42 protein-coding genes are annotated in these 57,671 nt (G+C 22.7%); 18 read left to right on the forward strand and 24 right to left on the reverse strand.

The genetic code is table 11. From position 1 onward, the window contains the following. Positions 1 to 216 precede the first annotated feature (216 nt). The 12 genes from T523_RS02295 to rfbD all read right to left on the reverse strand — a co-directional run bounded on the left by T523_RS02295 (position 217) and on the right by rfbD (position 15,790). A complete protein-coding gene (locus tag T523_RS02295; protein ID WP_042707307.1) occupies positions 217 to 1,221 on the reverse strand; it encodes a glycosyltransferase family 2 protein in 1,005 nt (334 codons plus the stop codon). 195 nt (positions 1,222 to 1,416) lie between these two features. After that, positions 1,417 to 2,535: a CDP-glycerol--glycerophosphate glycerophosphotransferase gene (locus T523_RS02300; protein ID WP_042707308.1), complete on the reverse strand. Its 1,119-nt coding sequence runs from the start codon at positions 2,533 to 2,535 to the stop codon at positions 1,417 to 1,419. A 283-nt stretch (positions 2,536 to 2,818) separates the two neighbouring features. After that, positions 2,819 to 4,006: an ATP-binding cassette domain-containing protein gene (locus T523_RS09125; RefSeq protein WP_084486378.1), complete on the reverse strand. Its 1,188-nt coding sequence runs from the start codon at positions 4,004 to 4,006 to the stop codon at positions 2,819 to 2,821. 160 nt (positions 4,007 to 4,166) lie between these two features. After that, a complete protein-coding gene (locus T523_RS02310) occupies positions 4,167 to 4,955 on the reverse strand; it encodes an ABC transporter permease (protein WP_042707309.1) in 789 nt (262 codons plus the stop codon). A gap of 141 nt (positions 4,956 to 5,096) precedes the next feature. Then, positions 5,097 to 6,143 (reverse strand): glycosyltransferase family 2 protein, encoded by a 1,047-nt coding sequence (locus T523_RS02315; protein ID WP_042707310.1) that lies wholly within the window; start codon positions 6,141 to 6,143, stop codon positions 5,097 to 5,099. Positions 6,144 to 6,208: 65 nt separating this feature from the next. Next, positions 6,209 to 7,810, reverse strand: a complete 1,602-nt coding sequence (locus tag T523_RS02320; RefSeq protein ID WP_042707311.1) for a glycosyltransferase family 2 protein — start codon at positions 7,808 to 7,810, stop codon at positions 6,209 to 6,211. Positions 7,811 to 8,004: 194 nt separating this feature from the next. Further along, positions 8,005 to 9,012, reverse strand: coding sequence for a dTDP-glucose 4,6-dehydratase (gene rfbB, locus T523_RS02325; protein ID WP_042707312.1), 1,008 nt, complete (start codon positions 9,010 to 9,012; stop codon positions 8,005 to 8,007). A gap of 10 nt (positions 9,013 to 9,022) precedes the next feature. Further along, positions 9,023 to 9,580 (reverse strand): dTDP-4-dehydrorhamnose 3,5-epimerase, encoded by a 558-nt coding sequence (gene rfbC / locus T523_RS02330; RefSeq protein ID WP_042707313.1) that lies wholly within the window; start codon positions 9,578 to 9,580, stop codon positions 9,023 to 9,025. 397 nt (positions 9,581 to 9,977) lie between these two features. Then, positions 9,978 to 11,849, reverse strand: coding sequence for a rhamnan synthesis F family protein (locus T523_RS02335; RefSeq protein ID WP_042707314.1), 1,872 nt, complete (start codon positions 11,847 to 11,849; stop codon positions 9,978 to 9,980). Between the two features lie 100 nt (positions 11,850 to 11,949). Next, positions 11,950 to 13,767 carry a class I SAM-dependent methyltransferase gene (locus T523_RS02340; RefSeq protein WP_042707315.1) on the reverse strand — a complete coding sequence of 606 codons (1,818 nt, stop codon included), beginning with the start codon at positions 13,765 to 13,767 and terminating at the stop codon, positions 11,950 to 11,952. Between the two features lie 123 nt (positions 13,768 to 13,890). Continuing rightward, complete coding sequence (gene rfbA, locus T523_RS02345; RefSeq protein ID WP_042707316.1) at positions 13,891 to 14,766, reverse strand: glucose-1-phosphate thymidylyltransferase RfbA; 876 nt, start codon at positions 14,764 to 14,766, stop codon at positions 13,891 to 13,893. 193 nt (positions 14,767 to 14,959) lie between these two features. Continuing rightward, a complete protein-coding gene (rfbD, locus tag T523_RS02350; RefSeq protein WP_042707317.1) occupies positions 14,960 to 15,790 on the reverse strand; it encodes a dTDP-4-dehydrorhamnose reductase in 831 nt (276 codons plus the stop codon). A 422-nt stretch (positions 15,791 to 16,212) separates the two neighbouring features. On the opposite strand from rfbD, the gene T523_RS02355 reads away from it, so the two are divergent. From T523_RS02355 to T523_RS02370, 4 genes are all read left to right on the forward strand, one after another. Further along, the gene (locus T523_RS02355) at positions 16,213 to 17,469 is read left to right on the forward strand and encodes a nucleotide sugar dehydrogenase (protein ID WP_042707318.1); all 1,257 of its coding nucleotides are present in this window, start codon (positions 16,213 to 16,215) and stop codon (positions 17,467 to 17,469) included. Between the two features lie 13 nt (positions 17,470 to 17,482). Beyond that, positions 17,483 to 18,592 (forward strand): glycosyltransferase family 2 protein, encoded by a 1,110-nt coding sequence (locus tag T523_RS02360; RefSeq protein WP_052334608.1) that lies wholly within the window; start codon positions 17,483 to 17,485, stop codon positions 18,590 to 18,592. Positions 18,593 to 19,078: 486 nt separating this feature from the next. Then, positions 19,079 to 20,329 carry a homoaconitase large subunit gene (hacA, locus tag T523_RS02365; protein WP_042707319.1) on the forward strand — a complete coding sequence of 417 codons (1,251 nt, stop codon included), beginning with the start codon at positions 19,079 to 19,081 and terminating at the stop codon, positions 20,327 to 20,329. Positions 20,330 to 20,348: 19 nt separating this feature from the next. Continuing rightward, on the forward strand, positions 20,349 to 20,834 hold the full coding sequence (locus tag T523_RS02370; RefSeq protein ID WP_042707320.1) for a 3-isopropylmalate dehydratase small subunit: 486 nt from the start codon (positions 20,349 to 20,351) through the stop codon (positions 20,832 to 20,834). A gap of 322 nt (positions 20,835 to 21,156) precedes the next feature. Here the strand turns inward: T523_RS02370 and T523_RS02375 are convergent, their stop codons facing one another. Together T523_RS02375 and T523_RS02380 are read right to left on the reverse strand one after the other, a co-directional pair. Further along, complete coding sequence (locus T523_RS02375) at positions 21,157 to 22,683, reverse strand: DUF2142 domain-containing protein (RefSeq protein ID WP_042707321.1); 1,527 nt, start codon at positions 22,681 to 22,683, stop codon at positions 21,157 to 21,159. Between the two features lie 170 nt (positions 22,684 to 22,853). Further along, on the reverse strand, positions 22,854 to 25,070 hold the full coding sequence (locus T523_RS02380) for a DUF7657 domain-containing protein (protein WP_042707322.1): 2,217 nt from the start codon (positions 25,068 to 25,070) through the stop codon (positions 22,854 to 22,856). A gap of 308 nt (positions 25,071 to 25,378) precedes the next feature. Between T523_RS02380 and T523_RS02385 the strand changes: the two genes are divergently transcribed. The 3 genes from T523_RS02385 to T523_RS02395 all read left to right on the forward strand — a co-directional run bounded on the left by T523_RS02385 (position 25,379) and on the right by T523_RS02395 (position 29,307). Beyond that, complete coding sequence (locus tag T523_RS02385; protein WP_042707323.1) at positions 25,379 to 26,368, forward strand: isocitrate/isopropylmalate family dehydrogenase; 990 nt, start codon at positions 25,379 to 25,381, stop codon at positions 26,366 to 26,368. A 519-nt stretch (positions 26,369 to 26,887) separates the two neighbouring features. Beyond that, the gene (locus tag T523_RS02390) at positions 26,888 to 28,099 is read left to right on the forward strand and encodes a cysteine desulfurase (RefSeq protein ID WP_042707324.1); all 1,212 of its coding nucleotides are present in this window, start codon (positions 26,888 to 26,890) and stop codon (positions 28,097 to 28,099) included. Positions 28,100 to 28,122: 23 nt separating this feature from the next. Next, positions 28,123 to 29,307 (forward strand): glycosyltransferase family protein, encoded by a 1,185-nt coding sequence (locus T523_RS02395; RefSeq protein WP_042707325.1) that lies wholly within the window; start codon positions 28,123 to 28,125, stop codon positions 29,305 to 29,307. Here T523_RS02395 and T523_RS02400 read toward each other — a convergent pair. Then, positions 29,300 to 29,626, reverse strand: coding sequence for a hypothetical protein (locus T523_RS02400; protein ID WP_042707326.1), 327 nt, complete (start codon positions 29,624 to 29,626; stop codon positions 29,300 to 29,302). The two genes, T523_RS02395 and T523_RS02400, sit on opposite strands and share 8 nt — an antisense overlap. A gap of 562 nt (positions 29,627 to 30,188) precedes the next feature. Here T523_RS02400 and ribH point away from each other — a divergent pair. The 3 genes from ribH (at position 30,189) to T523_RS02415 (ending at position 33,112) form a co-directional block, all read left to right on the forward strand. Then, positions 30,189 to 30,614 carry a 6,7-dimethyl-8-ribityllumazine synthase gene (gene ribH / locus T523_RS02405; protein WP_042707327.1) on the forward strand — a complete coding sequence of 142 codons (426 nt, stop codon included), beginning with the start codon at positions 30,189 to 30,191 and terminating at the stop codon, positions 30,612 to 30,614. 120 nt (positions 30,615 to 30,734) lie between these two features. Continuing rightward, positions 30,735 to 31,673: a methanogenesis marker protein 11 gene (gene mmp11, locus T523_RS02410; protein WP_042707328.1), complete on the forward strand. Its 939-nt coding sequence runs from the start codon at positions 30,735 to 30,737 to the stop codon at positions 31,671 to 31,673. Positions 31,674 to 32,068: 395 nt separating this feature from the next. After that, on the forward strand, positions 32,069 to 33,112 hold the full coding sequence (locus tag T523_RS02415) for a glycosyltransferase family 2 protein (protein WP_042707358.1): 1,044 nt from the start codon (positions 32,069 to 32,071) through the stop codon (positions 33,110 to 33,112). A gap of 291 nt (positions 33,113 to 33,403) precedes the next feature. Here the strand turns inward: T523_RS02415 and T523_RS02420 are convergent, their stop codons facing one another. Beyond that, complete coding sequence (locus tag T523_RS02420; protein WP_042707329.1) at positions 33,404 to 35,155, reverse strand: glycosyltransferase; 1,752 nt, start codon at positions 35,153 to 35,155, stop codon at positions 33,404 to 33,406. A 261-nt stretch (positions 35,156 to 35,416) separates the two neighbouring features. Then, positions 35,417 to 36,352 carry a glycosyltransferase family 2 protein gene (locus T523_RS02425; RefSeq protein ID WP_042707330.1) on the reverse strand — a complete coding sequence of 312 codons (936 nt, stop codon included), beginning with the start codon at positions 36,350 to 36,352 and terminating at the stop codon, positions 35,417 to 35,419. Between the two features lie 572 nt (positions 36,353 to 36,924). On the opposite strand from T523_RS02425, the gene T523_RS02430 reads away from it, so the two are divergent. The 4 genes from T523_RS02430 (at position 36,925) to T523_RS02445 (ending at position 43,140) form a co-directional block, all read left to right on the forward strand. Then, a complete protein-coding gene (locus T523_RS02430) occupies positions 36,925 to 38,433 on the forward strand; it encodes a DUF2142 domain-containing protein (RefSeq protein WP_232229023.1) in 1,509 nt (502 codons plus the stop codon). Between the two features lie 93 nt (positions 38,434 to 38,526). Further along, a complete protein-coding gene (locus T523_RS02435) occupies positions 38,527 to 40,077 on the forward strand; it encodes a DUF2142 domain-containing protein (protein WP_042707332.1) in 1,551 nt (516 codons plus the stop codon). 514 nt (positions 40,078 to 40,591) lie between these two features. Next, positions 40,592 to 41,623 (forward strand): 5-(carboxyamino)imidazole ribonucleotide mutase, encoded by a 1,032-nt coding sequence (gene purE / locus T523_RS02440; RefSeq protein ID WP_042707333.1) that lies wholly within the window; start codon positions 40,592 to 40,594, stop codon positions 41,621 to 41,623. 251 nt (positions 41,624 to 41,874) lie between these two features. Continuing rightward, complete coding sequence (locus T523_RS02445) at positions 41,875 to 43,140, forward strand: UbiD family decarboxylase (RefSeq protein WP_042707334.1); 1,266 nt, start codon at positions 41,875 to 41,877, stop codon at positions 43,138 to 43,140. Between the two features lie 180 nt (positions 43,141 to 43,320). Here the strand turns inward: T523_RS02445 and T523_RS02450 are convergent, their stop codons facing one another. From T523_RS02450 to T523_RS02470, 5 genes are all read right to left on the reverse strand, one after another. Continuing rightward, positions 43,321 to 43,746 (reverse strand): universal stress protein, encoded by a 426-nt coding sequence (locus T523_RS02450; protein ID WP_232229020.1) that lies wholly within the window; start codon positions 43,744 to 43,746, stop codon positions 43,321 to 43,323. Between the two features lie 523 nt (positions 43,747 to 44,269). Further along, the gene (gene amrS / locus T523_RS02455) at positions 44,270 to 45,280 is read right to left on the reverse strand and encodes an AmmeMemoRadiSam system radical SAM enzyme (RefSeq protein ID WP_042707360.1); all 1,011 of its coding nucleotides are present in this window, start codon (positions 45,278 to 45,280) and stop codon (positions 44,270 to 44,272) included. 77 nt (positions 45,281 to 45,357) lie between these two features. Beyond that, complete coding sequence (gene thiL / locus T523_RS02460) at positions 45,358 to 46,434, reverse strand: thiamine-phosphate kinase (RefSeq protein ID WP_042707335.1); 1,077 nt, start codon at positions 46,432 to 46,434, stop codon at positions 45,358 to 45,360. Between the two features lie 426 nt (positions 46,435 to 46,860). After that, positions 46,861 to 47,259: a Zn-ribbon domain-containing OB-fold protein gene (locus T523_RS02465; protein WP_042707336.1), complete on the reverse strand. Its 399-nt coding sequence runs from the start codon at positions 47,257 to 47,259 to the stop codon at positions 46,861 to 46,863. A gap of 162 nt (positions 47,260 to 47,421) precedes the next feature. Then, positions 47,422 to 48,567, reverse strand: coding sequence for a glycosyltransferase family 2 protein (locus T523_RS02470; protein WP_042707337.1), 1,146 nt, complete (start codon positions 48,565 to 48,567; stop codon positions 47,422 to 47,424). Positions 48,568 to 48,924: 357 nt separating this feature from the next. On the opposite strand from T523_RS02470, the gene T523_RS02475 reads away from it, so the two are divergent. Next, entirely contained in the window at positions 48,925 to 50,247 is a 1,323-nt protein-coding gene (locus T523_RS02475; protein ID WP_042707338.1) for a UDP-glucose dehydrogenase family protein, read from the forward strand. Positions 50,248 to 50,263: 16 nt separating this feature from the next. After that, positions 50,264 to 52,132, forward strand: coding sequence for a glycosyltransferase (locus tag T523_RS02480; RefSeq protein ID WP_052334609.1), 1,869 nt, complete (start codon positions 50,264 to 50,266; stop codon positions 52,130 to 52,132). 202 nt (positions 52,133 to 52,334) lie between these two features. Here T523_RS02480 and T523_RS02485 read toward each other — a convergent pair whose 3' ends face one another. Both T523_RS02485 and T523_RS02490 read right to left on the reverse strand, forming a co-directional pair. Beyond that, entirely contained in the window at positions 52,335 to 53,486 is a 1,152-nt protein-coding gene (locus T523_RS02485) for a Cdc6/Cdc18 family protein (RefSeq protein ID WP_042707339.1), read from the reverse strand. A 770-nt stretch (positions 53,487 to 54,256) separates the two neighbouring features. Continuing rightward, on the reverse strand, positions 54,257 to 54,721 hold the full coding sequence (locus T523_RS02490; protein WP_042707340.1) for a DUF2299 domain-containing protein: 465 nt from the start codon (positions 54,719 to 54,721) through the stop codon (positions 54,257 to 54,259). A 185-nt stretch (positions 54,722 to 54,906) separates the two neighbouring features. Here T523_RS02490 and T523_RS02495 point away from each other — a divergent pair, with 185 nt between their 5' ends. Both T523_RS02495 and T523_RS02500 read left to right on the forward strand, forming a co-directional pair. Continuing rightward, positions 54,907 to 56,004, forward strand: coding sequence for a cobalamin biosynthesis protein (locus T523_RS02495; RefSeq protein ID WP_232229021.1), 1,098 nt, complete (start codon positions 54,907 to 54,909; stop codon positions 56,002 to 56,004). Between the two features lie 475 nt (positions 56,005 to 56,479). After that, the gene (locus T523_RS02500) at positions 56,480 to 57,493 is read left to right on the forward strand and encodes a cobalt-precorrin 5A hydrolase (protein WP_042707341.1); all 1,014 of its coding nucleotides are present in this window, start codon (positions 56,480 to 56,482) and stop codon (positions 57,491 to 57,493) included. Positions 57,494 to 57,671 lie beyond the last annotated feature (178 nt).

A 57,671-nucleotide genomic window follows, 5' to 3' on the forward strand; every position in this document is an offset into this window, starting at 1 on the left:
AATAACAACATAATTATATCCTAACATACCAACCATAACTAATCAAATAACAACATAATTATATCCTAACATACCAACCATAACTAATCAAATAAAATCATAATTATATCTATAATCTATCTAATAATTTAATAATATATGAATATCTATAAAATAGAATATCTAAAAAATTTATTAAATATTTATTTTCTATTGAATTAAATAATATACTAAAAATTAAATACTATTTTTAAACATCTTCCAAAATGTATAATATATTTTTGGAGAAATCAAAAATAATCTAATTTTAATATTAAATTTTCTATCAAGACTACTTGTAGATTTAAAATCTCTAAGTTTATCTAATAAACCCATAGATTGAACTTTATCCATAATCATATCATATGGAAAATCACAATAAAATAAAAACATTAAATTTCCAAATATTGCTTTAGGAATACGTTTTGTATAGATTAAATCTATTACTTCCTTATTTCTAGTTTTTGAATTATCCATATAATATTTAGCAAAATTATCTAAAACATTAACAAAATCAAATCTTTCAAGGTATACATTTGATGTAATTGAACCTTCCCTCTGAAGATATAAATATGTGAATTCATGAGATATTGCTACATTCTGAGAAAACACAAGTGCTTTAAGTGCAAATTCAGTGTCTTCACCATAATTAATATTTTCATTAAATCGTATAGAATTTTTATCTAATATATCTTTTTTATACATTAATTCAACAAAACTAAATGGTATTTTCATATCTAATTCTAGTTTAATAAATTCATCAGAATCTATTAAATCTAAATCTTTTATTGAATCATAATCAGAAATATTAGTTAAATATTTACCTTCATTGTTAATTTTACTAAGATAAGTAAATGATAAATCAGAGTTATTATTTTTAAGACTATTGTATAAATTTTCTATATGATTATTAGTTAAAATATCATCATCATCAAGAAATATTATATAATTCCCATTAGCTAATTCAAGTCCTCTATTTCTTGCAGAACTTACACCTTTATCTTCTTGAGAATCTACAATAAATGTAAAATCATGATTTAATAAGAATTTATTTATAATCTCTATAGAATCATCTTCAGATCCATCATCTACAATTATTATTTCAAAATCTTTAAAACTTTGAGATACAAGTGATTTTAATGTTTTTTCAATATACTTAGAAGCATTATATACAGGAATTATTACACTAACTTCATTAACCATTATAATAACCTTTAATTTATAAAAATTTATTTAAATAATATAAAACTTAAAATCTAGATTTAAGAATCAAATATAAAAATTAAATCCTAACCTACTAACCTAACTAAAAACTAAAAACCTAAACATAAAATTAATCCCAACCTACTAATTCCAAGCAAAAATCTAAATAAAGACATAAAAACATAGATTTAAGAATTAAGAGTCTAAAACAAAATCAATAATTCTTTTAGAAGATTTATCATCTATATAATCAAATTGGAATTTCAAAAACTTCTCTAATTTATCCATATTAAATTTAGAATTTTTAATAACATCAATAAGTTCAGAAGTATTTTTAACTATTGTTCCAGGTACATCTTTATAATCAAAGTAAAATCCTCTTTCATTAGATAAATAATTATCTAAATCATATGCAAAAAATATAATTGGCCTATTTAAAATAGAATATTCAATCATTATTGATGAATAATCAGTTATTAATATATCAGACATTAATAAAAGATTTTGCTCATTTTCATATTTTGTACAATCAATAATATTATCAAGATTAAAAATATCTTTATTAATATTATTTTCTCTATCAAATTCATACATTTTAGGATGTAAACGAACAAGAAGAACATACCTATCAGATAATTCATTAAGGAATTTAACTACATCAAAATATTTAAAAACATTATTATATTCTGAATTTTCTCTAAATGTTGGAGCATATAATATTATCTTTTTATTCTTAATTTCAGGATGATTTCTCATAAAATCTTTTTTTATTCTACTAATATTGTTTTTTGATATATTTTTTTTAGAATAAAAATCAAGTCTTGGAATTCCAGATGGAATAATTTTATCTTCATCAATTTGAAAAGCTTCACTATAATATTTTTTAATATTTTCTGATGTTACAGTAAGATAAGTTATACGTTTAGATGAATTTCTAATTAATTTAATTAAATCTTCATCTTTTAAATCAACAGATGAATAACCAAATTTTTTAAATGCACCAGGACCATGCCAAACTTGTATAACTTTAGTTTTATTAGATATATTCATATATGCAAGAGCTAAAAAATTATCATTTAAAAATATATACTTTGATCTTGCAAGATGATATATATCTGAAAATGAAAATCTATTTTTAACTACACAATTATATTCAAGATTAATATTACGTAAATTAAGTTCTTTATAAATATAATTAAAGTTTCCAATAAACGATTTATTCTTATCAACTACAAATGAAACTGAATTATCTTTAATTGGAAAAATATTAAAGATATTAAAGATAGCCCCATATATCCGATGTTTTAAAGCCATATTATTACCTTAGATAATTTAAATTTAAATTAAATTTTAAGAATCTTATTAATAGTAAATTAATCTAAAATAATATAAAAATTTAATTAAAATAATTAATAAAAATCAAAAAAATAAAAAATTCTATAAACCTTAAAAAAAATAAAACCCTAAATTACAAAAAATAAAAAAAATTCTATAAACCTTAAAAAGAGTAAAATTTTAAATTAAAAGTAAAAAAAGCCTATAAATTTTAACTGTAAATTAAAAAAATAATTTGAATATAAAAAATTATAGAAAAAAATTAATTTAATTTAATATTTGCTAGTTGAGCTTTAGATGCACTTTTAGCAGCTTCAATATATTTATCACAAACCTCATCCACATCTCCATAATCCATTACTTTACCATGATCAAGCCAAAGTGCTGTGTTACATATTTTCCTAATAGCACCAATTGAGTGAGATACTAAAATAACAGTTACACCTTTTTTCATAAGAGATTCTAATTTTTTAGTACTTTTTTCCCTAAATTTAACATCTCCAACAGATAAAACTTCATCTAAAATTAAAATATCTGGAGATACAACAGTTGCAATAGAAAAACCAAGTTTTGCTTTCATACCAGAGGAATAATTTTTAATAGGTACTTGTAAAAACTCACCAAGTTCTGAAAACTCTGCAATCTCATCATACTTTTCTTCAAGAAAATCTCTTGTATAACCTAATATTGCTCCATTTAAAAAAATATTTTCTGAACCAGTATAATTATGATCAAAACCTGCACCTAATTCTAAAAGAGGTGCAACATTTCCTTTAACCTTAACCTCTCCTTCAGTAGGTTTCATTACACCAGATAAGATTTTAAGAAGAGTACTTTTTCCAGCACCATTAAAACCAATGACTCCTAATCTTTCACCTTTTCTAACTTTAAATGATACATGATTTAATGCTTTAAATTTAGTTTTAGGTGGAATTTGTCTTTTAAGTGCACGAATGATATACTCTTTAAGATTATCTACTCTTTCTTTAGATAAATCAAATTCCATTGTTAAATCTTTAACTGTTATAATTACTTCATCTGAAACTGGATAAGCTCTTAAAGGATATTTTTTAAGTATTTCTTCTTTTGTTAATTTTTTTGGTTTAGGTTGTGATTTAGGTTTAGATTTTTCTTGTGGTTTAGGTTGTGGTTTAGGTTTAAGAGTAACTATTACTTTATTTTTAGTTTCTGAAGGTAAATATTCAGAATCACCTTTAAAAGAAGTTACTATAGTATAAGTTCTTGGATTAAGATTAATATCAAGAGATACAGATCCATCTGATGAGGTAACAGAAGAATAATTTTTATTTAAAATATTAAAATTAACTTCTTTACCACTTAATGTATTACCATCTTCATCTACTAAAATAGCATAATAAGGAGTAGCTGTTTTAAAGATTTTTTCTAAATTAATACCATAAATACGTGTTTTCTTTCTATTTTTTGACATAAACTACCTCCTAATATATTTAACTGAAATAACTTATTATTTAAATATTTAAATCTTAATCATATTTTCAGATATTTAGTCAAATTACTAACCACATAAACCTATAAACCCACTAATAACAATCCTACCATTAAATAAGTCTAATTACTAACCACATAATTTATAAACGTAGAATGAATTTATCTTGATACTTATAAAATATTACAATACCAATTACCAATGCTACAATAGCTGATAATATTAAATAAGATAATAAATACAAGTTAGGGAAACAATTATATAATATACAATCCCTACATGATGATACTGCAGCATATATTGGACTTAAGTAAAAGAATATTAAAAATTTCTTAGGTATAATACTAATAGGATAGAATAATGGTGTTAAATAAGATAACAACATAATCATTACTCCCCATAGATATTTAACATCTGTAAAGAATGTTGTTAATGTTGCAAGTATTAAACCTACACCAATTGCAAATATAAACATGAATATTACAGGTATAACCATATAAACAATAGTTAAATAAAATGGTGCTCTTGTTACAATCATTACAAGTACAAGTACAATAAGTGATATTAAATAATTAACAAATTCTGATGAAACAACACCTAATGTAAACATATATTTAGGAACATATACTTTTTTAATAATCTGCCTATTAGCACGTATAGAATTCATTGCTCCTGATGTAGAATTAGCAAATAAATCAAATAATAATTTACCAGATAATAAATATACAGGATAGTTAGGAATTGAACGACCAAATAATGTTGAAAATACAATAGTTAATGCTAAACATTGTAGTAATGGATTAAAAAAACTCCAAAGTAAACCTAAAACAGATTCTTTATATTTACTTTGAATATCTCTTTTAATAAGTTCATATAATAAAAACTTATATCTATTAAAATTAGCTAAGAATCTAGAGATATTTCCAAACATTATTTTCACCATATATAAAAAGATAATAAAATATAACTAAAAATCCTTTATAGTTTAAAATATTTAAAATTAATGATTTATACATAATTATTTCTACCATAATAATAAATTTAAAATAAATTATAATTATTAAAAAAAGTTTTAATGTAATTTACCTAAGAAAGATTTAATTGATTCTTTAATTTTTCTTGATTTTTTAATTTTCTTAGAAACATTTAAAGCTTTTGCATAATCATCATTTAATATTGGATTAGCTAAATCTTTATAAATTCTTTCTGAAAAATCAGGAGTATACTCTAATTGTTTTTTCAAAATTGGAGATATTTTCTCTAGAAGTTCTATTTTTTCATTATCTGATATATCACTTGCAATAAAACTTTTAATCCAATATACAACATGTTGAGTAAAAACATCAGGGAAATAATATTCCTTATTAAATTCTTTTAAATCATCCCATGTTTTAAAGTATCCATCAATCATTGCACTAAGATATTTTTTATTACGTATATGTATTGTTGATTTATCATTTGCACTATTCCTAATTCTATAATTATATGCAAAGAAATTATTTAAATAAATTGCTTTTTTAACACATAATAAGGAATGTATGAAAAGTTCTAAATCTTCTGCAAGCATTCCTTCAATGAATTTAATATTATTCTCAAAAAGAAAGTTTTTTCTATAAAGTTTAGTCCAAATACTAGGACCTATCTTAAAAAATTTAGGATTCTCATCAATTGAAGATATTTCTACTTCATCAATATCTTTATTAAATACATACTCTGGTTTAAGAGATTTATCATTATAAACATTCATATATGTAGCAATAATTAAATCTGCATTTTCACTTGAAATTTTATTATACATTACCTCAAATGCATTTTCAACATAGGTATCATCATGATCCATTACTATAACATAATCACTTTCAGCATTTCTAATACCAATATTCCTACCTTCTCCAGGAAAACCAGAGTTTTTATCTTTAAAAATAACTTTAATATTAGAATACTTCTTATAATTATTTAAAAGATTTATGGTATAGTCATCTGTAGATTTATCATCAACAATAATTACCTCAATATTATTAAATCCAATACTCTGATTTTTAATTGAATCTATTGCTTCTACTAGAAAATCTCCAGAATTATAAGTAGGTATAATAACTGAGAGTTTATAATCTGACATTTAATCACTGTAAATAATTTTAATAAATATATTGTAAACCTAATTAATATAATTAAGTTTAATTATTAATCCTTAGATAAAGGATATTTTTTTAATATGAAATCTTTTAAACTGTTTATAATATTAATATAATCTGAATTTAAATAATATACCTTAGAAGAATCATATCTCTTAGAAGTATTTAAATCATTAAGAAATACTAAGTCATATAAGTCTAAATCAATAATTGAAGAAATATTATCTAAACATAAAATCTTTATAGTATTTTCTCTTAAATCAATGTTTTGGATATTTATATCACTATCAAATGAAATTATAACATCAGTTAAATTATCTACGTAAATATTTTCAGGATCTGTAGATAATTCCACTAAAAAACCTTGACTTTTAAATTTATTAAATAAATCTAAAATAAAATCATCTAATTCTTTTACTATAAATAAAAATTTTAAAGGTTCAGAAGAAAAAAACTTCTTATTATTTAATTTATCTAAAAGAATATTTCTATTTAGATAATTATACCATTTACTAATAAGCATGTTTGAATTGTGTTTAAAGTTTTTATTTGTAGTTCTAGTACTTGATTCATGATGAAATAGTAATGCACTTGAACAATAAACTATATCATAACCTGCTCTATTTAATTTAAGTGAAAAATCTACATCTTCATAACCATAGATATAATCTTCATCAAGACCACCAAGTTCCTCATATACAGATTTTCTAATTAAGACTGCTGCAGCAGTAACAGATACTACTTTTTTAGTAGTATTTACATTTAAATCAAATGGGTTGAATTGTGAATTATTGTTATAAGCATATACTTTTAGATATTTATTAAATGAAAAAATATCTCCAGAATGTTGAATTTTAAATGATTTTTTACTTGAATCAATATCATCATAATAAGGAAATAGAAGTTTAGCACCTACTGCAGCTATATTATCATCTTTTAATATAGTTCCTACCATCTCACTTAACCAAGCAAAACTTGGTTCAATATCATTATTTAAAAGTAGAATAAATTCACCATTTGCATTTTCTACCCCAATATTATTTGCTTTTGAAAAAGATAAATTTTTGGAGTTTTCAATAATTTTAACTGGAAAATCTAAATCTAATGATTTAAGATAATTAATAGAATCATCACTTGAATTATTATCAATAAAAATAAGTTCAATATTAGAGTAATTTGCTTTTTTAGAAAAATCATTGAAAAGGATTTTTAACTTACTAAGACCATTTCTATTTAAGATTATAATAGAAACAAGAGGTTCTTTAATAAAATTATAATTATTTAAATAGAGTTTATTTGTATCAAGAATTCTTTCTTTTATAAGGTATTGTGATGGAAAAGCTTCACGACCTTCATTAATACCATATAAAACATAATGAACAAGCGGATTTAGACCTGCATCTTTAATATCTGGATATTCATTTAAGTATTTAAAAGTATTAAAATTTAATGATGGATCAAAACCTTTTTTATATCCATAAAATAAGTAATGTTCTAAAGGATTACCAGAAAAATAAGATGAATAATGATTAATATAAAATTCTTCATCAAAAAGATTCAATTCAATAATCTTATTATATGCTTTACTATATTTTAAAGCCTTTTTAGCATTAAATCCAGATTTTAACATGAAACTAAAAATATTACTCATATTATAACCTTTTTTAAATAATAATATAAAGAATTAAAAAAATATTAGAATATAAATCGTTTTTATAGATAATATTAAAATTAAAGCCTATAAAATCGATTAAATCAAAAAATAGATAATATAAAAATTAAAACTTAAAAATTTATTATATCAGAAATAGTGAAATATTAAAGATATAATTAAGTATTTAATAATTATCTATTTGAATACATTCTTTCATAATATTTTTGATATTCTCCACTTTTTACTTTTTTAATCCAATCTTGATTGTCTAAATACCAATTAATTGTTTCAACAATACCTGTTTCAAAATTATATTTAGGTTTCCATCCTAAATCTTTTCTTATTTTAGAAGAATCAATAGCATAACGTCTATCATGACCTAATCTATCACTTACAAATTTAATAAGAGATTCTGGTTTATTTAATTCTTTAAGAATTAATTTTACAATTTCAATATTTGATTTTTCATTATGACCACCAATATTATAGACCTCACCAGATTTACCTTTATGTAATACTAAGTCAATAGCAGTACAATGGTCATATACATGTAACCAATCTCTAATATTTTTACCATCCCCATAGATTGGAAGTTCTTTATCTTCAAGTGCATTAGAAATCATAAGTGGTATTAATTTTTCTGGAAATTGATATGGACCATAGTTATTTGAACAACGTGTTATATTAATAGGAAGATTAAATGTATTATGATATGCTCTAACCATTAAATCAGCGCCTGCTTTAGATGCTGAATAAGGACTGTTAGCTTGAAGTGGTGTTTCTTCTGTAAAGTATCCTTCTGGTCCAAGAGAACCATAAACTTCATCAGTTGAAACTTGAAGATATTTCTTAATATCATACTTTTTAGCTGCATCAAGTAAAGTTTGAGTTCCTAAGATATTTGATTTAATAAATATTCCAGGATCTTCTATACTTCTATCTACATGACTTTCAGCTGCAAAGTGTACTATATAATCTACATCAGATACTAATTTATCAACTAAACTAGCATCTCTAATATCACCTTTTACAAAAGTGTAATTATCATAATCTTCAATATCACTTAAATTTTCAAGATTTCCACAGTAAGTTAATGCATCTAAATTAATAAAATCATAATTTGGATATTTATTAACCATATATTTTAAAAAATTACTACCAATAAATCCTGCTCCACCAGTAACAAGTATTTTAGTCATATAAATCCCTCTAAAAATTAACAGGTGTATCTTTTAAAGCTTTCCAATGTTGATCTTTTTCTGAGAATATTAATTTATCAATTCCCTCTGTAGGCCAATCAATACCAATATCTGGATCATCCCATTTAATTCCACCTTCATCATTAGGATTATAAAAATCAGTACATTTATATACGAATTCTGCAATATCAGATAAAACTAAAAATCCATGTGCAAATCCTTTTGGAATAAATAATTGTTTTTTATTTTCTTCAGATAATCTTACTCCTACCCATTTACCATAGGTTTCTGAATCTTTTCTTAAGTCTACAGCAACATCAAATACTTCACCTTTAATTACACGTACAAGTTTACCTTGTGGTTGAGTATATTGGAAATGAAGACCTCTTAAAACACCTTTTGTAGATCTTGATTGATTATCTTGTACAAAGGTTAAATCATAACCTTCATCTTTAAAATCATTTTCATTATATGTTTCCATAAAGTATCCACGTTCATCACCAAATACTGTAGGTTCTACAGTAAATACACCATCAATATCTAATTTTGTAAATTTGAATTTTCCCATAATATCACATTATACTTATTTTGTAATTTAATAATAATAAATTTTTAATTATATCTAATTTATTGAAAAACTATTAATTAAAATTTAAACTTTCTAAAATACATTTATTTTTAAAAAGAGTATTGCTGAAATCTTTCAAATTTTTTTTAAATAAAATTTCTTAAATTTAATTTTTAAGTATTAATACTGTTTAAATTATTATAAAAAATAGTTTTCAACAGACTCAAAAATTAAAATAAAACAATTATAACTCCCAACAAATCTTATAATCTAATAAATAAAATTCTAATATAAAATCAATTAATAAAGAATAAACTATTGTTTTTAAATTATAAATAAAATTAAAAAAATAAATTCTTAAGTTTAAATATAGAATTAAAAAAATAAAAAATTAAACTTATTTTTTGATTTTTCTTAAGACTTTTTTAATTAATTGTTTAAACTTCCATTTACTAAAATTCTTAAGACTAGCAGTCATCCTAAAATAATTAGGTAAAGAATGGATAAATCCAAAGAAAGAACGATTATATCTAATAAATCCAGGATCATGAGATTTAATAGATCTTAATGTATTACCAAACATATAATTAAAGTTAAATATTTCAGTTCTTCCATAATCTTCAGTCATGACAATTTCAGTATAGTATTTTTGGCTTGCTGCAACATAACCATAAATCCTTTCTAATGCATGACTAATAGTTCCATCAGCAGGCATTGGTTCTTCTGGAAAATCTATATAATCTAATTCTAAATCAAATATAGGTTTTAAAGCATCATATTTAGCCCAAAAACAATTACCAATAGATAACGGTGCTTTAGTCCTAGTAATTTTAGGCCTATTTATATTCATTCTCTTAAGAAGTTTTAAAACAATATTATAACACATTGTCCAATAATTATTCATATATGTAAAGAAATATGTACCATGATATACTCTTGGAGGAACGATTAAACCTAAACTTTTATGATTATCAAACTCTTTAATAATAGAATTAATATAATCAGGACTTCCTAAATTATTCTCCCATAATATATCTCTAAATGTAGCTCCAACAGTAATATATTCTTTTCCTGCAGATTTTTTATCATGCATAAAACAAAAGTAATCATAATCTTTTAATATATCACGACTAGCTACAAATAAAGAAGCCATATCTCTTCCACGAGGATTAATTTCCATTACACGAGTATTGTTATTTAATTTACTTGCAATATTCTCTTTAAAGAATTCTTGTTTATCTTTAGTATCAGTTGTTATAAGAATATCAATATAATCTGGAATATTTTTTAAATAATTAAATGCATACTCCCATAAATCATCATAATATAAATGAACAAGAACAATAACTTTTTTATTTGTTTTATAATTAGCATTTAAATTATTTTTAGGAAATATCCTAATTAAATTAAGAATATCAACTAATTGACTAGGTTCCATAGTTCTAAGGAAATAATTATATATTAAAGAAGTATCATAATTTGTATTTTTTTCTAAATATTCCATTGTACGAGATATTTCCATCCCCATATTATAACGAAGATGAATATCTCTTGGTAATTTAAATGCTTTTCTTTTAAGAACTGGTAAACCTCTATTTGCTACCATATTATACATATCATAAGTATGGAAACTCATAGCTTTTTCTCTTGATTCTTCCATATCTTGAGTATTAATATAAGGCATCCATTTATAACCTAAATCTTCAAATTTCTTAGTTAAAACTGCTCCATGTTTAAAAGCTAAATCATTAAAATCTGTGTAATCTGGAAGATTTGACCAATAGTCTTGGAATTCTTTAGATTTAATAATATTCTTTCTAAAAGCTAAAAAATAAGTCTGTAAATATCTTGGTCTATAACCATAAGGACATAAATTACGAGCATTAGGTGCTTCACCATGATTAGTTATACCCCAAAAATCTACATCTTCTTTATCCATTTTATCAAATACTTCTTTAAATGGATATATTGGACCAAAGAATGAATCATTAAATAATATTACTTCATCAAAATCAAGAAGCTTATTAAAACCATATTCTTTAACCATTACGTCTCTCCAAGCACCAGCATCAAAACCAATATTAGATCTAAATAAAATATCAGAATCTATATATTTCTTTAATTTATCAATGCTTTTTGAGTTTAATTCACCATTTGAAACAATGAATAATTCATCTAAATTTTTAGAAATGTCATCTAATAAATAAGTAATATAATCATCAATAATGCCCTCTTTGTCAAAACAAAGAAAGATTCCAAGACGTTTCAATAAAATCACTCCAATTAATAAAAATAAAAAAAAGTAAAATAATAATTATATTAATTTACATATTAAAAAGCTAAATTAATAATTATATTATTAATCTAATCTATTTTAATTTATGTGTTAGTTTTCTAAGAGGTTTTGTAATTTTCCAAGAGTTTGAACCTAATATTTCATGAATAAACTCGTTTTTACTTTTAATTTCTCCTTCTAATTCATTAATCAATTTTTGTTGACTAAAAACAATATCTTCCCTTAATAAATCAATTCTTTCATTATCACAATTATCTGAATCTATACATAAATCAATATAATCATTGAGTTTATCAATATTATCAATAAAGTTTTTAGATATAATTTTATGTTTAGGTTTTGGATGGAAACCAAATACATAATTAAAGAAGTTTATATTCCATTTATTAAACAATTTAAAATCAGAAGTATCTAAATTGAAATGTTCAAATATTTCATCAATAGTAATAAATTCCCTAAATATAGGATTACTTTCTCTATGGTGGAATAATACTCTATAAAATATATATTCTAATGGAACTGGAAAATCAAATAACCATTCATAGTCAATAGCAAATAATTCCTTATTAATAATAAAGATATTACTAAATATTAAATCAAGATTTGTTATATTATGACAATGAAATGTTTTATTAGATTTTTTTTTAAATACAGATAAGAATTTTTTATTTGCATATTTATTAGATGTAAATGAATCATAAAATAAATCATTATAGTATCTTTCTAAAAGCTTGAAAAACTTATTTTTATCATTATTTACAATTGCATCTAGTATATAATATTCAAATGATTCTTCATGTATAAATGGATAAGTAAGTTTCTTACAATCAAAATCACATTTAAGGCATTTAATTTTACCAAATGATTTATTACTTCCATTATACATTTTTTTAATATGGTTTAAAGATTTTTTTGATTCAGGAAGTTTAGAAACCAAAATTTTCCCATTATTATCTTTAATAGTTGTAAGTGTTCTGAATTCTTCTTTTCTATCAGAATTTAATTTAATAAATTGAATACTATCAGTTAAATGATTATTAGAAGAATTTCTAATCTCTACTAAAAATGAATTTGAAAAGTTTCCTGCTAGATTCTCACTTGCAAGTAATTGGTTTAATTTATCTTCTCTAAAGAAATTAACTCTTTCATCATAATACTCTATTTTACGATCATAAGGAATTCTATTTACAAACTCATCAGTATTAATAATTTGAGGAAATACATAATCTGGATATGGATAGAAAAATTTATAATTTTCAAATCCTGCAGATTCAATAATATTTTGAAGTTGTGATTTTGAGAAGGTTTCTACATAATCAATATTTGGATAACCATCAATACCAGTAAATAATTGGTTAATATGTTCTTCTTTAAAACCAGCAAAGTATTTTAATCCTAAACGATTATTAATTGCAAGTAAAATTACACCATCTTCTTTTAAAAAAGTTTTTAAATATTTTAAATAATCTTCATAAGGATTTTCTGAATCTATAAATGATTTTGCATATTCAAAATTATCACATAGTATAATATAGTCAAATTTCTCATTTACTTCAATATTATTAAAATCAGAATCTATAATAATTGATTCATTTGATCTATTAGCTACAATTTCAGCCATTAAATCATTAGGTTCAATTGAAACTACATGTTTTACTTTCCTTGTAAAAAGGGAAGTTAACTGACCATATCCTGCACCTACTTCTAATAAACTAGCATCTTCTTTAAATGGATACCATGAAAACAAATTCTCCCTTAAATAAGATAAAACATAATGATAAGGATAGTAATTATTATCATTTATAAAATTAGAAAAATCAGTATTATTTTCAGTGATTTTTAATATTTTTTCTCCAAATAATTCATTTTCATATACTCTTTTAAAATTCATTATAAAACCCATTAACTAATGATTTAAAAAAATAAATTTTCTCAAAATCTTTAAATTTAATATATAATTTATTTCCAATTTAATAAATTAAATTTCTAAATACTCAACAAAATAAATATTTAATTATTTAACTAAATCATTAGCTAAATCAATTAAATATTTACCATAATCTGTTTTTTTAAGAGATTGTGCCTCTCTTAATAAATCTTTTCTTGTAATATATCCTTTTCTATATGCAATCTCTTCAAGACATGCAACATATAAACCTTGTCTTTTTTGAATTGTTTCAATAAAGTTTCCTGCTTCTAAAAGACCATCATGAGTACCTGTATCTAACCAAGCCATTCCTCTACCTAATAATTGGACTTTAAGTTTTCCTCTTTTAAGATACTCTTCATTAATAGAAGTGATTTCTATTTCTCCTCTATCTGATGGTTTAACATTTTTTGCAATATCTACTACTTGATTATCATAGAAATAAAGACCAGGAACAATATAATTTGATTTAGGATGTTCTGGTTTTTCTTCAATTGATAATACATTCCAATCATCATCAAATTCAACAACACCAAATGATTCAGGATTTTTAGAGTAATATCCAAATACTATTGCTCCTTCTTTTAATTCAGTACATTTTTCAAGGATTTCTGTAAATCTATGACCATGGAAAACATTATCTCCAAGTATAAGAGCAACAGTATCATCACCAATAAAATCTTCACCAATGATGAATGCATCAGCTAATCCTCTAGGTTCATCTTGAACTGCATAAGAAAATGATATACCTAAATTACTACCATCACCTAAAAGCTCTTTAAAGTGAGGTAAGTCTCTTGGAGTTGATATAATAAGAATTTCTTTTATTCCAGCTAACATTAAAATGGAAATAGGATAGTAAATCATTGGTTTATCATATAATGGTAATAATTGTTTAGAAACAGCTTTTGTAATAGGATAAAGTCGAGTTCCTGAACCACCTGCAAGTACAATTCCTTTCATAAATAATCCCTCATAAAATTCTATTTATAATAAATAATAAAATAAAATTAAATTAAATTTTAATAAATTTAAAATAAATTAATTAAATTTAAGTAATTAATATATTATAAATTTAATTAAAAAAATTTCTAAAATTTAATAAAACTAATATAAAATATAAAAAAATAGTAAATTATTTAAATTAAAATAGAAACTATAAATTTAAATATTCATCAAGAGCTTCTTTATAATCTCTTAACTCAGTAAATCCATTTTTAATCCATTTATCATGAGATAAAACAGAATAATGTGGTCTTGGTGCAGGAGCAGCAAATTCTTCACTACTTACAGGTTTAACATTAACATCAATACCTTTTTTCTTAAATATTAATTTAGAAAATTCATACCAAGTAGTATTTCCACTATTTGTAACATGATAAACTCCATATTTATCAGAGTGAATAATTTCTTTAATAGCAAGAGAAAGATCTTTTGTAAATGTAGGTGAACCTTCTTGATCATTTACTACAGTTAAAGTATCATGATTTTGAGATAATTCTAACATTTTTTTAATAAAATTAGGACCATGAACACCATATAACCATGCAGTTCTAAGAATGAAATATTTATCTAAAATATTTTCAATATTTTCCTCACCTTGAAGTTTAGATTTCCCATAAATAGAATCTGGTCCAATTTCATCATCTTCTACAAGTGGTCTATGTTTATCTCCTTTAAATACATAATCTGTACTAATATGAATTAATGTTCCACCTATTTCTTTTGTTGCTATTGCAAGATTTTTAGGTCCTTCTGCATTTAAATTATATGCTAAATCTTTTTCTGTTTCACAAGCATCTACATTTGTCATAGCAGCACAATTAATAATGACATCTGGCATATATTCCTTAAATTTAGACCTAATTATATCTAAATCAGTGATATCTAAATCTTCATGGCTAGTTGCAATTAAATCTTCATCTTTAAGAACTTCACATAAATCAGTCCCTAACATACCATTTGCACCAGTTACTAAAATTTTCATGAAAAACACCTTTAAATATTATGAATATTATTAAAGTAATTTATAAATTTAAAATCTATTAAAAAATATCTAAGTTCTTCAAAATAAATCTATAAATCTATAACTATAATAAAAATCTATTTAAATTCCTTTAAAATAAAATTATAGATTAAAACATACTAAAATTTATTTAATTTAAAAATTTAACTTAAACATAAAGTTTAAATCTAAAAAATCAATTATAAATTTTAATTAATCTAAACCAATAATTAAAAAATTTAATAATTAAAAATTTATAAATTTAAAAACCCTTAAAATAATAATTTTCATAATAAAAATTAAAAAAATCTATATTATAATAAGGATATATTAATAATATTATATATAATATTAATTTAACTTTAACTTTATATTTTTATTAAAGAAATTAAGAGGAATTAAAAATGAAAGTATGTATAATAGGTCAAGGATATATAGGTCTTCCTACAGCAGCATTATTTGCACAAAATGGATGTGATGTTGTTGGTGTAGATATTAAAGAGGATATTATCAAAGATTTAAACAAAGGAATTGTACATATGGAAGAACCAGGAATAGTTGATAGTATCAAAGAGGCTATTAATGAAAAAAGATATACTGCTAAATTAGAACCTGAAGAAGCAGATGTGTTTATTATAACTGTACCTACTCCATATAAAATAGAAGACTTAAGTTGTGATTTAAGTTTTGTTATAGATGCTTGTAATTCTATTCTTAAATATATTAAAAAAGAAAACACAATTATAGTTGAATCAACTATTGCACCTGGTTCAATGGATGAAGTTGTAAAACCAATATTTGAAAAAGAAGGTTTTACTATTGGAGAAGATTTATTCCTTGCACACTGTCCAGAAAGAGTTCTTCCAGGAAGAATAATGTATGAACTTGTAAACAATGATAGAATTATAGGTGGAGTAACACCGAAATGTACTAATAAAGCTGCAGAAGCATATGGAACTTTTGTTAAAGGAAAATTAATGAAAACAGAAGCAAAAACAGCTGAATTATCTAAATGTATGGAAAATACATATAGAGATGTTAATATTGCACTTGCAAATGAACTTACAAAAATATGTGCTGAAATAGATGTAAATGCATTAGATGTAATTAAACTTGCAAATAAACATCCACGTGTAAATATACTTAATCCTGGACCTGGCGTAGGTGGCCATTGTCTTGCAATAGACCCATATTTTATATATTCCAAAGCACCAGATACTGCTAAAATAATTAAACTTGCAAGAGATACAAATAAAAGTATGCCTGATTTTACAGTTAAATACACTGAAAAAATTATTAAGAAACATACAAATAAAAATAATACAAAAATCGCAATACTAGGATTATCTTATAAAGGAAACACAGGAGATACAAGAGAAAGTCCTGCATTTGAGATTATTGAAAAACTTAAAAAAGAAAATTACACCATTGGAATCTATGATCCACATGTAGAAAATGATACATATAAAAGTCTTGAAGATGCAGTTGAAGGTGCATCACTATGTTTAATACTAGCAGATCATGATGAATTTAAAAACCTTGATTATAAAGTACTTATTAGAAAAATGGATAATCCAATAATCTTAGATACTAAAAATATAATTAAAGAAACACCAAACGAAATTAAATTATTTAATTTTGGTAATTTATCAAAAATATAATTTTGTGATTAATATGAGTAAAAAAGGTATTAATATTATAGTTCCAACGTATAAAGCAGAAAAATATATTATAAACCTTTTAAATTCACTTAAAAATCAAACAATAGATTATAATCTATTTGAGGCAATTTTTATTATAAATGGTAAAAAAGATAATACAGAAAATATCATAAAAGAATTTAAAAATAAAAATCCAGAAATTAATATAAAAATCATAGAGTCTAATCAAGGTATTTGTATTGCAAGAAATAAAGGACTTGAAGAAGTAGATAGAGAATATGTAATCTTTATTGATAATGATGATTATATAAGTCCAAAATACCTTGAAGTTTTATATAAACATAGAGCAGATAAAAGAATAGTTCTTGGAAACTTTTATAATTTAAATGAAAAGACTAAAAAATTAGAAAAAACAAATTTTACAGATTCTCTACTTAATAATGAAGGAATTACAAATCCAAATAAAATAGCAATAGATGCTATGTTTATTACAACAAATAAATTAATACCATTTAAATATATTAAGAATATACGATTCAATGAAAAAATAGTAACTGGAGAAGATATTGAATATTTTTCTAGAGTTTATGGAAAAAACGACTTTGAATTTTATATTGTAAAAAATAGTGAAGAAGCAAATTATTATAGAGTTTTTAGAAGTGATTCTGAATCTAATCAAAATATTTCATATAATTTCAATGTCAAAGAAAGATTAAATACTATGGAATGTATTGATAAAACATTAGATAATATTGAAAATAAAAAAATGAAAAATATAATATATGATGCTAACTATAAAGGCCAAAGAAATTTTATTATAAGATATCTAGTAAAATATCCTCAAAACTATAGAAAAGTACTTAATGAAATAGATAAACATGATTTTAAACATTTTGATTATGACAAATTTAATGAAGACACAATTACAAATCTTTATAATATTATAAATGAAAAAAATAAAAAAATTTCACAATTAAAACAATTAAATCAATCTAATATAAAAGAAAAAAATGAAAATATTAAAAATTTAAAAAAAATGAATCAATCACTTTTAAATTCAAAAAGTTGGAAAATAACAAAACCTCTTAGAAAACTTAAAAATTTAATAAAACAGAATTTCTAAGAAATATTTAAAAATTTAATATTATATTAAATCTATTGAAATTATATTTTTTAATAATAATATAAAATAGTATTATACCTAAAATTTAAATTTAAAAGAATTTTTTAAAAATGATTCCAAGACCACTATATTAAATTTTAGGCTTTGTTGAAATCCTCAAAATCTTTTGAATAAATTTTCTTAAAATTGATTTTCAAGCATTAATTATTGTTTAAATTTTTATAAAAAATAGGAATTCAACAAACCCAAATTTTAAATAAATAGTTTTAAATATCTATTTTAATACTTTTTATTTTAATTAAACTTTTTTTAAATAAAAATTTATATTAAAATCAAATCCAAAACTTAACCTACTTTTAATAAAAATATTTAGATTAATTTAAATAGTCAAAATTTATTAAATGAAAAAACATATAAATAATTATTATATTATTTTTATAATATTTTATTAAAAAATTAAGTATTTAATTTTTAGGAGAAAAAATTATGTCAATGACAATGTCTGAAAAAATATTAGCTAGAGCATCTGGTAAAGATAAAGTAGAAGCTGGAGAAATTGTAATGGCTAATATTGATGTAGCAATGACTCATGATTTAACTGGTCCTCTTGCAGTGAAAGGATTTAATGAAATTGGTACTAAAAAAGTATGGGATAAAGATAAAATTGTTATTCCATTTGACCATCAAGTACCAGCTGACTCAATTGATGCAGCTAATAACCATATTTTAATGAGGAAATTTGCAAAAGAACAAGATATTACAAACTTTTATGATGTAAATGAAGGTGTTTGCCATCAAGTTCTTCCAGAATTAGGTCATGTAAGACCTGGAGAAGTTCTTGTTGGATCTGATTCACATACATGTACACATGGTGCATTTGGTACATTTGCAACAGGAATTGGTTCAACAGATATGGCAATGGTTCTTGCAACTGGTAAATTATGGTTTAAAGTTCCAGAAACTATTAGATTTGAAATTTCTGGTGAATTAAAAAAAGATACCTCTGCTAAAGATGTTATTTTAAGTATTATTGGTAAAGTTGGTGCTGATGGAGCAACCTATAAAGCATGTGAATTTGTAGGGCCAACAGCTAAAAACTTTGAAATGACTGATAGAATGACTCTTTCAAACATGACTGTTGAAATGGGTGGAAAAGTAGGTCTTTTTGAAGCTGATGAAAAAACTAAAGAATATCTTAAAGGTAGAACTAATAAAAAATATACTGGATTTATTACTGATAAAGATGCAAACTATGATACAATTGAAATTGATGTTAGTGACCTTGAACCACAAATCGCATGTCCTCACCATGTAGATAATGTTAAACCTGCTAGTGAAGTAGATAAACATGTAGATCAAGTATTTTTAGGTTCATGTACTAATGGAAGAATTGAAGATATGAGAGATGCAGCTGAAATATTAAAAGGTAAACATGTTGCTAAAGGAACAAGAATGCTTGTAATACCTGCAAGTAAAGAAGTTTACACTAAATGTTTAGAAGAAGGATTAACTAAAATATTTGTTGATGCTGGTGCACTTGTCACTAATCCATGTTGTGGACCATGTTTAGGTGGACATGTTGGTCTTATTGGACCTGGAGAAGTAAGTCTTTCAACTTCAAATAGAAACTTTAAAGGAAGACAGGGAAGCCCTGATGGAGAAGTATACTTATCTAGTGCTAAAGTAGCAGCAGCTTCTGCAATTACAGGTGAAATAACTTTACCAAGTGAATTATAAATCATAGAGGAAAGATAATATGGAAGGAAAAACATGGAAATTTGGTAATGATGTAGATACTGATACAATCTTACCTGGAAGATATTTAATTTATAATGATGAAGAAACATTATCTAAACATTGTATGGAAGGTTTAGATCCAGATTTCAGTGAAAAAGCGAATAAAGGAGATTTTATTGTTGGTGGAACTAACTTTGGATGTGGATCTTCAAGAGAACATGCACCTATGGCTATTAAAGGTTTAGGTATTAGTGCAGTTATTGCAGAATCTTTTGCAAGGATTTTCTACCGTAATGCGACAAATATCGGTGTCCCCTTAATTGAAGCTCCAGGCGTTCATGACAAAGTTAAAGAAGGAGAAACCATTGAATTAGATATGGAAAATGGTGTTATTAAAACTGAATCTGGTGAAGAGATTAAATTTAAAAAATTACCACCATTTATGTTAAATATTCTAGAAAGTGGTGGATTAATTCCTTGGATTAAAAATAATCCAGATTTATAAATTGGAAAAAACCATTTTCCAATTCTTTTTTTATATATTTTTCAAACAAAATTTTATAATCCAAAATAGGATTTTAAAAAAGCCAATAATTAGAATATATTATTATTCTATAAAACAACTAATTTTAAAAAAATCCTATTTAATAATCTATTTTATAAAAATTCAATTTTTAAGTTTAAAACGACTTATTTTAAAAATTAAAGATTTAAAAAGTTTAATATATAAAAAAATAAAAAATTAAATAGTAAAATTAATTTTAAAGATAATTATTTTAAATATATTGTAAATATAGATAAAAATAGGAAAATAATAGATAAAAAATTTAATAAAAGTTTATATATGTTAAAAGTAACATTGAACTTAAAAAACATATTATAAAACATATAACAAGTAAATTAATGTTTTTACTAGCTTTTTGATTATTTAAATTAAATACCATAGGTCCTAATGCTATAAGTGGAAGGAAATATCTTCCAAAAACACCTACTACTTTTGGATATCCTACATTACACCATGTAAGATATTGTACAAAATATGTACCAAAGAATATTAAAAATCCAATTAAAAATATTCCAATTCTAAATTTTCTATTTATTTTAACATCACTTGGATATAAAAAACAAATAGCTAAATAAAATATTAAAAAGCTTATTATAAGAAACATAGAAGTATATGGTGGTAAATTACCAAAGGAAAATAATCCACATATTACATTCCAAATATTTTCTAAATTAAATATTATATTAATAGATTGTATTGGATGATGCCCCATAAATATTAGTTGACCTATTAAATTAACATTATTTTTTAAGAAATATGTTCCTCTCCATGAATTAAGTAATTGCTTAGTAGCAAATAATTTAGTCCATAATATATCTAATAGGATAATTGATATAAATCCAATAATCCTTGAATATCTAACTTTTTCTGTTTTAAAATTATTTTTAGGAACAAAAAATACTAATAATGCTAATCCCATATATGTTACCTTAGTAAATCCACATAAAAGTGAAATCATTAAAAATATTAAGATATTCTTATAATTTAATGAATTTTCTTTTGATTTATACATATATAAAAAGTATCCAATTGAAAGTATTGCAAGTGCATTTACACTTGAGTCAATACTTAAAGATGCTGCTTGATATATTGTTAAAGCCATACAAGAACATATAATAAGTGGAACTTTAAATATTGGTGCTTTTTTAATTGCATATGAAGTAATGATTGTATACATTAAAAGATTACATATTCTTCCAAGCCAAAGCATCCATATATTATTAAGATTTAAACCTTTAGCAATATCAATACCTATTGCCTGTGGAATATAACCATAAAATGGATTTTGACAAAAGGCCGATGAAACATAAGCACTTGAATAATTAATTTTCTCATTTGCCCATGAAGAATTATAGAATGTATCACCAGTTATTTTATAAAGTGGAGACATTGAAGCTATTGTAAGATAACCTTTTGATTCATAAGATGTTTTATTTGAATTAGGAATACTTACATAATTTGGAAATAGCTCACCATTTGATGTTAATTCAGATCTCCAAAAATGTTCTGTTTCATCACATACAGTAACAATAGGAGTTAAAAATACAGACATTAATCCAAATATTAATATTATAACAAATGCTACCTTATATAATGGAATATCACTATTTGATATATAAAGTACAAAACAACCAATTATAAATAAAGTTAAAAAAGGTATTAAAGTAAATTTTATATTAAAATGAGATATTTTTGTTTGATATACTGTAAAAGCTAATAAAAATATAAAATAAATTAAAAAGAACCATTTTAAATTTAATATACCTTTTAATTTATTAAGATTATACATAATATCACAATAATTAAAAATTTACAAGTTAAACTTATCAATCTACAAGAATATTATATTTATAATTATTAATTATAAAGTTAATTAAAAAAATATAAGTAAATTATTATAATTTATAAGTACACAAATTAATCTTAATTTTTATTCTATTAATTCTTATGATTATATTTTTAAGAATTATAATTAACTTTATAAATTTCTAATTTATTATTGTTTACTGAATAAATTTTAGTAAAACTTACATTAGTATTGTTGAATTTTCCAAGATCTTTTGAAGATTCAATATAACTTACATTAAGTTTTTCTAAGTCATTAACATTTAAATAAACATCAAATATATCATTTCTATAATTATTATTAGAATTATTAACTGTTTTATAATTTTTTCCATGTTTAGGTTTTAATTTAAATTTTGTGTCATTATTTGTTAAAATCACATTAATATAAGCATACCTATTATATACCTTTATATATTTATGACTTGAATCTAGTTTTCCCCATGTTTCTAGGTGAGGATAAGTATTAATCGAATTAATAGTATGTGCTCCTGCAGGTATAAAAATATTTCCTATTGGAGGACTTTCTGGAGAATTATCTCCAAGAATTATCCAATTAGCATTAGGATTACTTGCAACAATGCTCTGTACTTCTTTTATAGGTGCTTGATTATAATAATCAACTCCAGATTCAATAGGATTTACTAATCCACCAGCTAAAAATCCTATTAATATACACATAATAAGGAATAAATTTTTATATTTATCTTCTGATGATTTAAATATAGAAAATATAGCAAGTGAAAGAATTAAACAAGAAAATATTAAGTAAACACTTAAATGATTAACTTGACTTACAGTGCCTTTCTGTATTAATACACATACAATTAATGAAATTAAAAGAGATATAAAATATAAAATTCCATTATGATTTTTAATTCTATTAATAAAATTATTTACAGAGTTTTTATCTATTAAACTTAAACTTCTAAATAGTATAAGTAAATTTAAAAAACTTATAATTAGAAATACCCTTTCATTTGTTGTTTTAGATAATAAAGTAATTTTAGATAAAAATACTGGAAAACCTAGAAAATTAAAGAATATTAAAACTAAATATAATATAAATAATAAATTTAATAATCTATCTTTCTTATTATCTATGAAATTAACTATAAAGTATAAGATTATAGGTAATGGGAAGAAATCATAGAAGAATGTAAATATACCTGGATTTTTACCTGTTCTTAATGGGAATATAATAGTTATAATATAATTAAAGAAATTATGTAAATTACCATGTCCTCCACAATATAATCTTCTACCTGGATAAACTGAATTCATAATAAGAGGTATAGTATTTGCTGATAAACTAATAAAATATACTAAAGAGAATATTGGTATTAAAAAACTAATTATAATTATTGGAATATCTAATTTTGAATAATTAAAATCCTTATAATTATCCCATATTATCCAAATTAATACAAATAAAAAGACATATCCAAATGGAATTTGCCATGCTGGATATAATGAAAATATATATCCTCCAGCACTAATTATAAATCCCAAAGCACAAATTAATCTTTTTTTATAAACATCTGTTTTAATATAATGATATACACATAAACATATTAATTGACCAAATATTAAGATTTCAACAAGATAATTTACTGAAAACCACCATTGAACAATAGGTGAAAAACTTATTAATATAGAATAAGCAGTAGCTAATCTTTTATCATCTTTAGTAATAAATCTTCCAAATTCAAAAGAAACTAAAAGTAATGCAATTAATCTTCCAATCCAATAGAAAGATAATGCTCTTCCAGGAGATAAGAATAAATAACCTATTTGAAAAGGTCTAAATATTAATAGTATACTTAATACAGGACTTCCATAAACAGCAAACATATCTGTAAGGGATGCTGTTGGAATATTTGAAAAGTATCCAAAATTATTATAATATTGTGAAAAACTTAAACTAGTTAAAACATTCCATTCATCACTTCTAATATGACGACCAACACCAAGTACTGAATTATGAGAAGAACCTAGAAAATTATCCCACAAACCAAAAGATGATCCATTAACTTCAAATAAAACACAAATAAGAAAAACTACAAAAGCAATAGGATACCTATATCTATATAAAAAGCTTAATGTCTTAGATTTTAAATTTTTATTAAAATATATTAAAAAAACTATTAAAAATAAGATTAAAAATATTATAAAGTGTTTAATTGAGAATAAATTTAAAAAATTATGTTTAGATGGATTTTCTAAAAGAATTATATAAAATTCAAGGAGAAAAGAAAAAACTAAACTTAAAATAATTGTTAAACTTAATTCTTTAGAATTATAATTAAAATTAATAAAAAATTCCCCCAAACTAAAAGAGATAAAACATGAAATTATATAAAAATTAAATATATTTTATCTTATATAAAATATAAATATTAAGTTTTTTTATTAAAATCATTAAATTAAAGATAAACCTTATTTTAAAATTAAAAATAAAACGATTCTAGAAAATTAATTTTTAAATTAAAAGATTTTCAAAATATTAAAAAAAATAGATAGATTATTTATTAACTAATAAAATATATAATATATACATATTATTTATATACTCAACTAATAGATTGAGTAATTAAAATTTTAAAATTATAATTATTATAAATTAAGTGAGTGATTAAATGTATAAAATAGCTGTAGTTCCTGGAGATGGAATTGGTAAAGAAGTAATGGAAGCTGCAATTAATGTTCTTGATGGATTAGATATCAATTTTGAATATGAATATGGTCTTGCAGGAGATGAATGTCTTGAAAAAACAGGTAAAGCATTACCTGATGAAACACTTGAACTTGTAAAAAATTCAGATGCATGTCTTTTTGGTGCTGCAGGAGAATCTGCTGCTGATGTTATTGTAAAACTTAGACAATCTTTAAAATTATTTGCAAATCTTAGACCTGTAAAATCATATCCAGGTACTAAAGCATTATTTGATGATTTAGATATTATGATTGTACGTGAAAACACTGAAGGTATGTATATTACTGGAGAAGAAGAATATACTGACGAAGGTGCTATTGCAAGACGTATTATCACAAGAAAAGCAGAAGAAAGAATAATTAGATATGCATTTGAATATGCTAAAAACAATAATAAAACCCAAGTTACTGGTGTTCACAAAGCAAATGTACTTAAAAAAACTGATGGATTATTTAAAAAAATATTATATGAAGTAGCTGAAGAATACAAAGATCAAGGAATCGAAACAAATGATTTCTATATAGATGCTACATCAATGTATCTTATTACCCAAGGTAATAAATTCCAAGTTATTGTTACAACTAACCTTTACGGAGATATTCTATCAGATGAAGGTGCTGGTCTTGTTGGAGGTTTAGGTTTAATTCCATCAGCAAATATTGGTGAAAATAATGCATTATTTGAACCAGTACATGGATCTGCTCCAGATATAGCAGGTCAAGGAATAGCTAACCCTATTGCTATGATTTTATCTGCAAAAATGATGCTTGACTACCTTGGTGAACAAGAAGCTGCTACAAGATTAGAAAATGCAGTACTTAAAGTTCTTGAAGAAGGAAAAGATGTTACTGGTGACCTTGGTGGAAATGCATCTACTATGGAAATGAGTGAAGCAATTAAAAATGCATTATAAATAAAAAAAATTATCATGACAATTTGTCAATGATAATTTCACTTTTTTATTAAATTTACAATTACTAATTAAAATACTATTTTTTATAAATTAATTCTTAAATTCAGCTAAATAAATATTAAAAGTCTATTTAAAAGATTTTCAAATTAAAATTATATTTAAAATCTTAATTAAAAACTACTAAAAAATCAATTAACTAGTTTAAACTTTCCTATTTAAAAACTAATTAAAAATCTAAAATCAAGATATTTAAAACTTTTTTTAATTAAAAATAACTTAAAAATATAAAACAAATAATAAACATTATATTTAAATCTTAAAAAAGCCTATTAAAACTAGAAAATCATATATAAAATTTACTTATTAAAATAAATTATTTATAAATGATTAATAATATATTAAAATAATTTATAAAAAATTTTTATAAAGTTAATTTTGACTTTGTTAAAAAATAATTATATCATTAAAGAATAATTATCAAAGTTAATCTTTATAAAAAAAATTACTAAAAATGATTTTATGATAGATTTAAATTATATTAGAGAAGATTTTCCAATATTAGATAATATTACTTATCTTGATTCTGCAAGTACATCACTTACTCCAAAACCAGTAGTAGATGCTATGGAAGAATATTTCCTAGAATACAATTCAAATGCAGGACGTGGATCATATAAAAATGCAATAAAAACCACGAGTAAAATGGAAGAAACAAGAGAGAAACTTTCTAATTTTATAAATTGTAAAAAAAATGAAATAATCTTTACTAAAAATACTACAGAAGGTATAAATTTAATAAGTAATGGTTTTAATTTTAAAAAGGAAGATAATATAATAATTTCAGATATAGAACATCACTCTAATTTTATACCATGGCTTAATCTTCAAAAAAAAGGAATAAACATTAAAATAGCTAAAGCAAATGAAGAAGGAATTATAGAAAAAGACACTATTAATGATCTTCTTGATGAAAATACACGACTTATTGCAATAAGCCATGTAAGTAATGCAATAGGTTCAATACAAGATATTGAAGGTATAGAAAAACTTGTTCATAAAAATCAATATAAAGATGGAACTAATACTTATCTTCTTGTTGATGGTGCACAATCTGTTGGACATATTAATGTTGATATGAATAAATTAAATCCAGATTTCATGGCATTTCCTGGACATAAAGGACTTTTAGGTCCAGTTGGAACAGGATTTATCTATATTAAAGAGTCTAATCAGAATCTTATATATCCTCAAAATCTTGGTGGAGGAACTATTGTAAATACTGATTTTAAAGATTTTAAATTAGAGGATTCACCTCAAAGATTTGAAGGAGGTACTCAGAACTTAGCAGGTATTATTGGCCTTGGAAGGGCTATAGATTATATTGAAAGTATTGGTATAGATAATATTGAAAAATATGATAAAGATTTAACAAGAATATTATATGAATCATTAAATGAAATTGATAATATTATAACTTATGGAAGTAAAAATAATAATTCAATAGTTTCATTTAATCTAAATAATGCCAATCCACATGATATATGTAAGATTTTAGATGAATCTAAAAATATTTGTCTTAGAAGTGGTCATCATTGTGCAATACCTGCAATAAAACATATTAATGCAAAAGAAGGTACAATAAGATCTTCAATACATTTATACAATAATATTGAAGATATTGAAAAATTAGTATCTGCATTAAAAGAGATTAGTTTCTTATATAGTAATTAATAATTAAAATTAAAGGAGATAATATGGAAAATAAAAAATCTAATACATTAGTATGTATATATAATTTTCTACCATATGTTGATACTAGTGGAAATATTGTTGCAAGGAAAGTATATAATCATGGAGAAAAAGTAGATATTGTTCATAATAAACTAAAACAAAGAAAAGATAATGAATTTTATGATTTAATTAAGAAATATATTAACAATGATATTTTCCTAGATACCCCTATTAATAAAGATGAATACAAATGGGAAAACACGAAAAAATTTGTAATAGATGCTTTAAATGAGATTAATAAAATAACTAAAAAAAATGGAGAATATAAAGTAATATATAGTAGGACTATGAAACCTATGTCACATTATTTAGCATTTGCATATAAAATTAAAAATCCTAATGTTAAATGGATTGCAGAGTTTTCAGATCCAAATCTTCCAGATATTGAAGGTAAAATTAGATATAGGCCGATTAATCATGAAGATTTAAATAAAATAAATAGTATTATTTATAAAAATGGATATAAAACATTTAATACTGATAATTATTTTTTTTATAGTGAATATTTACCTTATATTTTAGCAGATGAAATCATATATACTAATGAGAATCAAAGAGAGTTAATGTTAGAAAATCCTGATTTTAAAGATATTAAAAAAGAGGTATTTAATAAATCAAGAATCATTAACCATCCATTACCTGATAAAAAATGGTATAATATTAAAGAATCAGATTATAAAATAGATAAAAGTAAAATTAATTTAGGATATTTTGGAGTATTCTATAAAACAAGAAATATTTATAATATTTTCTCTTCATTATATGCACTTGATGATAATTTAAAAGATAAAGTTTTAATTCATATTTTTGTACCTAATCCTGAAAAAACTAGAGAATTTATAAATGAAATGCCAATAAAAGACAATATTATAATTAATTCTTATGTTTCATACTTAGAATATCTTAATCTAACAAAGAAATTTGATTGTTTAATTGTATGTGATGCTAAAACTAAAGGAATATTTGATAAAAATCCATATTTACCATCTAAAATAAGTGATTATCTAGAGAGTGGTACAGATATATGGAGAATATGTGAAAAAAATAGTATTTTAAGTAAAATTGATACAAGATACCTATCATATATTGAAAATATATTCACAGTTGAAGATACATTAAAAGAAATCATAAAAGACCATATTAAATAGATTTAATTTTATCAATTAAAACTCTTAAAAAGCTAGCACATCTATAAACCTTAGTATTCATAAGATTTTTATAATTTTTATTTTCTTTTATTAAATTATTATTAATGCTTTTTAATTGAAAGTTTTCTTTTTTTAGATTGTTTTTTTCTATTTTTAAATTATTAAAGGATTTTTGGAGATTAAAATATCTACTATTTAATAATTCTAAGTTGTATAAAGTTTCATTATAAAAATCTAGTTGTTTATTTAAATCATTAATATTTACTTTAACTAATTTTGAATCTTCAGAAGACTTTTTAATAGGTAATTTATTAGACATAATAATCATACAATAATATTTATTATATTAATTAAAGTATCTAATAAATGTTTTCAAGTATACTTAAAAATTATAATATTAAATTCATTAAAATATTTTTAAATATAAAACTATTCAATTTATTTTAAAAATAAATGACTTTTAGAAATTTTATTAAAATAAATTTTCAATAGAATCAAAAATGAATATAAAATATATTTTAAAAATTAAGGAATATTATAATTATTAAAAAAAATAATAAAGATTATTTATTATATTATTAAAAATATAATATTAATAATTAATTTTAAATAAAATATCTTGTTGAAATCCCTAAATTTAAGATAATATTTATCTTTAATTTTAAATAAAATAATTTAATAAATCAATTATAAATATATAATGTTTTCAACAAAAAAATTAATGAGGTATATAAAATATGACTCGTATACAGTGGGCAGCATTATTTATTATATTAATTATGGCTGTAAGTGGAATAGCTGCATTTGTAGTTATGATGGCATGATTATATTTAAAAATATACTAAATCTAAAAATTAATAATAAAAATTGGAGAATAAAATATGGCAAAATATAATATTGGAGCAGTTGTTGCTGAGTTTAATTATGATATTACACAAATGATGTTAGGATTAGCTAAAGAAGAAGCTAAATCAAGAGACTGTGAAATTACAAAAGTCTTTGTAGTTCCAGGTGTTTTTGATATGGCACTTCCTATTAAAAAATTACTTGAAAGAGATGATATTGATGCAGTTATAACATTAGGTGCTGTTATTGAAGGTGCAACAGATCATGATCAAATTGTAGCTCAACATGCTGCACGTAAAATTGTTGATTTATCATTAGATTACAATAAACCAGTAACATTAGGTATTAGTGGTCCAGGTATGACTAGACTTGATGCTAATAGACGTGTTACCTATGGTAAAAGTGCTGTTGAAGCAGCAGTTAAACTTTGTGACAGATTAAAAGAATTAGATGAAAGCTAATTATAAACTTTAAAACTTATCTTTAAATATTATATTAATTGAAATAATTAAGATATAATTTTTATAAAGATAAAAATTTTAATAATATTTTTTTAATACTCTTATTTTTTAGATGATTATATGGAAATTTTAAAACCTGAAGATTTAAAAGAAAAATATGATGACCCTTGGATTGCACCATATGAAAAAGAAATTACTATGGTAGATGGAGATACAGTTGAAATTGTTGAGTACCATCCATGTATTTCTGGATCTAACTGGTTAGTAAAACAATATGAACATAGTAGTCCATTAATTATTAAAGCTTCCCGTGATGGAAATAAACATGATTTTATATGTAAAATTGGTAAATCACCACTTAAACTAAAAGCAAGTTATAATGCTGCAGGAATTGAAGAAGTTTCTGTAGATGGTGATGAAGTTAAAGTTACTCATGCTGGTCTTGCTGGTGCTGGTGTAGGTGCAGCGATGTGTAGAGGTATGGGTGATGGTGTTAAATATATAGAGCTTTTAGAGGAAGGTGGTGGTTCTAAACTTGGTAAAGCTAATGTTGTTACACCTAAAATGGAAAAAGTAGTAATTGGTGTAGATGATACTGATGTTAAAGATAAAGGTGCAACATGGACTATGGCACATAACATGGGTATAGAACTTAAAAATGAAGGTTTTGAATATTTAGATCATGTTATTTGTCAACTTTATCCTAAGAATCCACATAAAACACAAAATTGTGTTTCAATAGCTTTAACTTTTGCTGTAAAAGAAGAAGATAAAGATAAGTTAATTAACAGAGTTATTGAAATATTAAAAAGAGATACTTTATCTGATAAAACATCCATTGCAGTTAAAACAGGAATTGGAATACCAGATAAACTAAGAGAATATGCACATAAAACTAAAACTGGTATGATGGATGTTGAAACTGCAGAAAAAATTGCAAATGAACTTGGAATAGATTTAATTGCAGTTACAGGAGATCATGGAAAAATAGGTGCTCTTGCAGCATGTGGATTATATGATAATCCTGATGAAGCTGTAAAAATATATAGTAGAGAATAATCTTCTCCATACTTTTTTTAAAGATTTTAAAGCTTATTTTATTTAAAAAATTAATATTTTTTATTTAAACTTTTATAAAATCTAGGTTTACTAATGAAAAAGAAAATAAAAACTTAAGCAGTAAAACTAATAAAAAAATAATATTAAAGTTTAAAATTAAAAAATAATAAAATACTATAATAGATTAAAGAAATATTTTGTTAAATCCTCCTAATTTTTAGAATAAACTTATCAAATTTAATTTTTAAGTATTAAATATTTTTAAATTATTATATAAAACACAAGATTTCAATAAATCTAAAAAATAATTAAATAAAATTACTAATATAATACTGCTTAATATCAACCATATATAATTAAATATCAATTTTAATATAATAGAAAAAGGTGGATAAATGGTCAAAGTTTCAGTTATAATACCTGTTTATAATAGTGAAAAATATCTAAAAGAAGCCATAGCCAGCATACTTAAGCAAACATTAGAAGATATTGAACTTATTTGCATAAATGATAGATCAACAGATAATTCCATTGATATACTAGAAACTTATAAGAAAAAAGATAAAAGAATAAAAATAATAAACCAAAAAAATCAAGGATTAAGTGTAGCAAGAAACAAAGGACTAAAAAACAGCAAAGGAGACTACATATACTTCATAGACTCAGATGACTACATAGCAAAAAACACATTAAAAGAACTATACCAAAATGCAATCTTAAATGACTCAGATATAGTAGTTTATAAAATGGCCCATTTTAATGAAAATAACATAAGATATAATGCTCCAGGATTTAATCTTGAAAAAACAAACCCTAATATTAACTTTAATAATTACACATTTAACTACAAAAAAATAAAACCATACATCCTCAATAAATCATTTGCTGTTTGGAATAAACTTTATAAAAAAGAATTTCTAGATAAATATAATGATTTCTATTTTGATACAGGACTTATATTTGAAGATGTTCCATTTCATGTAAAAACTCTTTTAAGAGCAGAAAAAATATCATACATACCAAAATACTTCTATTACTACAGACAAAACCCAAACTCTATAATGAATACAAATAAAAACAGGGAAGATATCTACAAAATAATAGAAATTGTAGAAAAATTCCTAAAAGAAAACAATTACTATAAAGAATTAGAAAATGAATTTGAATGTTTTAAATTAGTACAAATATCACAATATATATTAGAAGCAGATACAGAAGAATACTTTAAAAAAGCAAAAGAAGAATTAAAACAAATAAATACAAATAATAAGTTAATACCTAATGAAAAATTAGAAACCTACGAAATAATAATGAACTCTAATACACTTGAAGAGTATAAACTAGAAAAAATAGAAAAACAAAACACAACACTAAAAAACAAAATAGAAAAAATAGAAAAACAAAACACAGAATTATTAAATTCAATAGTTGGAAAATAACAAAACCACTGAGAAAAATAAAAAAATATATTAAATAAATAACACTTTAAAAACTTATTTATTTAAAGTTTAAAATTTTAAATTAGAGATAAATATCTTAATTAAAGAAGGTTTTAAGAAAACAATAATCTAATTAAATATATTTAATTGTTAAAATCATCTAATTCTTAAAAACTTTCTTAAATTTAAACTTAATAAAAATTTTATTTTATTATAAAAAATAGTTTTAAACAACTATTTTTTAAATAATTAATAAAATTACTGATTTTAAAAATAATAATTTAAAATAAATTATTGTTGAGCATCATCAGAGTATGTTTCATTTACATCATTACTTGAATCATTTAAATTAGATAAATCAAAATTTAAAAATACACCTTTTTCTGAATCATAGGCTTCTCTTATTGAAGATGTATATCCTTTATTTACTAATTTTATATTATGATTACTATAATTCCATTCAATTGATTTATTATCTGATAAATTATTCTTTAAGAAACTACCAAGATATTCCCCATTTACATCAACATAATATGTTCTATTTTCATAAAGTATTGCTGATGAAGAGGTAATATATTGATTATCTATATAAATATCAAATTCTGTTGCATTTCCAGAACTATATGCAATATTATAATTTTCAGTAATATTATAATTTAGATTAGATATATTTGAAGCACGGACTGTATGTTTTACATAAGATTTATAGAAAACATTAGATATGCGGCTATTAGATATAACATTACCAGATCTAACACCAAGGTATCCGCGAGCAGAAGATGGTAATCTTAAAATATTATCTTCACCAGGTCTTGTTTGGTTAATAGTATAAGATGTATCACCAAATGTAATCGTATCACCATAAATCATTTGCAGTGTTTGCATTGCTGAGAAAGGCATTCTTATTATATTAGATTCATTTTCTATTGCACTATCTACAGTATAAGGTCCTCTTACTGCAATATGGTCACTAGATCCTTGTCCAAATATAACTAGATTTCTAGAAGTTGCTTCAATAGATATTTGACCATTATCCCCAATTGTAGTAGCTGACATAAATGTTGAAATCATTAATATTAAAAGGAAAAATACAATGATAATTGGAAAATGCATCTTAATAAATGATTTCAGAACATTTTTATTTGCTGGAGATTTTCTAAACATCACAACCGATTTAACAACTAACTTTATTAAGTAAAATACTGCTATAACTATTCCAATAATACCAATTAATATACCTAGTTGAAAAGGTACTGGTTGTACAAAGAATACTAAAAAAAGACCTAAAATAATAAGAGATAAACCAAGTATACTCATTCGAATATAGTTACCTAAGGAGTCAATCATTGTAAGACGTCCATAGTTAACTGCCCTTGATATGATTGTTCTTACAACCTCATTAGCCATTTGATGAAGGTCACTAAGAGGTGACATATCATGTTGAATATCCCCAATATCTACTTCAAGAATTTTAATTCCACGAACATCAGCATCTAAAACAATACCAACATCTACACCATAATCACTTTCAAATTTAAGTTTCTTTAGAATTGAGCGTTTACCTGCGAATTGGCCACTTAATGGTTGTTCATAATTAACTTCTGGAAAAAAGAATTTAAGAAGAGGTTTTGCCGTAAGTTCAGTTACACGGCCACTTTCTCTTGCAAATTTAGTCTTAGTGATATCTGCTTTTCCTTCTAAAATAGGTTTAATGATTATATCAACTTTTTTAGGAGTTAAATTTTTAATATCTGCATCAATAAATGCTATAATATCTGCAGTACTAGCATTTACACCTGTTTGAATTGCAGCTCCTTTTCCTTTATTGTTTATGTGATCTATAACTATTGCACCTGCATTTTTAGCTTCATTATGGGTGTTATCAGTAGATCCATCATTAACAACAATAATATTATTAATATAATCTAATTGTTTAATAACATTAACTACACTAGCAACTGATTCTTCTTCATTAAATGCAGGAATTACAATATCAACTTTCTGATATTTTGAAGAATTAGATGAATTTGATTTATTAAACAATTTTTTACCTCACATAATTTAATTGAAAATTTCAATTAATAAATAAAATAATTAGATTAATTTAGTTTAAAATTAACTAAACCTTAAATTTAATATTAACTTTATAATACTAAATTTAATTAAAACCTGAATTTAATATTACTTTATAAAAATAATAAATTAGTTTAAAATTAATTAAAACCTAAATTAATATTAAATTTATAAGAATAATTAAAATATATAAATTAATTATAATAATTACTTATTAAATCTTATAAAACTTTAATCTTTTTTACTATCTTTAGCTAAACGAATTAAAGTTAAATGTTGTTCAAAGTTTTGATCATGTTGTTTTTTAAGAACATGTAAAATAACACCTGCTAAAAATATCATTACAGCTATTAAAAATACTACACCAACTGAAATTAAAGTTGGTACTTTTGCTACTGTACCAGTACTTAAGAAATTTAAGAATACTGGCATGAAATATACGAATGATATAATAAGCAATATTAAAGTTACTATTGAGAAAAATGATAATGGTTTTGTATCCCTAAACAATGAACAAATTACACGAATAACCTTAAATCCATCAGTAAAAGTATTAAGTTTAGATACACTACCTTCCACCCTATCCCTATATTCAATAGGAACTTCATAAATCTTAAAATTATGGTTTAATGCAAAAATTGTCATTTCTGTCTCTATTTCAAATTCTTTTGAAGAAACAGGATAAGATTTAACAAAATCATAATCAAACGCTCTCATACCCGTCATAATATCATGTAAATCACTATCAAAAAATTTATTAATAGATTTACGTACAAATACATTTCCACTATTATGGAAAGGACGTTTATTTTCTGTAAAATAGGTAGAAGATAACCTGTCACCAACAGCCATATCTGCCTTACGTTCTAAAATAGCTTTTTCAAGTTCAATTGCTGCTTCAGCAGGATATGTATCATCACCATCAACCATAATATAACAATCTGCATCTATATCTCTAAACATAGACCTTACAACATTACCTTTACCTTGTCTATATTCATATCTTACAATAGCCCCTTCTTTCATAGCGATTTCATCAGTATTATCACTAGAATTGTTATCATAAACATATATATCTGCATGTGGCATTACTCTTTGAAAGTCATTGATAACTTTTTTAATTGTTAATGCCTCATTATAACAAGGAATTAAAATAACTGTCCTCATATAAAATCACTAACACCTTTTTTTATATTATACTAATTTTTATTCTTTATTTAATAAAAAGTTTTATATTAGTATAAAAATTGGATATAATAGTTAAAAATTAATTAATTTAAATTCTAAAAAATATTAAAATAAATGTTCTTTGAAATTTTAATTTAAAAGTAAATAGATTTAAAAAATTAAAGTCTGTAAAAATATTATTTTTTATAAAAATTTAAACTTAATTAATACTTGAAAATCAATTTGAAGAAAATTTATTCTAAAAATTTTGAAAAATACAATAAATCCAAAAATTAAATTTTTAAATAAAATATAATTTCAAGATAATAAAAAAATTTTAAAATCCTTGATTAAAATAAATTATAAATAATAATAAGAACATATAAACTTTTAATATATTATATAAGAAGATATTATATGATTTTTAGGTGTTCCTAAATATAATTTTAAATTATAGACTATAAATTGATGATGTGAATTAAATGGAAATAAACAAGCCAAACTGGTTAAACCCAGAGACACTGAAGTATATTTTAGTAGAATGTAAATGGTATTTTCTTCTTTACATTGTAATGATTCTATCATTCTCTATTTTTCAATTGTTTATTTACAAAAACCATGCTTCAATTCCACGTGAAACCATTAGTTTAATAATTTTAACCATTGTAGGAATTCTATGTATCCTATATCATAATGGAAATAAGAAAAAAATACATAGAATAGCTTTTATAACTATTATAATATTTGGAATTATAACTCTTCTTTTATCACCTATCCTCATTGGTTGTGATGAAGATGAACACCTTGCAAGATCAGATTTAACTTCAGAAGGTATTCTTGTTCCTCATTATCAGCATATAGGAAAACACAAAGGGTATTATGTAGAACAGGTTTGTGTAGATCTTGATGGAAAAAACAGGTTTAAAACTATATATTCAACTGCAATTGATGATCAAAAAATCAATGAAAAACATGTTTTAGTAGAAGCTGCCTTTGCCCAAAATCCGTTTTATGCCTACTTACCTCAAGGATTAGGAATATGGCTTGCAAAAGAATTAAACCTTAATTCGATTTGGGTACTATGGTTAGGAGGACTATTTAACCTATTAATGTATGCTACAGTATCATCATATGCAATTAAAAAAACACCGATACTTAAGATGCCAATGCTTGCAGTTGCTTGCTTACCATTTGCAGTTTATGAAGCAACAACAGTAAGTTCCGATTCCTTCGTATTGTGTTTTTCGCTACTATTAATGGCCTATTTCTTCACAATGTATAAGGCCGAAGAAAGAAGCGTGAATAAAACTAATTTATTAATATTTTTCATATTATGTTTATCTGTAGGTTTAATTAAACCACCGTTATTATTCTTAGCAAGCCTTGTTGCTATAATACCTAAAAAGAACTTTAATTCATTGAGTGATTATAAAATAGGTTTGATTGGAGTATTACTAGTATTTGCAATTGGTGCAATATGGAATGTAAGCTACTCTACGCCAGGTATGAAAAACTCACATAGAGGACCAAGAGCAATAAGTATGGATATTAATACCGGATATCAATTAAAATTTATGTTTTCAAGTATTGAAAGCTTTACACTTATAATGTGGGATATAATATCTAAAACATGGTTTGTAATAGCAGATATGTTTAGGTTTGCAGATTGGCAAGGAAAATATGCTGCATATTCATCAACAATAATGGCGGTAGTGTTTGCAATATACTATGGACTTACTAGTTTCTTATATCCAATAAAATATAAGATAAGTAAAAAACAAAGAACAATAGCCGCTATAATCTTTTTAGTTCCTTATATTGCATTGTTCTTAGTACAATACTTAATATGGACTCCAGTTGGATCCCTTAGAATACAGGGAGTTCAAGGAAGGTATTTTATACCATTATTAATATTATTGCCATTTATATTAAATATCAATAGTGAAAACACAAAATATGGAGAAAGAATAAGGAAAAAACTTACTCTTACAAGATTAAATAAGATTAATTTATTATCTTATGTTATAATAATTGGTTTACTATCTTGTTTACAAATATTAACAGTAGTGCTATATTATTAATAATTAAATTCAAAAATTAGTATACCACAAATTAAATTAAGTTAAATCTTAATTTAATCTAATTTTTAAAATTAAGTAAAAATATGGATTAATATGAATAAGCCTAGAAATATTTTTAATAAAAATAGAAATTACATTCTAATCTATATAATATGCTTAATCTTTTTTACATTTTATCAATGCTATTTCTATGGAAACTTTGGAACGGTTAATAGAGAAATTGGAATATTTATTATACTTACAATTGTAGGTGTGTTTTGTTTAACCTACAATAGCTTAAATAAAAATAAAATCTACAAAGTGGCATTTGTAATAATAATATTATTTGGTATAATTACTTTATTACTATCACCACTTCTTATTGGTTGTGATGAAAGTGAACATTTAAATAGAGCAGAATTAACTTCACTTGGAGTCATCAATCCACAGTATACCAGTATAAATAATCATACAGGATATAAGGTTGAACATTTTTGTAGTCATCTTACAGGAACAAGTAGATTTAATACAGTGTTTTCAACTAACTGGGATGATGAAAAAATAGATAAATCCATTATACTACAAAAATCTGCATTTGCCCATAATCCATTCTATGCATACCTAGCTCAAGGATTTGGAATATGGCTTGCAAAAGAATTAAATCTTAACTCTATTTGGATATTATGGTTAGGAGGAATATTCAACCTATTAATGTATGCTACAGTATCATCATATGCAATTAAAAAAACACCGATACTAAAAACTCCAATGTTACTGATTGCATGTTTACCTTTTGCTGTTTATCAAGGAACCACTGTAAGTTCAGATTCATTTGTTAATTGTTTTTCACTACTATTAATGGCCTATTTCTTCTTTATGTATAAAGCAGATGAAAACTCATTAAGTATTAAAAACTCTTTAATATTTATGGTGTTATGTATAAGTGTAGGATTTTTAAAACCACCATTATTATTACTCATATTCCTAATATTACTTGTTCCAAAAGATAATTTCAAAAATAAAAATACATATAATCTTGGATTAATACTTATACTAGTAGTATTTATAATAGGGGGATTATGGAATATATTTTATGCTATGCCTCAATCCATGCATTCATTTAGAGGACCAAGAGCAAAATCACTCCCAGTAGATGCTAAATTACAATTAAAATTTTTACTTGGAAACATAAACCATATTCTTATTATATTTAAAAATATTTTAAGTCAAACATGGTATGTGATAAGAGATATTTTTAGATTTGCTGATTGGCAAGGAACACAATTGTATTCATCAACATTAATGGCTATGATATTTAGTGTATATTACTTAATAATCTCTTTAATATCACCAGAAGATTATAAATTAAGTAATAAAAGAAGAATTAGTGGAATAATAATATTTCTTATAATATACTTTGCATTCTTTATAGTACAATATTTAACTTGGTCAAGAGTAGGTCAATTAAAGGTTACTGGTGTTCAAGGAAGATACTTTATACCCCTTCTTACTCTAATACCATTTATACTTAATATAAATAATAAAACTACTAAAACCAGACTTAAACCATTAATAAATAAAGATAAACTTAAAGATTTGACTGTACTCGTAGCTATAATCCTACTTGGATTTTTAGAAATTTTAACAGTAGGAGTATTTTATTAAAATAAAAAAATTTATATCTAAATCTAAATTTTTTTAAATTTTATTAAACTAGTATTTTTTATAATAATGAATCTCTTAAAATCTTAGTTTAATACTTAAAAATTAAATTTAAGAAAGTTTATTCTAAAAAATAGAAAGAATTCAATAAAATTAATAAATAATATTTAAGTTGAAATTTAGATTTAAAAAATTTTTTTTAAAAAAAATTGGGTCTATTAAAATCAATTTTTTATAAGAATTTAAACTTAGTTAATACTTGAAAATCAATTTAAGAAAGTTTATTCTAAAAATCACGAGGATTTCAACAAAGTCTAAAAATTATAAAAATTTCAATAAGTCTATTTTTTATAAAAATCTAATTTTCTAAAATTAATTTATTCTAGTTTAATGATTTCAAAGCTTTTTTTTAAAATAATTTTTATTAATAAAAGAAAATAGTTAAAAGTCTTAAAAATAAATGTTTATAATATAATAATAATAATTATTTAATCATTATTAATTTTAAGGTGAAAAAATGAACAGTCCAAAAGTAATGATAATATTAGGTAGTGGATCTGATATTAAAATAGCTGAAAAATGTATGAATAAATTAGATGAATTGAAAATTTCATACAGTTTAAAAATATCCTCTGCCCACAGAACTTATGATAAAGTAAAACATGATGTCTTAGAAGGTACTAAAAATGGGATTGAAGTATTTATAGGAATTGCTGGAATGTCTGCACATCTTCCAGGAGTAATTGCAGCATTTACATATAGACCAGTTATTGGAGTACCTGTTGAGGCAAAATTAGATGGATTAGATGCATTATACTCTACAATACAAATGCCATTTCCAGCACCTGTTGCAACTGTAGGAATAGATAGAGGAGATAATGCTGCAATACTTGCAGCACAAATTATAGGAACATATGATGAAAAAGTAAGAGAAAATGTACACTATGTTAGATTATCCTATAAAAATAAAGTATATACTAGTCAAGAAGATACTATAAAAGATTTAGATCATGAATATCTTGTAAAAGATTTCATTCCAGATGATTTAGAAGAAATTGAATACCATCATAGAACTCCTGATGTAGAAGTCCTATCAGAAGAAGAATGTCCAGATATTGCAGTGATTCCAGGAAGTCATTCTGATATTACAATAGCTAAAAAACTATCCACATTACTTGATAGAATGAAAATAAGTTATGATTTAAAAGTTGTAAGTCCAATTAGACATCCAAAAAGATTTCAAGAATATATCTATAAAATGCAGAATGTAAAATTATTTATTGCAATTAATGGATTATCTTCACAAATAAGTGGTTCAATTGTTGGATTAAGTGAAAAACCAGTTATTGGTGTTCCATGTGATAAAGAATTAAGTGGAAAAGATTCACTTCTTTCAATGGTTAGTATGCCACCGGGAGTACCTGTAGGAAGTGTTGGTATTAATAATGGCCGTAATTGTGCAATATTAGCCGGTGAAATATTAGCAATTAGTAATAAAGATATTGAAGAAAGTTTAAAAAGAATTAAATATAAAACTGCAAATTTATAATTAATAAATCATTTTATAAATTAAAAATATACTAAATTATAGGATAATTTAATTTATAAAAAAATTTAATGAAAACCTTTAATTTTTAAAAACTTTCTTAAATTTAATTTCCAAGTTTAAAAGACTTTAAATTTTAATAAATAAATTTTAACATCAGAATAAAAGATTAAAAAACTTAAATTATAATCATAAAAGAATTTATAATTTAACTTAAATTCATATCTATAAAAAAACCACTAAAAGTGATTTATATGAAATTAAATAGTTATAGAGAATTAATAGAGATTGATGATGAAGTAAGTACTGAGTATGAAATTTGTAATATACTACAAAAATATCCAAAAGATACTGTTTTATTTACAAATGTTAAAGGTTCCCATATACCAGTTATTTCTGGATTATGTAATACAAGAGAAAAGATTGCTCGTTCAATAAACTGTAAAAAAGATGAAATATTATATAAAATCATAGAAGCAACTAGTAACCCTATAAAAGTTGAAAATTATGGAAATTTAGATAATTATATAACTTACAAAGCTAATTTAAATAAAATTCCTATTTTAAAACACTATAAAAAAGATGGTGGTAAATATATTACAGCAGGTGTTATTTTTGCAAGAGACCCAGAAACAGGAGTTCAAAATGCATCAATTCATAGAATGCTTGTAAAGAATAGTGATACTTTAGGTGTAAGATTAGTACCAAGAAATCTCTATACATACTTCCAAAAAGCTGAAGAATTAGGAAGAGATTTAGATATTACTATATGTATTGGAATGGATCCTGCAATATTACTTGCTAGTACTTGTTCAATTCCTATTGATGCTGATGAAATGGAAGTTGCTAATGCTTTTAAAGACGGTGAGTTAAAATTATTAAATTGTGAAGAATCTGATTTAAAAGTTCCTGAAGCAGATATTATATTAGAAGGAAAAATATTACATGGCAAACGTTCTAAAGAAGGACCATTTGTTGATTTAACTGATACTTATGATGTTATTAGAGAAGAACCAATTATCAAATTAAGTAAAATGCATCTTAAGAAAAAAGCATATTATCATGGAATTATCCCTGCTGGATTTGAACATAAACTCTTACAAGGTCTTCCACAAGAACAAAGAATATATAGACATGTTAAGAACACAGTTCCTACAGTGAAAAATGTTGTATTAACTGAAGGTGGTTGTTGTTGGTTACATGCAGTAGTACAAATTAAAAAACAAACACAAGGTGATGGTAAAAATGTATTAATGGCAGCTTTATCTGCTCATCCATCATTAAAACATTGTGTAGTTGTAGATGAAGATATTGATTTATTTAATCCTGAAGATGTTGAATATGCAATAGCTACACGTGTTAAAGGAGATGAAGATTTAATGATTGTTACAAATGCAAGAGGTTCTTCACTTGATCCTAAAGCATTACCTGATGGTACTACTACAAAAATAGGAGTAGATGCAACTAAAGATATTAATCATCTTGAAAAATTTGAAAGAGTAAGTTTTACTAATAAGTAAAACTACTTTTTTTATAAAAAAAGTCTTTTTTACTAAAAATTATTATAAATATTCAGTATATAATTCTAAAAAAAAGAGTTCTAATTCTATAATACAATCTAAAAAGTTTTTATAAAATAATAAAATCAATATTTAAAAAGCTAATTTTATAAATAGTGTAGTAAAATTACTACACTAAATTTAATTTTCTACTAATAAAACATCAACATTAGAAGTTTTTAATACTTTAGTAGCAACACTACCAATTAAGAATTTTTGTATTCCTGTTTCACCTGCACTTGCAATAACAATTAAATCTGCATCAACTTTATCTGCAATTTTAACTATTTCATCAGCAGGATTTCCACTAGAAACTTTAACTGAAACATTAACTGATGAATCAATTTTACTAGCAAAAGCATTTGCTTTTTCAGTAGCTTCTTCTTTTAATGATTTATTGATACCATTTAAATCGACTTGTCTTTGTAAACTATGAGCTTTTACTTTTACTGCAACACTCACAATTACTAATTCACCATTTGGTTCTAATAAATTAATTGCTTTTTCAATTTCTCTTTCTGAATTTTTAGAACCATCAGTTGGTACAATAATTTTTTTATACATCATTAATCTTCTCCTATAGTTTTTAAGATATAGCAATTCCTTATATAAACTACATTATTTAAATAACTTTCTATTAAATATATACAAAATACTTAAAAAAGATATAAAAATTATATAGAATAATAAAAATATTAAAAATAATTTAAATTATAATATCAACTTATAATAAACCAATATATTAAAAATTGAATCTATTAAAGATTTTATTTAAAAAAAGGACTCTATTTAAAATCTATTTTTTAAATAATATAAATAGTTTAAATTTAAAAAGTTTTTTAAAAAAATAGCAAACTTAACCGGTTTTAAAGAATTTAAAGAATTAAAAAATTAAAGTATCTGTTGAAAACTATTATTTATAAAAATTTAAACTTAGTTAATACTTGAAAATCAATATAAGAAAGTTTATTTTTAAAAATTTTGAGGAATTAAACAAAACCAATTAAAATAAAATTTAAACTAATTTTGAAATTTATATTAAAAATTAAGCTTAAATAATCATATTTCGAAAAATTAAATTAAATGATACTTATTCTAGTATAAAATTAAGACTACAATTACAATTAGAACATTTTCCATTAATAATTTTACCTAAATCTGAAGTAAAATATCCATTTCTCTTTATTAAAATTTCACCACATTCTGGACAATAAGTATTTTGATTTGATGAAATATTTCCAAGATAAACATATTTTAATCCCATATTTTTAGCAATATCATATCCTCTCATCATTCTAAATTCTTTTGTAGGATTTATATCCATCATTTTAAAGTATGGAAAAGATCTTGAAAAATGTAGTGGAATATCAGTTGATAATTGATTAACAATGAAATTAACTAATTTTTCTATATCCTCTTTAGAATCATTTAAATTATCTATAAGTAAGTTTGTTATTTCAAGATGTGAATTACTTTTATTAATAGTTTTAAGATTTTCAAGAACTCCATCAATATTAGCATTACATATCTTTTTATATAATGTGTTTTCAATGAATTTTAAATCAATATTAAAAGCATCTATATAAGGTAGTATATAATCAAGTGCCTCAGGACTCATATAACCATTACTTATAAAAACATTTTTAATATTATTTTCATGAGCAATAGAAGCAATATCATGAACATACTCTAAACTCACAGTAGGTTCATTATAAGTATAAGCAATTGACTTACAATTATGATTAATTGCATTTTTAACAATGTCTTCTGGTGATATTTCAATAGCTATACTTTTATTATATGATTCTTGTGAAATCATATAGTTTTGACATGCTAAACAAGACATATTACATGAAAAGCCACCAATAGAGTATGCTAAACTTGATGGTAAAAAATGATAAAGAGGCTTTTTCTCAATAGGATCAATATTTAATGATGATAAAATTCCATAATTATTAAAATATAATACACTATTAATATTTTCACGTAAATTACATAATCCTTTATGATTTTTAGGTATAATACATCTATGATTACATATATTACATTGAACATTATTATTATTATCTAATTTATTATATAATATTGATTCTACCCTCATAAAAACACCTAATAAATAAAATTTATATCTTATTAAGATAATAAGTTCTAAAAATACATAATTATTTAAAATCACGATTAATTACTACTAAAATGATCATAACCTTTACTTGAAATAGTTTTAACATCCCCATTTTTGAGGACCATTTCAACTGTATTATTATCTGTTATTTCACCTATAATATAAAAGTTTAATTTATCTTTCAAATTAGATACTTGTGATTTATCAACTGTAAATAAAATCTCAAAATCCTCACCTACATGAAATAGTAAGTCATATAAATTTAGACCTAAGTTATTTATACAATCAATATAATCCTTATTTACTGGAAGCATATTTTCATATATTTTAATTCCTTTATTATAATTATTAATATCTAAGTATTTAGAATAAATTTTATCAGAACTTAAAATAGACTCAAATTCACTTGCAAGGCCATCAGTAATATCTGTTGCAACTTTTATACCATTATTAAGAAGTATTTTACCTTCATTTATTCTTGCTTCTGGTTTTAATGCTTTAAAAATAGCTAATTCAGAAATATCCATAGCTTTATCAATTTCTGTAATATTTAATGAATTAACTTTATCTATTTTTTTATTAATATTATAATTTCCTAATAATAAATCAAATCCAAGAGATGCAAGGCCAATTTTACCAGTTAAACAAACTAAATCCCCAGTTTTAAATCCATACTTCACCATAGGTTCTTTAAAACTAGTTCCAAAAGCAGTTCCACTCATTATAATCTCATCATAATGATTTGTATCTCCACCTATAAGAGGTACTTTATAATATTTACATGCAGCTAGTACTCCATCAATAATAGAATCAAAATCATCAATATTTAAATCTTTTGGAATAGCTATATTAAGAAGAAAACCAATAGGTTCTGCACCCATTGATGCTAAATCACTAATATTTACAGTTACAGCTTTAAAACCCATGTCAAAATAAGTCATTGAATCTGGAAAATGTGAAGATTGAATAAGCATATCACTTGTACTAATTAAATAACTTCCATTAAATTTTCTAACTGAACAGTCATCCCCAATATTATTTATAAAATCAGTACTTTCATTGATAGCAGAAGATTTTTCAATGATTCTTTTAATTAAAGCTTTTTCACCATAATTAGAAATTTCTTTATCCATAAAAAAAGATATGTTTTTAAATTTAATAAATCTTTATAAAATAAACTTTTTAAAATCATTCTAATTTTTATAATAAATTTCACTTTGTTGAAATCCTCAAAACTTTTAAAATAAACTTTTCCTAAAGTTGTTTTTCAAGTATTAACTAAGTTTAAATTTTTATAAAAAAATTGATTTAAACAGAGCCTAAACTTCTTTAAATTCAATTTTCAATTATTAAATACTTTTAAATTATTAAAAAACTAGATTCCAATATCAAAATAATATTTTCTTAAAAATCGTAAGTAATAAAATAAAATATTTAATTTAATGAAGTTAAAAACTTAAAAATCTATGATTTTTATATTAAAAATAATTTAAAATATAATCTAAAATAAGTATAATTTCTTAAAATTTTAAAATAAAAAAATAGTAGTAGCTAAATATCTATTTAACTACTTTAAATTTATAACCATAGGAAATAACCCCATCAGCACCGTCTTCACTAATTTTCCTAAAGACCATTTCAACAGGATCTCCAATGTTTATATTATCAATATCAGTATCAACAATTTGTGCAGTTAATTTTGCTCCTTCTTCTAATTCAATAATAGCTACTGCATAAGGTGCTTCTATTTTAAAATCAGAAGATGGTGATCTTACTATAGAATAAGTATATATTTTTCCTTTTCCACTGAATTTAATATCTTCTATATTACCTTTTCTTCTGCAATCAGGACAAATGACTCTAGGTGGGAAGAAAACTCTACCACAATTAGTACATTTTGAACCAATTAAATTATATCTTTGTTGAATATGACGCCATACTCTAACTGTACCAGTCATAAGATACCTCCATAATAAATAAAATAATATTATTATAATATTTATTTTTTAAAATATAAAAAAGTATTTTTTTAATAATATATTAAAGTATATTTAAAACTTATTTTATTTAAAAATTTAAATCAATTCTTTAAATTAAAATTTAATATTTTTCTAAAGAATTTACAAATTATGAATTAAATTTTTTAAAAATCTTTTAAAACTTCTTAATGGTTTAGTAATCCTCCAACTAGAAGAGTTTAAAAGTTCATTATATGATTTTTCTAAATTATTCTTATCTTTAATTAATTTTTTATTTTCATTTTTTAACTGATTTAACTCAAATATTTTCATATTTAACATGAATTCTTCACAATTAGAAGATTTTATAACATTTATAAATATATTTTTATTTTTATAATTTAAATCGTTTAAAAAACTATCATATATATTATTATCAAGCATAGAAGTAAAATCTTTCTTCATTTCATTAAAAAATAAAGATTTATATTTTTTTACTATCAATGAAAATCTAAAATATATTGAATTAATTTTTCTATTAAATAAAATATTTTTATACTCTTCAAAATGATTATAATCTATGAATTTTTGAATTACTAAATTATTAATTTTTATAGTGTCAATCAAATGTTTATTAGATACATTTCCTGTAGAAGAATTAGAATGTCTTCTTCTTATATAAAGATACTCATCATATAAAGATATTCGTTTAGCATTAAATATTACATCCCCAAAAAAGACATTATCTTCAAAAATAAGATTTTCAGGAAATTTAATATCTAAATTTCTTAAGAAATCACCATTATATAATTTGTTTACTGGAGAAACAGGAATTCTAAAAATTAAACTTCCCAAATCATTATAATTAAAAACTTTATTTTTAAAAGATTTAATATCTTGCATTTCATAGCCTTTTTCACTATATTCTTCTCCAGTTTCTTCATTATATGTAAATAATTTAAAAATTAAAAAATCTAATGATTTTTTACTAGAAATATTATATGTATCTTCTAATTCATTAGGTTTTAAAACATCATCAGAATCAATAAAACAAATATATTCTCCTTTTGCATGCTTTAAACCTAAATTTCTAGCAGAACCTTGACCTTTATTTTTCTGAGAAAAGATAGTTACTCTTTTATCTATCTTAGCAAAGTACTCTAAAATTTTTAGAGAATTATCTGTAGATCCATCATTAATACAAATTATTTCAATATCTTTTAAAGTTTGATTAATAACACTATTTAAACATTCCTTTAAGTAAATTTCAGTATTATAAATAGGTACTATCACCGAAACTTTAACCATTATATCCAACCTATATTTTAATTATATATAACTAATTCTCAAATTTTTTTTAAAATAAAAAAATTTACATCAATTTTATTGTGTTAAAACAATATTTTTTTATAGACATTAAAAAAATATTAAATAAATAGCAGAAATTTAATATAAATTTATCATATATATTTTAATTATTATCAAATAATATTTAAATATTGATTTTTAATACATTAATTTATACAATTTAATTATATATATATAAAATAAATACTTTAAAATTAAAATGTATTCCCAATATTTTTATGGAAATATTAAATAAATTATGTATATATAATTAAACAATAAGTTATAGAGAATAATAAATAAAATGGAGAATAATAAATGAATATAACTGTAATTGGTACTGGTTATGTTGGTCTTGTTACTGGTGCTTGTTTTTCTAATATGGGAAATAAAGTATACTGCGTAGATGTTGTTAAAGAAAAAATAAAAAGACTTAAAAATAATATATTACCAATTTACGAACCTCACTTAAGTACTATTGTAAAAGATAATCAAGAAAAAGGAGATTTAATATTTACAACAAACCTAAAAAAAGCATTAAACAATACAAATATAATATTTATTGCTGTTGGTACTCCTATGTCTAAAGATGGTAGTGCTAATTTAGACTATATATTCCAAGCTGCAGAAAATATTGCAGATAATATTATACATGATTCGTTAGTTGTTATTAAATCAACTGTACCTGTAGGAACAGGATTTAAAGTTAAAGAACTTATTGAAAATAGATTAAAAGAAAATAAAAAAGATATTAAAATTGATATTGCATCTAATCCTGAATTTCTAAAAGAAGGTACTGCAGTTGAAGATTGTCTACATCCAGATAGAGTAGTTTTAGGTGCAGAAAAACCAGAAGTATTTGAAAAATTAAAAGAATTATATTCTTCATTTGTATTTAATCATGATCGTTTTATTTTAATGGATATCAAAAGTTCAGAAATGACTAAATATGTTGCAAATGCAATGCTTGCAACTAAAATTTCATTTATGAATGAAATTGCTAATATTTGTGAAGTTGTTGGTGCTGATGTAAAAAACATTCGTTTAGGTATTGGTAGTGACAAACGTATTGGTTATGATTTTATTTATGCTGGTTGTGGATATGGTGGAAGTTGTTTCCCAAAAGATGTTCAAGCTTTAATTAATACTGCAGAATCTAATGGTTATCATCCAAGAATTTTATCTGATGTTGAAGAAGTTAACAAATCTCAAAAAAGAGTATTAATAAATAAAATTACTAAACATTTTGGTAATGATTTATCTGGACTTAAGTTTAGTATATGGGGTCTTGCATTTAAACCTGGAACTGATGATGTAAGAGAAGCAACATCTATTGTTGTAGCACGTGAAATCATTGATAAAGGTGGAAAAATTAAAGTATATGATCCTAAAGCAACAGAAGAATTTAAAAATGCAATTGGTAGTAAATATCTTGATTCTATAGAATTTTTTAATAATAAATATGATGTTTTAAATGATTCAGACTCTTTAATTTTAATAACAGAATGGAAAGAATTTAGAAATCCTGATTTTAATGAAATTTACAATAGATTAAATAAAAAAATAATATTTGATGGAAGAAATATCTATAATAAAAAATTAAGTAAATATGGATTTACCTTATACCAAATTGGATGTTAATTTTTGGTGAATTTCTATGAAAGAAAAAATTACTAATAAAATATTATCCCAAAGTAATCAATTCAATTATTATAAAAAATTATCAGAAGAATTAAAACAAAAAATAAATAAAGAAAATGAAAAATATAAAAAAATAACAGAAGAATTAAAACAAAAAAACGAAGAATGTAATGAATATAAAAATTTAATAAGTGAATTAAATAATAAAAATGAAAAATATAAAAAAATAACAGAAGAATTAAAACAAAAAAACAATGAAATAAAATGGAAATTAAATAGAAATTCTCTATATCATGATTTTGATGGAATGTTAGCAAGATCTTATTATAATCCAATAATAGAAAGTCCTTTTACAAAAATTGATAAAGATTGTTTTTCATTTATGGATACTATAGCCAGTCATTTAAGATCCAATTTAAATAATATTGACGAACCACTAGTTTCAGTTATAATGCCAGTATATAATAGAATTGGTATTGTTAAACATGCAATTGACTCTGTTTTAAAACAAAGCTATAAAAATTTTGAATTGATTATTATAGATGATGGAAGCACAGATGGTACAGTTGAATTAGTAGAATCTATAATTAGTAAGGACAATAGGATTAAATTTATAGAACATGAAGAAAATAAAGGTGTTTGTAAATCACGTAATGATGGATTAAAAATAGCTAAAGGAAATTATATATTTTACCTTGACTCAGATAATACTTGGAAAAAAGAATATCTAAAAACTATGGTAGGAGCATATCTTGAATTACCAGATGCAAAAGCATTATATTCTGGACAGTACATTGCAGACAATTATTTTTCTCCAATTAAAAGAGTAAGATATGGATCATTTAACAAATCACTTTTATATAATCATAATTACATTGATTTAAACTGCTTTACACACAAAAAAGAAATCTATAAAAAAATCGGTGGATTTAGAGAAGAATTAAAAAGATTAAATGACTATGATTATATATTAAAAATAATTGATAACAATTTTAAAATATACTCCATTCCAGTTATTCTTTCAAATTATTACTTGAAAAATTCACATAATAGAATAAGTGACAATATTGAATATGATTTAAATAAGCTTTACAAACCTCATGAAAAGTATATTATAAATACTGATAATAAACATTTAAAAATAGATTATACAGATAATTTTAAAGAAGATATTAGTAAAATAAGTGATGATGTAAATATTGTTATTTTTGTAGGTAATGAAATAAGAAATATAGAAGATTGTCTTGAACCAGTATTAAATTATAATAATTTTGAAAAACTTCATATTGCAGTATTATATAGTGGAAATAATGATGAAATTATAGAATACTTAAACTTATTAGAAAATAAAAATTTAATTAAATTTTTTAATAAAGATATAAAATATGATGATTTATCTGGAATAAATAAAGTAATTGATTCATTTAAAAATAATAAAGATATTATATTTCTTAAAAATGATGCTATACTTACTAAGGGAGTTATTGAATCATTAGAAGAATATTCAAATAAACTTGAAGATTCTGGGATTTTAGTAACAAGAAAAATAGCATTAAAAGGAAATAAACAATATAGAGTTCATGTTCCTTATTTAGATATAAGAAGAAATTGTGATATAATTGTATCAAATCACTTTAAAAATAATATTAATATGCCCTTATTCTATGATGGAGAATATTTAGAATTAAATTTTGCACAATTTTTCTGTATTTACATGAAAAGAGAAGTATATGACAATTCTATTAAAATAAATTCTGAATTAAATTCAATTAACTCTAGAAGTTTTTATAATTATGTTAAACATATTTTAAATAAAAAAATTTATCTTATTTCTAAAGCTATTGTATTTAACAAAGACAGTAGAATATTAAAAGGAAATATTTAATTAATATATAATTTTATTAATTTAATAAGTAATTTTAAAAAAAATAAATTAAATATGATAAAATATTTAAAAAAAATGTTGAAATCCTCAAACTTTTAAATAAACTTTCTCTTAAAATTCTTTTTCAAGTATTAATTAAGTAAATTTTTATAAAAAAAGATTTCAACAGGTAAATAATAAAAAATATTTAATTATAGAGAATTTAAATTGAATACAATGTTTTTTCAAGTAAATTTGCATCACATTGAAGTGTTATAATATTAGTTCTACCTTTTCCTCTACCACGAGAAATAGTATTTGTTGAAATAATACCCAACATTTCAAGTTCACCAATAAAATCAAATATTCTTCTATAAGTTACTGAATCTCCTTTTGAAATCTCTTTATATGTTTCATATAATTTTCCAGATGAAATTTCTTCTTTTTCTTGTGTTAATTTTAAAATAGCTTCAAGAACTCTTTGTTGTTGTGTAGGTAATGTTAAAATAACATCAGTAACCTTATTATGTTCAATTCTATTTTTAGCAGCAATTACATAATCACCAATAACTTCATTAGATTCATTCTCATCTGCAATTTCACCAGCTGTTCTAAGTAAATCAAGAGCGTATCTTGCATCACCTTCTTCTTTTGCAGCCATTGCAGAACATAAAGGTATTACATCTTCTTTAAGTACATCATCTTTAAAAGATAATTTTGACCTTTCTCTTAAAATATCAGCTAATTGATCTGCACGATATGGTGGAAATACAACTTCTTTATCTCTTAAACTACTCATTGCTCTTGGTTTAATAAATTTTTTAAAGTCAAGATAATTACTAATTGATAAAATACTTACATTATCAGTTCTTGTTAAAGTATATAATAAACCATCCCCATCTTTCTCAAGAAGAATATCAATTTCATCTAAAATAATAATAAGAATTAAATGTTGGCCACCAACTGGTTGCTTTATAATATTACGAAATGTATTAATAATTTCTCCTTTAGTCCAGCCACGATAAGGAACATCTCTACCTAAACATCTACATAAATGAGCAATAACCTGATATTCAGTAGTATAATCTGTACATCTAACATATTCTACTTGAATATAAACACCTTTATTATTAGCAGCTTCAATTAATTGTTCTTGAGCAAATTTTGCTGCTGCTGTTTTACCTGTACCTGTTTTACCATATATTGTTAAATCAGATGGAGTTACATTATCTAATGCTTCAATCCAATGTTTAGCAATTAATTTAATTTGCTCATCTCTGTGAGGTAAATTATCAGGTAAAAAACGATGATCTAATGATTCTTTATTTTTAAAAACAGAGTCATCTGGCTTTAAATCATCAAAAATATTTCCCATATAAAAACCACCTATAATTTTTTTAAAAAATGCCTTAAAAAATATTTAAATTAATATATAGAATATATATTAGTTTAAAAATTAAAAATGAAATTATAAAATTAAAAAAATATTATAATATTAAAAAAATTTGAATTATACATATAATTAGACATATATTTCAAGTGTAAAATATAAGATAAGATAGTAGTATAAGTTCAAGTGTATTATTATATTAAATTATATTTTTATAAACTTTTCTATGAAAAAACTTATAGAGTGTGAGAGGTGAATTTCAAGTATAAAGATATTATAAAAATGAATTTTTTCAAGAGATACATTTCAAGTGTAACTTTTTTTAAAAATTTTAAAATTTTTTTGAAAATTAAAATAAAGAAGTGTGAGGTAAAAAAATTATATATTTTTTACAGTTGAAATATACCTCTTCAGTTCTAAAATATATCTGAAATACTTACAGTTGAAATATATCTCTCACTCTCTATAAAATATAAAAATAAATAATATTTTATAAAAATAATATATAAATAAATAGCTTAAAAATTAGTTTTTAGTAATATAATATATTATAATATAATATAAATAATTATATTATTAAATAAATTATAATATAATAAAAATTAGATAAATCAATGAATAATTTTAATTATTATACTTTTTAGTCTATTAAAATTAATTTTTTATAAAATTTTAAACTTAGTTAAACTTTAAACTTAATTTTAAGAAAGTATATTCTAAAAATTTAAAGAAATTTAACATTTTTTAAAAAAATATCATAATTGATCTACATTTATTGTTTTTTGTCCAAATGTTTTTTCAAGTAACCATAAACATTGAAGTTTAGCTTTATATATTCTTTTAAATGTATGTATAAGTTCATTTTTACTTAATCCATCTTCAAATATCTCTTCAGTTATAAGAAATTTCTCAAGTTGACTATTAGGATGTTCTAATTCAAAATCAACTAAAAATTGATTTAAGTTAAATCTAATTGCCCAAATAAAATTTTCATTAACTTGTATAGGTGCTTTTTTTATTAAATTTTTTTGTTCTTCAGCTATTTCTGTTGCACATCCAATAAGAATCATATCCTCTTTTCCTTTTGGTGAAATTAAATCCATCATATGATCTTGTGGATAATTTATAATAAAATGAAAATTTGCACTTTCATCTTGAATTTCTTGTTTTAATAAACCTTCTTCATTTAACCAATTTAATATTATTTGTTTATCTATCATTTTATCTACTTTTTAATTTATTATAATAATAATTTAGTTTTATATTAATTCTATATTTTTTATTTATTAATATAAATATTATATTAATTTTAATTTAATTTAATCTAATATAATATTTTTTAAAAAATTCTTTAAATTTTAAACAATATTTATATATTGATATTTAACAAAAATAAAACATAATGATGCCGAATATTTTATTAAATAATTTCAGAGTATGTATATTCTTATTATTTGCAGTTTTTATAATAGCATTATTTACTGATATTATAATTGGAGAACTTCCAAATAATTTACATGCTGTTGTTTTAATTGGTAAATTAATAAATTTCTTTAAAAATTTATTTATAAATTTAAATACTTATTTCTCAGGATTATTATTAACTATATTTGTTATAGGTATATTTCTTATAATTAGTGAAATTGGATATAATATTTTTATACATTTACCAATAATATTATTTGTATTTATATTAGGTTTATTCTTCTCTTCAGCATTTTCTATTAAATTATTATTAAATAGTGCTGAAAATATCCGTATTAAACTAGAAAATAATGAATTTGAACAAGCAAGAAATGAGGTTTCATATTTAGTAAGTAGACCTACACAAGGTTTATCAGAAAGTTATATTATATCTGCAACAATTGAATCATTAACTGAAAATGTAACTGACTCAGTAATAAGTCCATTATTTTATTATTTTATTTTCGGTTTTCTTATTATTATAATAAATTATTATCATCATTTATTTAATAATTCATTTCTAGTAAATAATGTAAGTTTATTTTTATTTAATAGTGGAGGAATTCCTGCAAATAATTTAACTTTCCATTTAATATTTGTTTGTATAATGATTGCATTTATTTATAGAATTATAAATACTGAAGATGCAATGGTTGGATATAAAACAGAAGAATTAAGAAAAATTGGATTTTTCCCAGCAATATTTGATGATATTTTAAATTTTATTCCTGCAAGAATTGCTGGTATACTAATGGTTATTGCAAGTAGAATCATAGGAATGGATTATAAAAATGCAATATATATCTTAAGAAGAGATGCAAGAAAATGTGAAAGTCCAAATTCTGGTTATACTATGGCAACTTGTGCAGGAGCACTTGGTATTCAACTTATTAAAAAAGATAATTATATCCTTGGAGATCCATTAAAATTAATAGATTCATTTGATATAAGAAGGGCTTATAATTTATCTAGATGGACAATATTCTTATTTATTTTAATTCAATTTATTATTCTATTTATAATACTTCTTGTATTATAAGCCTTATATTTTTTATTTTTAATTTATCTATTAAAATAAATTTTTTTAGATAAATTATATATCTTAGAATTAAAATCATTTCTTTAAATCCTTTTTTTAAAAATTTCATAAATTTAAATATCAATTTAAAACACTTTTTATTATTAAAAATTTATTTTTAAGTTTTTTTAATTTTATCTGTTAAAATCAATTTTTTATAAAAATTTAAAATTAGTTAAACTTGAAAATCAATTTTAAGAAAGTATATTCTAGAAATTTTGAAAAATTTAATAAAATATAATTTTATTTAAATATAATCTATAAATTTATACTAATTTTTAAATATTTTAATATATCATTATCTATTTTTTTCTAAAAATTTAATTATATTAAAATAAATATTATTAAACATAAATATTATTGAAAATTTAATATATTTTTAATTTTCTTTAAATTTTATTTTTTTATGTTTATAATTTTTGTTTAGATGGTTATTATGAAAATTGCAATTTTATCAATTACAGAACCTGCAAAAACCCTTGCACTTGAAATTCAAGAAAAATTATTAAAAAATCCAACAGTAATTAAATGCGATATTTTTCATAAAAATGTAAAAAAGAATATGGATTTTGCATTTAATAATTATGATGGTATAATTGCAATTATGGCAACTGGTATTATAATTAGAATGATTGCACCACTTATCCAAAGTAAAGATAAAGATCCTGCTGTTTTAGGAATTGATGAAAAAGGAAATTATGTTGTAAGTCTACTTTCTGGCCATCTTGGTGGTGGAAATCAATTATGTTCTAAAATTGCTAAATTAATTAATTCTAATCCTGTAATATCAACATCAACTGATGTTAATTTTAAATATGGTATAGATTCTATTGCTTATAGAAATTTTTATAAAATAGATGATGTTAAAAAAATTTTACCATTTAATAAAGCAATTCTTGATAATATTCCACTTCAAATTTCATCTGATAAAGATTTAAGTTTTCTTACAAAATATTTTTCAAATAGTACATTTAATAAGCTTCCTGATAAAAAATTAAGTGATTTATCTAATGTTAACTTTAAATTTTCTAAAGATGATAATGAATATTCAATAAATTTATCTGAAAAAAAATTAGTTGTTGGTATTGGTTCAAGACGTGGTAAAACAAAAAATAATATACTTATTGCAATTGAGGAAGCAATTAATAATTTAAATATACCTATTAATAGAATTAATAGTATTGCTACAATTTCAATTAAAAAAGACGAACCTGGTATTATTCAAGCTTGCACAGAATTAAACAAAAAACTTGAAATTATTGATATAGATGAAGTACGTAATTTTCATAATGAAGATTGTTCTAAATCTGAATTTGTATATAATAAATTTGGTATAGATGGAGTTTGTGAACAATGTGCAATGATATCTGCTGGCCCTAATTGTAAACTAATACATAAAAAAATAGCAATTGATGGAGTTACTGTTGCAGTAGCTATTTCTAATAATTAATCTTTATTAAAATTAAACTAAGATAATTATTTTTTGAATTAATTTTACTTAAAATAAGTTATTAAGTTTTCTTAGATTATATTTTTATAAAAAATTTACACTTGAAATACTTGTCTGTAAATTTTTACACTTGAAATATATCTCTTTATTTAATAAGATTTTGAATTTCAATTATCAT

Origin of the sequence: Methanobrevibacter wolinii SH, assembly GCF_000621965.1 — an archaeon.
Lineage (GTDB): Archaea > Methanobacteriota > Methanobacteria > Methanobacteriales > Methanobacteriaceae > Methanarmilla > Methanarmilla wolinii.

What these genes read in the sequence shown, in the direction of transcription:
- T523_RS02295 (WP_042707307.1), bottom strand. Translation starts at nt 1,221, where the DNA reads ATGGTTAATGAAGTTAGTGTAATAATTCCTGTATATAATGCTTCTAAG.
- T523_RS02300 (WP_042707308.1), bottom strand. Translation starts at nt 2,535, where the DNA reads ATGGCTTTAAAACATCGGATATATGGGGCTATCTTTAATATCTTTAAT.
- T523_RS09125 (WP_084486378.1), bottom strand. Translation starts at nt 4,006, where the DNA reads ATGTCAAAAAATAGAAAGAAAACACGTATTTATGGTATTAATTTAGAA.
- T523_RS02310 (WP_042707309.1), bottom strand. Translation starts at nt 4,955, where the DNA reads ATGTTTGGAAATATCTCTAGATTCTTAGCTAATTTTAATAGATATAAG.
- T523_RS02315 (WP_042707310.1), bottom strand. Translation starts at nt 6,143, where the DNA reads ATGTCAGATTATAAACTCTCAGTTATTATACCTACTTATAATTCTGGA.
- T523_RS02320 (WP_042707311.1), bottom strand. Translation starts at nt 7,810, where the DNA reads ATGAGTAATATTTTTAGTTTCATGTTAAAATCTGGATTTAATGCTAAA.
- rfbB (WP_042707312.1), bottom strand. Translation starts at nt 9,012, where the DNA reads ATGACTAAAATACTTGTTACTGGTGGAGCAGGATTTATTGGTAGTAAT.
- rfbC (WP_042707313.1), bottom strand. Translation starts at nt 9,580, where the DNA reads ATGGGAAAATTCAAATTTACAAAATTAGATATTGATGGTGTATTTACT.
- T523_RS02340 (WP_042707315.1), bottom strand. Translation starts at nt 13,767, where the DNA reads ATGAATTTTAAAAGAGTATATGAAAATGAATTATTTGGAGAAAAAATA.
- rfbA (WP_042707316.1), bottom strand. Translation starts at nt 14,766, where the DNA reads ATGAAAGGAATTGTACTTGCAGGTGGTTCAGGAACTCGACTTTATCCT.
- rfbD (WP_042707317.1), bottom strand. Translation starts at nt 15,790, where the DNA reads ATGAAAATTTTAGTAACTGGTGCAAATGGTATGTTAGGGACTGATTTA.
- T523_RS02355 (WP_042707318.1), top strand. Translation starts at nt 16,213, where the DNA reads ATGAAAGTATGTATAATAGGTCAAGGATATATAGGTCTTCCTACAGCA.
- T523_RS02360 (WP_052334608.1), top strand. Translation starts at nt 17,483, where the DNA reads ATGAGTAAAAAAGGTATTAATATTATAGTTCCAACGTATAAAGCAGAA.
- hacA (WP_042707319.1), top strand. Translation starts at nt 19,079, where the DNA reads ATGTCAATGACAATGTCTGAAAAAATATTAGCTAGAGCATCTGGTAAA.
- T523_RS02370 (WP_042707320.1), top strand. Translation starts at nt 20,349, where the DNA reads ATGGAAGGAAAAACATGGAAATTTGGTAATGATGTAGATACTGATACA.
- T523_RS02375 (WP_042707321.1), bottom strand. Translation starts at nt 22,683, where the DNA reads ATGTATAATCTTAATAAATTAAAAGGTATATTAAATTTAAAATGGTTC.
- T523_RS02385 (WP_042707323.1), top strand. Translation starts at nt 25,379, where the DNA reads ATGTATAAAATAGCTGTAGTTCCTGGAGATGGAATTGGTAAAGAAGTA.
- T523_RS02390 (WP_042707324.1), top strand. Translation starts at nt 26,888, where the DNA reads ATGATAGATTTAAATTATATTAGAGAAGATTTTCCAATATTAGATAAT.
- T523_RS02395 (WP_042707325.1), top strand. Translation starts at nt 28,123, where the DNA reads ATGGAAAATAAAAAATCTAATACATTAGTATGTATATATAATTTTCTA.
- T523_RS02400 (WP_042707326.1), bottom strand. Translation starts at nt 29,626, where the DNA reads ATGTCTAATAAATTACCTATTAAAAAGTCTTCTGAAGATTCAAAATTA.
- ribH (WP_042707327.1), top strand. Translation starts at nt 30,189, where the DNA reads ATGGCAAAATATAATATTGGAGCAGTTGTTGCTGAGTTTAATTATGAT.
- mmp11 (WP_042707328.1), top strand. Translation starts at nt 30,735, where the DNA reads ATGGAAATTTTAAAACCTGAAGATTTAAAAGAAAAATATGATGACCCT.
- T523_RS02415 (WP_042707358.1), top strand. Translation starts at nt 32,069, where the DNA reads ATGGTCAAAGTTTCAGTTATAATACCTGTTTATAATAGTGAAAAATAT.
- T523_RS02425 (WP_042707330.1), bottom strand. Translation starts at nt 36,352, where the DNA reads ATGAGGACAGTTATTTTAATTCCTTGTTATAATGAGGCATTAACAATT.
- T523_RS02430 (WP_232229023.1), top strand. Translation starts at nt 36,925, where the DNA reads ATGATTCTATCATTCTCTATTTTTCAATTGTTTATTTACAAAAACCAT.
- T523_RS02435 (WP_042707332.1), top strand. Translation starts at nt 38,527, where the DNA reads ATGAATAAGCCTAGAAATATTTTTAATAAAAATAGAAATTACATTCTA.
- purE (WP_042707333.1), top strand. Translation starts at nt 40,592, where the DNA reads ATGAACAGTCCAAAAGTAATGATAATATTAGGTAGTGGATCTGATATT.
- T523_RS02445 (WP_042707334.1), top strand. Translation starts at nt 41,875, where the DNA reads ATGAAATTAAATAGTTATAGAGAATTAATAGAGATTGATGATGAAGTA.
- T523_RS02450 (WP_232229020.1), bottom strand. Translation starts at nt 43,746, where the DNA reads ATGATGTATAAAAAAATTATTGTACCAACTGATGGTTCTAAAAATTCA.
- amrS (WP_042707360.1), bottom strand. Translation starts at nt 45,280, where the DNA reads ATGAGGGTAGAATCAATATTATATAATAAATTAGATAATAATAATAAT.
- thiL (WP_042707335.1), bottom strand. Translation starts at nt 46,434, where the DNA reads ATGGATAAAGAAATTTCTAATTATGGTGAAAAAGCTTTAATTAAAAGA.
- T523_RS02465 (WP_042707336.1), bottom strand. Translation starts at nt 47,259, where the DNA reads ATGACTGGTACAGTTAGAGTATGGCGTCATATTCAACAAAGATATAAT.
- T523_RS02470 (WP_042707337.1), bottom strand. Translation starts at nt 48,567, where the DNA reads ATGGTTAAAGTTTCGGTGATAGTACCTATTTATAATACTGAAATTTAC.
- T523_RS02475 (WP_042707338.1), top strand. Translation starts at nt 48,925, where the DNA reads ATGAATATAACTGTAATTGGTACTGGTTATGTTGGTCTTGTTACTGGT.
- T523_RS02480 (WP_052334609.1), top strand. Translation starts at nt 50,264, where the DNA reads ATGAAAGAAAAAATTACTAATAAAATATTATCCCAAAGTAATCAATTC.
- T523_RS02485 (WP_042707339.1), bottom strand. Translation starts at nt 53,486, where the DNA reads ATGGGAAATATTTTTGATGATTTAAAGCCAGATGACTCTGTTTTTAAA.
- T523_RS02490 (WP_042707340.1), bottom strand. Translation starts at nt 54,721, where the DNA reads ATGATAGATAAACAAATAATATTAAATTGGTTAAATGAAGAAGGTTTA.
- T523_RS02495 (WP_232229021.1), top strand. Translation starts at nt 54,907, where the DNA reads ATGCCGAATATTTTATTAAATAATTTCAGAGTATGTATATTCTTATTA.
- T523_RS02500 (WP_042707341.1), top strand. Translation starts at nt 56,480, where the DNA reads ATGAAAATTGCAATTTTATCAATTACAGAACCTGCAAAAACCCTTGCA.